Origin of the sequence: Algibacter sp. (assembly GCF_029245835.1) — a bacterium.
Lineage (GTDB): Bacteria > Bacteroidota > Bacteroidia > Flavobacteriales > Flavobacteriaceae > Algibacter_B.
Genome location: NZ_JAQWOO010000081.1, coordinates 1 through 51,438, shown reverse-complemented (window position 1 = coordinate 51,438; position 51,438 = coordinate 1). Strand labels below are relative to the sequence as shown.

Annotated in this window: 35 protein-coding genes and 1 tRNA gene; 29 read left to right on the top strand and 7 right to left on the bottom strand. The window is 34.0% G+C overall.

Going from position 1 to position 51,438, the window contains the following annotated elements; all coding sequences use genetic code 11:
- Window positions 1-227: 227 nt before the first annotated feature.
- On the bottom strand, window positions 228-929 hold the full coding sequence (locus P8K68_RS13275) for a phytanoyl-CoA dioxygenase family protein (protein ID WP_300251882.1): 702 nt from the start codon (window positions 927-929) through the stop codon (window positions 228-230).
- 489 nt (window positions 930-1,418) lie between these two features.
- Here P8K68_RS13275 and P8K68_RS13270 point away from each other — a divergent pair, with 489 nt between their 5' ends.
- From P8K68_RS13270 to P8K68_RS13190, 17 genes are all read left to right on the top strand, one after another.
- Window positions 1,419-4,607 (top strand): glycoside hydrolase family 2 TIM barrel-domain containing protein, encoded by a 3,189-nt coding sequence (locus P8K68_RS13270; RefSeq protein ID WP_300251879.1) that lies wholly within the window; start codon window positions 1,419-1,421, stop codon window positions 4,605-4,607.
- A gap of 12 nt (window positions 4,608-4,619) precedes the next feature.
- Window positions 4,620-4,949, top strand: a complete 330-nt coding sequence (locus tag P8K68_RS13265) for a hypothetical protein (RefSeq protein WP_300251877.1) — start codon at window positions 4,620-4,622, stop codon at window positions 4,947-4,949.
- Window positions 4,950-5,087: 138 nt separating this feature from the next.
- Window positions 5,088-6,068 carry a hypothetical protein gene (locus tag P8K68_RS13260; RefSeq protein ID WP_300251875.1) on the top strand — a complete coding sequence of 327 codons (981 nt, stop codon included), beginning with the start codon at window positions 5,088-5,090 and terminating at the stop codon, window positions 6,066-6,068.
- Between the two features lie 32 nt (window positions 6,069-6,100).
- A complete protein-coding gene (locus tag P8K68_RS13255) occupies window positions 6,101-7,003 on the top strand; it encodes a glycoside hydrolase family 16 protein (protein ID WP_300251872.1) in 903 nt (300 codons plus the stop codon).
- A gap of 13 nt (window positions 7,004-7,016) precedes the next feature.
- Entirely contained in the window at window positions 7,017-9,413 is a 2,397-nt protein-coding gene (locus P8K68_RS13250; RefSeq protein WP_300251870.1) for a PKD domain-containing protein, read from the top strand.
- 123 nt (window positions 9,414-9,536) lie between these two features.
- Complete coding sequence (locus P8K68_RS13245) at window positions 9,537-12,992, top strand: hypothetical protein (protein WP_300251868.1); 3,456 nt, start codon at window positions 9,537-9,539, stop codon at window positions 12,990-12,992.
- Window positions 12,993-13,043: 51 nt separating this feature from the next.
- Window positions 13,044-14,264, top strand: coding sequence for a glycosyl hydrolase family 17 (locus tag P8K68_RS13240; protein ID WP_300251865.1), 1,221 nt, complete (start codon window positions 13,044-13,046; stop codon window positions 14,262-14,264).
- Window positions 14,265-14,266: 2 nt separating this feature from the next.
- Entirely contained in the window at window positions 14,267-15,568 is a 1,302-nt protein-coding gene (locus P8K68_RS13235; RefSeq protein ID WP_300251862.1) for a glycosyl hydrolase family 17 protein, read from the top strand.
- Window positions 15,569-15,588: 20 nt separating this feature from the next.
- Window positions 15,589-17,076 (top strand): glycoside hydrolase family 30 protein, encoded by a 1,488-nt coding sequence (locus tag P8K68_RS13230; protein WP_300251860.1) that lies wholly within the window; start codon window positions 15,589-15,591, stop codon window positions 17,074-17,076.
- A gap of 26 nt (window positions 17,077-17,102) precedes the next feature.
- A complete protein-coding gene (locus P8K68_RS13225; protein WP_300251857.1) occupies window positions 17,103-18,533 on the top strand; it encodes an MFS transporter in 1,431 nt (476 codons plus the stop codon).
- A gap of 47 nt (window positions 18,534-18,580) precedes the next feature.
- A complete protein-coding gene (locus P8K68_RS13220) occupies window positions 18,581-19,198 on the top strand; it encodes a hypothetical protein (RefSeq protein ID WP_300251855.1) in 618 nt (205 codons plus the stop codon).
- 88 nt (window positions 19,199-19,286) lie between these two features.
- Window positions 19,287-20,201, top strand: coding sequence for a glycosyl hydrolase family 17 protein (locus tag P8K68_RS13215; RefSeq protein ID WP_300251853.1), 915 nt, complete (start codon window positions 19,287-19,289; stop codon window positions 20,199-20,201).
- A 246-nt stretch (window positions 20,202-20,447) separates the two neighbouring features.
- Complete coding sequence (locus P8K68_RS13210; protein WP_300251851.1) at window positions 20,448-22,802, top strand: MFS transporter; 2,355 nt, start codon at window positions 20,448-20,450, stop codon at window positions 22,800-22,802.
- A gap of 2 nt (window positions 22,803-22,804) precedes the next feature.
- The gene (locus P8K68_RS13205; RefSeq protein WP_300251849.1) at window positions 22,805-23,689 is read left to right on the top strand and encodes a glycosyl hydrolase family 17 protein; all 885 of its coding nucleotides are present in this window, start codon (window positions 22,805-22,807) and stop codon (window positions 23,687-23,689) included.
- Window positions 23,690-23,864: 175 nt separating this feature from the next.
- Window positions 23,865-27,167, top strand: coding sequence for a VCBS repeat-containing protein (locus P8K68_RS13200; RefSeq protein ID WP_300251847.1), 3,303 nt, complete (start codon window positions 23,865-23,867; stop codon window positions 27,165-27,167).
- Window positions 27,168-27,591: 424 nt separating this feature from the next.
- Window positions 27,592-28,971, top strand: a complete 1,380-nt coding sequence (locus P8K68_RS13195; RefSeq protein ID WP_300251846.1) for a T9SS type A sorting domain-containing protein — start codon at window positions 27,592-27,594, stop codon at window positions 28,969-28,971.
- A gap of 127 nt (window positions 28,972-29,098) precedes the next feature.
- Complete coding sequence (locus tag P8K68_RS13190) at window positions 29,099-29,788, top strand: LysE family transporter (RefSeq protein ID WP_300251844.1); 690 nt, start codon at window positions 29,099-29,101, stop codon at window positions 29,786-29,788.
- 190 nt (window positions 29,789-29,978) lie between these two features.
- Here the strand turns inward: P8K68_RS13190 and P8K68_RS13185 are convergent.
- A tRNA-Cys gene (locus P8K68_RS13185) sits at window positions 29,979-30,049 on the bottom strand.
- Between the two features lie 115 nt (window positions 30,050-30,164).
- Window positions 30,165-30,527, bottom strand: a complete 363-nt coding sequence (gene folB, locus P8K68_RS13180) for a dihydroneopterin aldolase (RefSeq protein ID WP_300251841.1) — start codon at window positions 30,525-30,527, stop codon at window positions 30,165-30,167.
- A 100-nt stretch (window positions 30,528-30,627) separates the two neighbouring features.
- Between folB and P8K68_RS13175 the strand changes: the two genes are divergently transcribed.
- The 3 genes from P8K68_RS13175 (at window position 30,628) to P8K68_RS13165 (ending at window position 34,443) form a co-directional block, all read left to right on the top strand.
- The gene (locus P8K68_RS13175; RefSeq protein ID WP_300251839.1) at window positions 30,628-32,625 is read left to right on the top strand and encodes a glutamine--tRNA ligase/YqeY domain fusion protein; all 1,998 of its coding nucleotides are present in this window, start codon (window positions 30,628-30,630) and stop codon (window positions 32,623-32,625) included.
- Between the two features lie 106 nt (window positions 32,626-32,731).
- Window positions 32,732-33,217 carry a DUF1761 domain-containing protein gene (locus tag P8K68_RS13170; protein WP_300251836.1) on the top strand — a complete coding sequence of 162 codons (486 nt, stop codon included), beginning with the start codon at window positions 32,732-32,734 and terminating at the stop codon, window positions 33,215-33,217.
- 68 nt (window positions 33,218-33,285) lie between these two features.
- Window positions 33,286-34,443, top strand: a complete 1,158-nt coding sequence (locus P8K68_RS13165) for a GNAT family N-acetyltransferase (protein ID WP_300251834.1) — start codon at window positions 33,286-33,288, stop codon at window positions 34,441-34,443.
- 55 nt (window positions 34,444-34,498) lie between these two features.
- Here P8K68_RS13165 and P8K68_RS13160 read toward each other — a convergent pair whose 3' ends face one another.
- The gene (locus tag P8K68_RS13160; RefSeq protein WP_300251833.1) at window positions 34,499-35,419 is read right to left on the bottom strand and encodes an SPFH domain-containing protein; all 921 of its coding nucleotides are present in this window, start codon (window positions 35,417-35,419) and stop codon (window positions 34,499-34,501) included.
- Between the two features lie 76 nt (window positions 35,420-35,495).
- Here P8K68_RS13160 and P8K68_RS13155 point away from each other — a divergent pair, with 76 nt between their 5' ends.
- Entirely contained in the window at window positions 35,496-36,179 is a 684-nt protein-coding gene (locus tag P8K68_RS13155; RefSeq protein ID WP_300251831.1) for a hypothetical protein, read from the top strand.
- Window positions 36,180-36,234: 55 nt separating this feature from the next.
- Here P8K68_RS13155 and P8K68_RS13150 read toward each other — a convergent pair whose 3' ends face one another.
- Together P8K68_RS13150 and gltX are read right to left on the bottom strand one after the other, a co-directional pair.
- A complete protein-coding gene (locus P8K68_RS13150) occupies window positions 36,235-36,768 on the bottom strand; it encodes a hypothetical protein (protein WP_300251829.1) in 534 nt (177 codons plus the stop codon).
- Between the two features lie 72 nt (window positions 36,769-36,840).
- Window positions 36,841-38,352: a glutamate--tRNA ligase gene (gltX, locus tag P8K68_RS13145; protein WP_300251827.1), complete on the bottom strand. Its 1,512-nt coding sequence runs from the start codon at window positions 38,350-38,352 to the stop codon at window positions 36,841-36,843.
- 115 nt (window positions 38,353-38,467) lie between these two features.
- Here gltX and P8K68_RS13140 point away from each other — a divergent pair, with 115 nt between their 5' ends.
- From P8K68_RS13140 to P8K68_RS13120, 5 genes are all read left to right on the top strand, one after another.
- Complete coding sequence (locus P8K68_RS13140) at window positions 38,468-41,902, top strand: DUF4175 family protein (protein WP_300251825.1); 3,435 nt, start codon at window positions 38,468-38,470, stop codon at window positions 41,900-41,902.
- The gene (gene ybeY / locus P8K68_RS13135) at window positions 41,895-42,311 is read left to right on the top strand and encodes an rRNA maturation RNase YbeY (protein ID WP_300251823.1); all 417 of its coding nucleotides are present in this window, start codon (window positions 41,895-41,897) and stop codon (window positions 42,309-42,311) included. Before P8K68_RS13140 ends, ybeY begins: the two co-directional genes overlap by 8 nt.
- A 131-nt stretch (window positions 42,312-42,442) precedes the next feature.
- Window positions 42,443-44,314, top strand: coding sequence for a tRNA uridine-5-carboxymethylaminomethyl(34) synthesis enzyme MnmG (mnmG, locus tag P8K68_RS13130; RefSeq protein WP_300251884.1), 1,872 nt, complete (start codon window positions 42,443-42,445; stop codon window positions 44,312-44,314).
- A gap of 326 nt (window positions 44,315-44,640) precedes the next feature.
- The gene (locus tag P8K68_RS13125) at window positions 44,641-45,501 is read left to right on the top strand and encodes a class I SAM-dependent methyltransferase (RefSeq protein ID WP_300251820.1); all 861 of its coding nucleotides are present in this window, start codon (window positions 44,641-44,643) and stop codon (window positions 45,499-45,501) included.
- A gap of 247 nt (window positions 45,502-45,748) precedes the next feature.
- Window positions 45,749-46,273: an OmpH family outer membrane protein gene (locus tag P8K68_RS13120; RefSeq protein WP_300251816.1), complete on the top strand. Its 525-nt coding sequence runs from the start codon at window positions 45,749-45,751 to the stop codon at window positions 46,271-46,273.
- 70 nt (window positions 46,274-46,343) lie between these two features.
- Here P8K68_RS13120 and P8K68_RS13115 read toward each other — a convergent pair whose 3' ends face one another.
- Window positions 46,344-47,498 carry a DNA polymerase III subunit delta' gene (locus P8K68_RS13115; RefSeq protein ID WP_300251813.1) on the bottom strand — a complete coding sequence of 385 codons (1,155 nt, stop codon included), beginning with the start codon at window positions 47,496-47,498 and terminating at the stop codon, window positions 46,344-46,346.
- A gap of 772 nt (window positions 47,499-48,270) precedes the next feature.
- Here P8K68_RS13115 and P8K68_RS13110 point away from each other — a divergent pair.
- The 3 genes from P8K68_RS13110 to P8K68_RS13100 all read left to right on the top strand — a co-directional run.
- Entirely contained in the window at window positions 48,271-49,458 is a 1,188-nt protein-coding gene (locus P8K68_RS13110; protein ID WP_300251811.1) for a phosphoglycerate kinase, read from the top strand.
- 74 nt (window positions 49,459-49,532) lie between these two features.
- Window positions 49,533-51,119 carry a LysM peptidoglycan-binding domain-containing protein gene (locus tag P8K68_RS13105; RefSeq protein ID WP_300251809.1) on the top strand — a complete coding sequence of 529 codons (1,587 nt, stop codon included), beginning with the start codon at window positions 49,533-49,535 and terminating at the stop codon, window positions 51,117-51,119.
- Window positions 51,120-51,142: 23 nt separating this feature from the next.
- Window positions 51,143-51,438 (top strand): DUF4837 family protein (locus P8K68_RS13100; protein WP_300251807.1); only part of this gene is annotated, 296 nt, incomplete at its 3' end.

The following is a 51,438-nucleotide window of genomic DNA, read 5'->3' as shown; positions in this document are numbered from 1 at the left end:
AAATTGCTTTAAAAAATCTTCGTTCAATAAATCTTCTGGTTTCATAAATGTGTAAAATTTAAAATTAATAAATAAAAAATCTCAGGCTAAATATTAACCTGAGATTTTAAAACTTACACAGTTTATGAGATACTGCCTATTTGAAACCAATTAAGAGATAACACAAGTTATGGCGTTCTTATGCACACCAAACCTTTGTATGAAGTCATCGATTTATTTAATTTTCTTTAAAAGCGTTCTTCAATTATTTCTTCAGTTGAAAATTTATAACGCATGTTTCTATAGACACAAATATCCGTTATGTCTTCTGGTACACCTAAAGGGACTGCTCTAAAATTAGAAGATACTCTATCCTCTTTTACAGGCATAACCCTATGAAAGCAATGCCCATGTAAAAATATTACAGTACCTTTTTGAGGTCTATAAACCACTTGACCTTCTATATCCTCATGGGGTACCCCTACTGGTAAAACCCCTGCTTTGTGTGCTTCAGGCATAATTACAATAGCGCCTCCTGTGTCTTCAGTAATATCATGCGTATATACTAATCTATTCAAATTGTACATTTTTGAATTTTCTGGCGGACAGTCTTGATGCCAAGCCTGACCTATACTACCTGCTTTGGAAAACATCATCATGCAATATAAATTCTCCCATTTATTATCTAAAATGGCATCAGTTATTTTGTTAAATGTGTCGTCTTTATCAATGTCATCAAAATAAGGCTTACCTTCTTGATATGGGAACCATGGAATAACTTCATTTTGAGATTTAGTGATATAATCATTAGTGTGTTCCCAACCTTTATTCAATCGGAAATGATCTAGATTAATTTGTTGATATTGGTCCATCAGGTCTTCGGGAAAGAACGCTTCAAAAATAACATACCCCTTTTCCCAAAATTCTTGTTTTATTTTTTTGTAATCCATTATTATTAATTTTTAAAAAGTGGAACCTTGCAATCATAACTAATTCATAAAGATACTTATAATTTCAATGATGTAGTTATTGTGCTTTCAAGTTTAGTCTTGAATAGAAATATTTTTTAACAATTTATTTAGATTAACATTAATTTTTTTCAAAAAAATAACATTTATGACCTTATACAATGTTCTATAATATAAACATTCAAAAAAACAAACACAACATTAAAGTATTATACCTATACAATACCACAACATTATATAAAATATTGAAATTTAAATAAGTGTTCTTTAATAAATAATATGGGAATTAAACCCTATTGATATTGCTATTCTGTCAAAAATAGGGGTGTTTTTTAGCAGTGTATGTTTTTTGTTGAGGTATTTTTTATTTAATTCGTAATGTTTTAAGGTATTTTTAACAAAAGTCTTTCCCCAAAGTTTTTACCTAACAAAGCTTACTAATTAAACGAACAACTCAAAATAAGTGAAACTATGAAAAACAATTTTCTAAGATTATTACTCTTATTATTTACAACATTCTCTTTTGCGCAGGCAAATAAAGTAGAAGTTGTAAGTAATGCAGACGGCATGAAATTAGTTGTCAATGGAGAGGATTTTATAATTAATGGTATGAATTGGGATTTTATCCCAATTGGAACAAATACTGTTAATGCCAATTTTTGGAACAAATCAGATGATGTTATCAAGGCAGGACTTGACACAGAAATGTCTTTGTTAAAGAATATGAATGTTAATGTAATACGCCAATACACTGGAGTTCCAGCAAGATGGATTAAGTATATCTACGAAAACTACGGTATCTATACCATGCTTAATCATTCTTTTGGTCGATATGGTTTAACTATTAATGGTGCATGGACGCCCGTTACTATTTATGATGACCCAACTACAAAAGATCAGTTGGTGACAGATATGAAAGATTTGGTAGAAGGGTATAAAGATACACCGGGTTTACTGCTTTATTTATTAGGTAACGAAAACAATTATGGTTTGTTTTGGGCAGGTGCGGAAACTGAGGATTTTCCAGATGATGAAGGAAGAATAAATTTTATAGGAGAAAGTCGTGGACGACCAATGTATAGGTTGATGAACGAAGTTTCTAAAATGATAAAAGAAATGGATCCTTCGCATCCCGTTGCTATATGTAACGGTGACGTTTTGTTTATTGATATTATCGCAGAAGAATGTAAAGATGTAGATATATATGGGGTGAATTCTTATCGTGGAGCGTCGTTTACAGACATGTTTGACGTTGTGAAAGAAAAGCTTAACAAGCCAATTATGTTTACTGAGTTTGGAGCTGATGCTTTTAATGCTATTGAGGGTAAAGAAGACCAAAAAGCTCAGGCCTATTATATGGTTGAGAACTGGAAGGAGATTTATCAAAATGCTGCTGGATTAGGAAAAGCAAATAACTCTTTAGGAGGTTTTACATTTCAGTTTAGTGATGGCTGGTGGAAATTTGGTTTTGATGATAGAGAGAATGCCGATTTGCACGACACGAACGCATCATGGGCTAATGGTGGCTATTCTATTGATTTAGCACCTGGCGAAAACAATATGAACGAAGAGTGGTTTGGTATATGTGCAAAAGGACCAACTAGTTCTAGAGGACTTTACGAATTATATCCACGTGCCGCTTATTACGCCTTAAAAGAAGCACATCAATTAAACCCTTATGCTGAAGGCGTTGATGCAGCGTTTGTTGAAAATCATTTTAGTAACATTCAACTTATGGATGCGGTTTTAAAAGCACGTGGCGATAAAGCAGCTTTAAAAGGAGATGGCTCAGATAAAATTAGACTTAGTAATTTCAGAGCTGAGTTTTCAACATTTAATACAGGGGGAAGTTTAATAACAACTCCAAATACTGCTGATCCAGATACTGAAGACTTTCCAAACCAATTGGGGTTTGATCATATGCAGTCTTATTATATAGGTGTTGAAGGAAACCCAACTTCGAATATGAGGGCAGAAGTTAACTTTAATGTACTTGGTAACGTAGCGCAAAACCCTATTGATCAGATTTTTTACGAAAGTGTTGGCACCCCTATAACGGTAGTAAATGCAAACGGTGAAGAAATTGTTATAACAGATAATAATCGAGTAAGAGTTTATAACGCAGAGTTTGAATGGAACTCAAAACATGCAGATGTAAGAGGTTTTTATAGAACAGGACATTACCATTGGCAGTATGAGGGCGATTTTTTCGGTTTATATCCGGAAGCTAATTATGGCCCTAACTTAGATATCTATAATGGTGAGATATTAGGCATGGAGGTTGATGGAAAAGGGTCTTTAGATGGGTTTAAGGCAGCATTTGGCCCACAATTATGGTGGGGAGCAAATCCAACCGTACTTTTAAAGTATAGAACAAAATTAAATCATTGGGACGTAACTGGTATCTATCATAGAGACTTAGATACAGGCTTAAATTTCGATGCAAACGGACAAAGGATTCTTAATGCTAATCAGGTTCGTAGTGGTGTGATTCCGGGATGGCCTACAGAACGCGCTACTATAGCTCTTGAAAGAGAATTTGGAGCTTTTGATTTTTTAATAGGTGGTATTTGGGGAGGTAGTCCATTAAATGGGAGTTCGTTTCAAGACGTCACTGGCGAATCAGGTAATTATGTGGTTTACCAAGATAAAATAAATTCAGATGACAACTGGGGTGCAAAAGCAAAAATAACGTATCAAAAAGGAAGGTTTAATTGGTACGCTCAAGGTGCTTATATGGGCTTAGTAGCTAATGGAGGTGCTGATGCGACAATGACATTTACAGGGTGGAAACTTAAGGATTCAGGAAGTGGTAACCAAACCAATGTACTTACCGGTTTTACAGTAAGCACAGGAAAATGGCAAATTGCACCAAACTTCCTTTGGCAAAAACCTTTAGTAGCACCAATGCCTAACGATATAGGTGCTCCTGGAAGATTAAGGAACTTTATAAGCGATCCGTTCGCTGTTAGAGGTAACAGAGAAACAACAGCTGGGGAGTTACTTTTAACTTTTGACCCCACACCAGGATCGTTTTTTTATGAGTGGGATAACGACCGTGCGGAGGATGCAAAAATTGCGTTTAACCTAGGTTTTGTGTACCGTCATCATCCTACAGCACAAGATGCAGCCATAGGGTTTTTAGCCAATCGTACTTTTGCTCCGTTCGGACAATCTGCACCACGACAAGACCTTTGGGAAATAAGTTCTCGTGTTGTTTCTAAAGTAAATAGAGATTTAGGAATTATTGCAAACTTTTATGGTGGGAATGCTCAAGCGAATGGTGATAGCGATAGAACTATAGAACGCTTTGGTGGAAACTTTAAAATGATTTATAACAATTGGAAAATTGACTATGGTTTCAAGGTTAACGATTGGGGACCTTTTGATTACCACCGCGATTTTAACCTCACATTTCCAGTTCAAAACATTATTGATATTTCAACATCAATAGGAAAACCAGATTGGTTTATTCTTCCAGATACTAAGATAGGTATCCGTGGCTCGTGGCGATCGTTAGATCAAAATTCACCTAGGTATTCACCTATTGCAGCTCCAGCTGGCGCAGTTCCAGCAATTCCTCTAGCAAGTCCAGTTGGATTTGGTAACGGAAGCGAATGGGAGATTAGAACCTATGTACACATCAATATTGGTAAATAAAATAAGATGAAAATGAAAAACATAAAATTTACATATACAAAAATAACAGCTATTCTTGGCTGCATACTCACTATGGTAGTGAGTTGTGATAGAGAACTATCTGATGAAGCGGTTTTTGCTACATTTCCAAGCAATGCCGAAATATTTACTGATAATCCTGTTGGACTTACCGATCAATTCTTTGTGTCGTTTGATCCTGCAACGGGCGCTAATACGGAAGGCTTTGGTGTGAGTAATAAGGATATTTATGCAGGCACAACATCTATCAGAATTGCTGTTCCTTCGGATACAGATCCTGACGGAACTTATATAGGGGGTATTTTTAGAGATCGCGGAGAGTGAAGAGATTTAACTAGGTATAATGCCCTTACGTTTTGGGCAAAAGGCACTACAACAGCAACAGTTGGGGATGTTGGTTTTGGCACAACGTTTGGCGATGATTTTCCAGAAGGTTTTGTTGGAGACAAGTATGCTACGAGCTTGCAAAATATTCAGCTATCTACAACGTGGAAAAAATATGTTATTCCAATTCCTGATCCTTCTAAATTAGTACAAGAAAGAGGGATGTTTCTTTTCTCTGCAGGATCTCAAAGTACTGGTGGTATGGGATTTACCTTTTGGATAGACGAACTTAAATTTGAAAATTTAGGATCGGTGTCTCAACCAAGACCGATTATTTTGGGAGGAGAAGATGCGGAAGTACAAACATTTACAGGAAGTGAAATTAATCTTGCGGCATCGGGCTTACAGCCAAAATATAATATTAATGGACTAGATGTTGTAGTTAACGCTGCTCCTAGGTATTTTGATTTTTCATCATCTAATACCGATGTTGCTATTGTTGATGAGAATGGGATTGTAAGTATTATTGGTGAGGGTACAGCAGAAATAACAGCTGCGCTATCTGGAATTAAAGCAGAGGGCTCATTAACTATCACTTCGAGTGGAGGGTTAGACCTTGCTCCAGTTCCAACCCGACCAGCAATAGATGTTAAGTCTATTTATAGTGATGCCTATACCCCTGCTACTACTAGTAATTTTAGTCCCGGTTTTGGCGGCTCTACAACACAAACAACTGAATTAGGGTCAACTGGTCAACAGGTGCAGGCATATACAAATAATAATTTTACAGGCATTATTTTCGATAGCACAATAGACGCCTCGACGTTAACACATTTGCATATTGATATTTATACAGAAAATGCGGGTACCAATGTTAATATACAAATAAGGGATGTAGGAGCGAATGGCGAAATAGAAACGAATGTTTTTACCGGTAATCCTGATGGTGATGATAAAGATAAAAGGTTTGATGCAAATGGATTAGCAGTTGGATCATGGACATCTATAGATATTCCGTTAGATGCGGGACTTGCTACTCAAAAGAACAATTTGGGAGCACTAATTTTAGCAGGCGGTCCAGACTTCATACTAGATAATATTTACTTCTATAAGGAATAAGTTAGATAATATAAAATTCAAAAAATAAAAAGATGAATAAAACAAAAACATATAAAATAAAGGAAAAAACCTTACTCTTTATGTCTTTTCTATTGGTAGCGGTTTTAGTTATCTATAGTTGTGAAACAGATGAGAAACAAACAGTGACAACTTTTAACGTACTTGTTATGGCAGACGAGTTTGATGTTGATGGTGTTCCAAATCCTGCCATTTGGGGTTACGATACTGGAACGGGTTTTGACGGATGGGGAAATAATGAGCTACAGTCTTATACAGATCGTTCTAAAAATGTATCGGTACAAAATGGGATGTTGCTTATTACGGCACAGAAAGAAGACTTTCAAAATGCCACCTTTACTTCGGCGAGACTTTCTACTAAAGGGTTGTTTGAACAACAGTATGGGCGTTTCGAAGCGCGAATAAAAGTTCCGTCTGGTTCAGGTTTATGGCCAGCCTTTTGGTTACTCGGAGCAGATTGCGAGGATGTTGGAGAGCAACTCGATTCAAATTGGCCGTTATGCGGAGAAATTGACATTATGGAATATAGAAGGGATGAGCCAACGTCTATTAGCGGAACAGTTCATGGCCCGGGGTATTCAGGCTTAACGCTTCCTCAAGGACAAATCACAAAAAGTTACGATTTAGAGGAGCGAATAGATAATGGATTCCACATATTTGGTATTGAATGGGGTCCAGACTATATAAATTTTTATGTAGACGATGTATTATATAATCAAATAACACCTGCCGATCTTAACGTAACACCTGCCAATTTAACTGGAGAGTTAGGCGAATGGGTATTTAATAAGCCTTATTACATTATTCTTAATCTAGCTGTTGGTGGTGCATTTCCTGGAAATCCGGACAGCGACGAAATATTTCCTCAATCCATGCTCGTAGATTATGTAAGAGTATACAAAAGAAGTAACAACTAATAAAAAAACGACAATGAAAAAATTAATCAGAACATTTAAACAGATTTCAATTTTAATCTTGGCTATAACCTTTATAGGTTGCGAAGAGGATGACACGAATTTACCAAAAGTTCTTGCAGGCTTTACGTATACTCTTAATGCAGATACAGGGGTGGTAACTTTTATTAATCTATCAACAGACGCCACAAATTATACTTGGGATTTTGGAGATCAAAGCGGCTCTACACTCATTAACCCTGTTAAGGCTTACCAAAATGGTACTTATACCGTTGTTTTAAAGGCGTCTGCCGTTTCTGGATCTTCAGATACGTTTCAAGATGAGATAACCATTTTAATTCCTGAAATAGCCACATTGCCAATCACTTTTGATGGCGCAAATACCGTATATGAGCCAACGGCTTTTGATGGTACTTCTTTTGCAGTAGTTGATAACCCCGCTCCTGGTGGCTCAAACAGTGTAGCCTCTAAAGTAGGTGCTATAACGAATAGTGGTGCGACCTTTGAAGGTATATTTTTTGAATTAGGTTCAGCTATCAATTTAGCAACAGGAGGAACTATTAAAATGAATTTTTGGGCAGACGCTGCGGTAGATATTTTATTAAAACTAGAGGAAGGATCGTCATCTACTTCAGATGTAATTGTAAGCCATACTGGTAGTGGATGGGAAGAACTTTTGTTTAGTTTTTCTGAAACAACCTCATACTCAAAATTAGTGTTATTTGTTGATGGATTTGGTACAGCATCGGGTACGTTTTATATGGATGATGTGATGCAAATTGAAACTCCTGCTCCACTTTGTACGCCAGAAACAGAAGAGTCTTTAAACGTTGCAGATCTTAACATTACGTTTTTAAGCGATCCGGCAATTGCAGGAGGTGGTATTTCTTCTGTAAGTGAAGACAATGTAACTTATGAATATGCCGATAATCCAGATGGTTCTACGGATGCTAACAGATCTTGTAAAGTTGGTAAAGTAACAAAATCGGGTGTGCAGCCTTGGGATAACTTACAAATTAATTTTGACGACAAATTTACGTTTTCAGATGGAGATAATTTCACAATAAAAGTGTATTCTCCGGTTTCAGGCTATAACGTAACAATGAAGTTAGAAGATAAAACAACCGAAGGCGCTGTTAATTCAGGAGATGTATTATCTACAACTCAGACTACTAAAACTAACGAATGGGAAGAGCTTACAATTCCGTTTAATGCAGTAGATAGCGGTAAATATGATAAAATGGTAATATTCTTTGATTTACAAGGAGATGCAAATACCAACGTGTATTATATTGATGATATAAAATTAAATACTAGCGGCGGCGGTGGCGATAATTGTGTTGCAGATGCACCTCAATCACTAACCGCAGCAGACTTAGACTTAACGTTTGCGACTGACCCTGGTACTATACCTACAAAGGGGACTGATGGTAAATTTTTCCAAGATAATGTAACCTATGAGTATGTGGATAACCCAGATTTTAGTGCAACCGCAAACAATTCATGTAAAGTAGGTAAAGTAACAAAATCGAATGTACAGCCTTGGGATAATCTACAATTAGATTTTGCTGATAAATTTACGTTTGCAGATGGAGATAATTTCACAATAAAAGTATTTTCTCCTCAGTCTGGTTATAAAGTAACTTTAAAACTAGAAGATAAATCAACAGAAGGAGCTGTCAATTCAGGCGATAGAGAATCTACAACAAGTACTACCAAAACAAACGAATGGGAAGAGCTTACGATTCCTTTTGGTGCCGCTGATAGTGGTAAGTATGATAAGATTGTAATATTCTTTGATATTTCAACTGCAAGCACAAACACCTATTATTTCGATGATTTAAAATTAAACAGTGGTACCGGCGGCGGTGGCGGTGGTGGTGGCACTGGCGATTGTCCTGCTCCAGCTGCAGGTGAATTCATTGTTGATGGTGATTTTGAAGCAAATGCAGATTGTTGGGAGCTTATTCAGATTCAGGCTGGCACATCCTCTGAGATTGTAACAGACGTAAACAATGGTGGAAGCAACTCCGTAAGAGTAAAAACTGCTCCAGGAGGTAACCCTGGTATCAAGCAAACACGTTTTGGTGTTGGAGTTATTCAACCAAATACTAATTATGTTGTAACTTTTGATATTAGAGCAGATGTTAATGATCCTGTTGCTAATGGCTCAATATTGAATGCAGCAACCTTTTCTGAATCAGCAGAAAACTCAGGAACTGGGGCGGTGAGGCATAATCTTATAGCTGGAGAAGGTAATGTTTCAAGCGCATGGACAACTAAAACTTTACCTTTCACCTCAGCAGCCAATGTTGATGGAGGTATGTCGCTATTGATAGAGCTAATAGGTGGTGGCTCTACAACTACAGGCACTGTTTACATAGATAATGTATCTCTTAAAGCAGCTCCTTAATCCAACAAGAGGTAATTATATAATTTAAGTAGAATAAAAAGGCTAGCGTGTATTTGTACTAGCTAGCCTTTTTCATAAATTGTGCATTAAGGGTTAAAAAAACCTAATAAAATAAATAGATTAATGAACCAACCAATTTTAAAATCTGAAGAGATAGCTACAGAGCTTTCAGAAAAAATAACGGGAAAACTAGTTACTTTTGATAATGAATCTTTTTATAAGATTTCCAACAGCGATAAAATGCGCCCATTTTTTATGAGCATTGTTAGTGATTCTAATCACTGGATGTTTATATCAAGTAACGGGGGTTTGACTGCAGGACGAAAAAATGCTGAATTTTCATTATTTCCATATTATACGGATGATAAAATAACAGAAATGGCTGAAACTACAGGTAGTAAAGCTATTTTTCAAGTCCATTTAAATGGGAAAACTCAGATTTGGGAACCGTTTTCAATCCGCCAAATGGGAACCTATAAAACACAAACAAACCTTTACAAAAATGTATACGGAAATAAAGTGGTATTTGAAGAAAATAACCTCGATTTAGGTTTAACCTACAGGTATCAATGGAATTCTAGTAGCGAATTTGGCTTTATAAAAAAGGCCACTTTAATAAACAGTACAGATTCTAAAGTTACAGTTACAGTGCTTGATGGTTTACAAAACATATTACCCGCTACAGTAACTTCAGATTTACAAAACAACAGAAGTAACTTGGTTGATGCTTATAAAAAGAATGAGCTACAAGCTGAAGTTGGTTTAGGGATTTACGCTTTAAGTGCTGTTATTGTTGATAAAGCAGAACCAAGTGAATCATTAAAATCTAATATTGTTTGGTCTTCAGGTTTAAAAAACCCAACGTATTTATTATCTTCTTCTCAATTAAATGATTTTAGAAGAGGCGAAAGCGTGTTTCAAGAAGTTGATGTTAAAGCAGAAAAAGGCGCTTATTTCATATCTTCAACTGTAGAACTTGAGGCAGGACATCAAAACAATTGGATGTTTGTGGCCAATTTAAATCAGTCTATTTCAGATGTTGTTCAGATTTCAGAAATTATTAAAAAAGATAAAGATTTATCAAATCGAGTTCAAAAAGATATCGATGCAGGAACAGCAAATTTAATTGATTTAACGGGTGCCTCAGATGGATTACAGCTTACAGCAGATGCGCTTATTAATACAAGACATTTCTCTAATACACTATTTAACATTATGCGTGGTGGTATTTTTGATGATGCCTATACTATTGAAAAATCAGATTTTATTAAGTACATAAGTAAGGCCAATAATCAGGTGTTTGCTCAAAAAGGAGCCGTATTAAATGCTTTAAAAGACACCTTTAGTTTAAAATCACTTAAAGACTTAGCAGAGCAAGATGATAATCTTGACTTTCAACGCTTATGTTTTGAATATTTACCGTTGAAATTTAGTAGAAGACACGGCGATCCTAGTAGACCTTGGAACAAGTTTTCAATTAACACACAAAGTGAAGTTGATGGTTCTAAAATTTTGGATTACGAAGGAAATTGGCGTGATATTTTTCAGAATTGGGAAGCTTTAGCACACGCTTATCCTGAATATATTGAAGGGATGATTCATAAGTTTTTAAACGCAACAACGTTTGATGGTTATAACCCTTATCGTGTAACAAAAGATGGTTTCGATTGGGAAATTATTGAAGAAAACGACCCATGGTCTTATATTGGTTATTGGGGCGACCATCAAATTATTTATCTCTTAAAATTCTTAGAATTTATAGAAGACCACTACCCGAACACTTTAGGGAAACGTTTCAACCAGAATATGTTTGTATACGCTAATGTACCTTACAGAATTAAAAGCTACGCGGATACTTTAAAAAACCCAAAAGATACGATTGATTTTGATCATGATTTAGATCATAAAATTAACGAAAGAAGGGCTAAATTAGGAGCTGATGGTGCCTTATTACTAGACCAAAAATCAAATACCTATAAGGTTAATTTAGTTGAAAAGTTATTGGCAACAGTACTTTCAAAAATTTCAAACTTTATTCCAGAAGGTGGTATTTGGTTAAATACGCAACGCCCAGAATGGAATGACGCTAACAATGCTTTAGTAGGTAATGGTGTATCTATGGTCACATTATATTACATCTACAGGTTTTTAAATTTCTTTGAAGGTATTGTTAAAAAAGCAGAAACTAAAGAGGTTCAGGTTTCTCAAGAATTAGCGATTTTCTTTAATGAGATAGTTGCTACACTTCAAGGTAACGCTAATATTTTAGCAGGAAACATTTCAGATAAAGACCGTAAAACAGTTCTTGATGGTTTAGGAAAAGCTGGAAGCATATACAGAGAAACCATATATAACAATGGGTTTTCTAGTGGTAAATCGGAATTAAAGCTAGAGGCTATTTCTAGTTTCATAGAAGTAACTAAAGCTTATTTAGAACACAGTATTAATGCCAATAAGCGTGAAGATAATATGTATCATGCCTATAACATAATGACTGTTAAAAGTGATGCTGCTGTTTCTATATCTTATTTATCAGAAATGTTAGAAGGTCAAGTAGCGGTGTTAAGCGCCGGCTACCTCTCTCCTATTCAAGCTTTAAATTTATTAGACGGATTAAAAAGTAGTGCGTTGTTTAGAGCGGACCAGTATAGTTATATTTTGTATCCAAATAAAGACTTACCAAGGTTTGATGAAAAGAACAATATTTCTTCAGATAAAGTTAATCAATCAGAACTTCTTAAAAAATTAGTTGCTGCGGGTAACAGGCAAATTATTGAAAAAGATGTTAACGGGAATTATCATTTTAACGGTAATTTTAATAATGCCAATAGTCTAAAAGACGCATTAAGTAATCTAGATGAGTCTTATAAATCTTTAGTTGAATCTGAAACGGAATTATTACTTCAAACCTTTGAAGCTATTTTTGATCATAAATCTTTTACAGGTCGTTCAGGAACATTTTTTGGTTATGAAGGTTTAGGCTCTATTTACTGGCACATGGTATCTAAGTTATTGTTGGCCGTTCAAGAGAATTGTTTGAGAGCCATAAACAGCAATGAAAGCGATGATGTAATAGGTAGATTATTAGACCATTATTACGAAATTAACGCAGGTATTGGGGTTCATAAATCACCAGAATTATATGGCGCAATACCAACCGACCCTTATTCGCATACACCAGCTACCAAAGGCGCACAACAGCCAGGAATGACTGGACAAGTTAAAGAAGATGTGTTAAGCAGATTTGGAGAATTAGGCATATTTGTTCAAGATGGAAAGCTAGGGTTTAAACCAAGTTTATTACAAACTAAGGAGTTTTTACAAACGCCTTCAACATTCCGTTTTACAAATGTAGCTAAGGAAGAGCAAGAGATGGTATTGGACGCAAATTCATTATGTTTTACTTATTGTCAAGTACCAATCATTTATCAATTGTCAGATGCAAACGGTTTGGAAGTTGTTTTTAATGATGGGAAACGAGCAAAATCTGATGCTATAAGTTTGGATACTGAGGTTTCAAAGTCACTTTTTGAGAGAAAAGGCGAAGTAAATAAAATTGTAGTTTCAATAATAAAATAGAAACAAAATCAAATAGAAACGAAGTACAATATACTCACAATATTATTATTAATGCAAGGACGTAACGAAAAGCCAAAAGCCGAAAAACAAATAACAGCTGCCGATATTTTAGGAAACCCTAATTATTTAGCGATGTCCTATGGAGGCTATCGTAAAAAAACGCGTAATGTTCAACCTACTTTAAATGAGCTTAAAGAAGACATGAAAATCTTAGCAGCCATGGGGGTTAAGATTTTAAGAACTTATAATGTACAATTACAACAAGCTCCTAACCTATTGAAGGCTATTAGCGAGTTGAAAAAAGAAGACCCAAACTTTGAAATGTATGTGATGTTAGGTGCTTGGATTGATTGTGAAAACGCATGGACAGACAGAGAGCCAAATCATGAGATTGAAAGTGAGCAAAATAAAGGAGAAATAGCTAGGGCTATAGCTTTAGCAAAACAATATCCAGATATCGTAAAAGTGATTGCCGTTGGTAACGAGGCTATGGTAAAATGGGCAACGAGTTATTTTGTGCAGCCTAGTGTTATTTTAAAATGGGTAACCCATCTACAGGATTTAAAGAAAAAAGGACAGCTTCCTAAGGATTTATGGATAACCAGTTCAGATGATTTTTCATCATGGGGCGGAGGGGATGCAGAATATCACACAGAAGATTTAAATAATCTTATAAGAGCTGTAGATTATATATCTATGCATACCTACGCCATGCATAATTCACACTATAATCCCGCCTTTTGGTTAGTTCCAGATGAAGAGGTCATGCTATCTGATGTTGAAAAAGTAGAGGCTGCAATGCAACGTGCTTTATTGTTTTCTCAACAACAATTTGATGGAGTTGCAAACTATATGAGACGATTAGGCATAAATAAACCAGTTCATATTGGTGAAACAGGGTGGGCAACTATTTCTAATGAACATTATGGTGCTGATGGATCAAAAGCTGCAGATGAATATAAATCTGGTAGATATTATCAATTGATGAGAGAGTGGACTAATAAAGAAATGATTTCCTGTTTTTATTTTGAAGCATTTGATGAACAATGGAAAGATGCAGAAAATCCATTAGGTTCTGAAAATCATTTTGGATTAATTAACCTAATAGGTCAGGCTAAATATGCTATATGGGATCTGGTGGATAAAGGTGTTTTTAAAGGTCTAACTAGAGATGGACAATCAATAACAAAGACCTATAATGGTAATAAAGACGATTTACTGTCTGAAGTTGTTCCTCCTCCTCATAGAATGGAAACTGCTATAAACTTTTAATTATGAAAAACTACGTATCAATTATAAAAAAGGGCATGCTTATTTTTTTAATCTGCTTAGCATGGTCTTGTGATAAAGTTAAAAAGAATACTGTGAATCAAGTAGTTGAAAAAGAGCAATTAACAGCAAAAGATATTTTAGGAAATTCTGAATATTTAGCAATGTCTTATGGGGGCTACAGGTATCCTGACCATAGTATTGAACCAACACTAGAAGAGCTAAAAGAGGATATGAAAATTTTATATGCTTTAGGGATTAGAGTTGTTAGAACCTATAAAGTGCATTTACCACAAGCCGAAAATCTGTTAAAAGCTATTAGTGAGTTAAAACAGAAAGATCCAAGTTTTGAAATGTATGTAATGCTTGGTGCTTGGATAGATTGTAAAAATGCATGGACAGATCAAGAACCTATTCATAATGAAGAAAGTGAGGATAATAAACCGCAAATTGAAAAAACGGTTGCATTAGCAAATCAATATCCAGATATCGTAAAAGTTATTGCCGTAGGTAACGAGGCTATGGTTAAATGGGCTGCCAGTTATTATGTAGAACCATGGATTATTTTAAAATGGGTTAATCATCTTCAAGAATTGAAAAAACAAGACAAACTATCTAAAGATCTATGGATTACAAGTTCAGATAATTTTGCATCCTGGGGCGGCGGTGGCGAAGAATACCATGTGGAAGATTTAAATAAATTAATCAAAACAGTAGATTTTCTTTCGGTTCATACTTACCCTATGCATGACACACATTATCAGCCAGAATTTTGGTTAAATCAAGAAGGTTTGGAAGGTAAAACGGATATGGAAAAAATTGAAATCTGCATGTTGAGAGCCAAGAATTATGCTATGATGCAAACTAATAACGTAAAGAAATATATGGAAAGTCTTGGTGTCAATAAACCAATTCATATTGGAGAAACGGGATGGGCAAGTTTTTCTTCTGGGCACTATGGAACTACTGGATCGAAAGCTTGCGATGAGTATAAAGAAGCACTTTACTATAAACACATGAGAGACTGGACTAACGAAGCTGGAATGTCATGTTTTTACTTCGAAGGATTTGACGAACCTTGGAAAGGTGGTGATAATTCTGGAAATTCTGAAAAGCATTTTGGGTTATTCACTGTTGATGGGAAAGCAAAATATGTACTTTGGGATGAAGTAGATAAAGGAACATTTAAAGGATTAACAAGAAATGGAAATACAATAATAAAAACGTATAATGGCGATAAGGAAGCCTTAATGAAAGACGTTGAAGTGCCCCCAACTACTGAAGAATGGCATGCTAGTCAAAACTAGGAGAACATTAAAATAATCATATGAAGAATTTAGAATATATAATGTTAGTCATAGTAACTGTAATTATGATGAGTTGTAACAATGAGGATAAAACACTCGTGGTTGAAGTTTATGAAACTTCGGCTAGTGGTAATAAGCTTACTAAATTGACGGAGTTTCAAAATTTAGAAGTCAAAACAGCTATAAAGTTAAAACCAGAAGAAACACTACAAACAATAACAGGTTTTGGTGGTGCTTTTACCGAATCGTCTGCTTACTTATTAAACAAGCTAAGTAAAGAAAACAGAGATACCATTTTGAAAGCTTATTTTGCTAAGGATGGCGCAAGATATTCGCTTACAAGAACACATATGAATTCTTGCGATTTTTCCGTTTCAAATTATTCTTATGCACCTGTTGAAGGCGACAAGGATTTAGAACATTTTACCATTCAGGAAGATAAAGACGATCTTATTCCGATGATAAAAGACGCCATGGCCGTTTCTGAAGATGGCTTTAAAATTTTTGCATCACCATGGACAGCTGCGCCTTGGATGAAAGACAATAACAGTTGGGTTGGTGGTAAGTTACTTCCAGAATATTATGATACTTGGGCCTTATTCTTTTCAAAATACCTTGACGCTTATAAAGCAGAAGGCATTGATATATGGGGGTTTACAGTTGAAAATGAGCCTATGGGTAATGGGAATAATTGGGAAAGTATGCATTATACACCCGATGAAATGACAAACTTTGTACAACATCATTTAGGACCAAAGCTTGAGGCAGATGGTAAAGGTGATAAGATCATTTTAGGATTCGATCAAAACCGGGCACATTTAAAAGATTGGGTTGATTCTATGTATAAAAATGAAGCAACTTCAAAGTATTTTGACGGAACAGCCATTCATTGGTATGATAGTACCTTCGAAATTTATCCAAATGAATTGCAAAACGCGCATAATAAAGCGCCGAATAAACTTCTAATTCAAACAGAAGCTTGTGTAGATTCTGAAATACCAAAATGGAAAGAGGATGCTTGGTACTGGAGTAAAGAAGCTACTGATTGGGGTTGGGATTGGGCTCCAGAAGATCAAAAACATTTACATCCCAAATACGCTCCTGTTAATCGCTACGCCAGAGATATTATTGGATGCCTAAATAATTGGGTAGATGGTTGGGTAGATTGGAATATGGTATTAGACAGACAAGGTGGTCCAAACTGGTTTAAAAACTGGTGTGTAGCTCCGATAATAGTAGATCCAGATAAGGATGAAGTTTACTTTACCCCTATTTATTATACGATGGCTCATTTTAGTAAATTTATAAGACCAGGCGCTAAAGTTATTGGGGTAGATAATACCGACGATGACCTTATGGTTACAGCAGCTATTAATCCTGACGGAACAACTGTAGTTGTTGCCTTTAACGAAACAGAAACCCCAAAAACTATAAACCTATCATTAAATGAGAAACAAGTAGAGTTTTCAATAGATGATAAAGCGATTCAAACTATTGTGATTCAATAAATCGAAACTAACTAAAAATTTAAATTATGCCAAATGTAAAAACAACCACAGCAAACAGAGTACCACTTGGTCAAAAAGCAGCTTTTGGAGCGGGCCATTTGGTTTTGAACTTATATCCTGGAGCATTAGGGTTCTTCATGTTTTTCTTGCTAACAGCTTTTGGGATGGATCCATTTCTGGCAGGACTTTTAGGTGGATTACCACGATTCTTTGATGCGGTAACCGACCCAATTATGGGATTTATTTCGGATAATACAAGTTCTAAATGGGGAAGACGTAGACCGTATATCTTAGTTGGAGGTATTTTAAGTGCCATTACGTTTGTACTTCTTTGGCAACTTGATGAAAATAATTCAGCAGATTATAATTTTTGGTACTTTCTAATTATGTCAATGGTTTTTCTTATTGGAAATACCATGTTTGCTACACCTCTGGTTGGCTTAGGCTACGAAATGACTTCTGATTATAATGAAAGAACACGTTTAATGGCATTTTCGCAAACAGTAGGTCTTCTAGCTTGGGTAATTGTCCCTTGGTTTTGGGTAATTATTGCTGATCCAAGTTTTTTCAGCAATCAAGCCGAAGGCGTGAGAACAATGGCGATGTATGTTGGAATCGCTTGTCTATTTCTAGGACTTTTACCAGCTATTTTTTGTAGAGGTATGGATTCTGCTAATATGGGCAATAGAAAGAAATTAAGTTTTAAGACGGTATTTACTAATTTAAAAGATTTATTAGTGAGTATAAAAGAGGCTGTAAAAAACAAACCTTTTATGAAATTATGTGGTGCTACTTTTTTAATATTTAACGGGTATCAAATTGTGGCTTCCTTCAGTTTTTTCATTTTTGTTTTTTATATTTTTAATGGAAGCTATGAAGCCACATCAACATGGCCAGCTTGGTTTAGCTCTATTGGAGCATTGGTTTCAGCGTTTTTAGTGATTCCAATTGTATCAAAAATGGCTGAAAAATGGGGAAAAAAGAAGGCTTTCATTATTTCAACTGCTCTTTCTATAGTTGGCTATGCTATGAAGTGGTGGGCTTTTACTCCAGATAATATTTGGCTTTCTTTTATTCCAATACCTCTAATGTCATTTGGCTTAGGAAGTTTATTTACTCTAATGATGAGTATGACTGCCGATGTTTGTGATTTAGATGAACTCGTTAACGGCATGCCAAGGAAAGAGGGTACTTTTGGTGCATTATACTGGTGGGTTGTAAAACTTGGTCAAGGATTAGCCCTTGTTTTAGGAGGTTTGGTATTAAAGCTTATTGGATTTGACGGGAATGCGGCTACACAGACAGTGGATACCATGACAAAATTAAGAATTGCAGATATAGTTATACCTGTTGTTACAGCTGGTTTGGCTATATGGATTATGTGGAAATACAGTCTCTCTGAAGAAAGAGCAAAAGATATCAAGGCTCAATTAGAAGAAAGAAGAGGCGTGTTATAACAATGATACATAGTTAAATAGATTTAAATAACTAAAAAAAAAGTAAGATGTCAGCCAAAATAATAATATTAATAATAGGAGTTTTATTTATCTTAATTGCACTACTAGCTAGTAAAAAAAGTAGCTCAGGTAAGCTAGTGATACCTTTGGGAATCCTTGGTGTTTTAATGATGATATATGGGAGCTATTCGTCAGATTTTGTTAATTATAATACTCAAATTGAACAAGTTTCAACTGGAAATAAGTTAAAGATTAGCGGACCAGTAAATTCTGTAAAAGTTGTTTCTCCGGTGGATAAAGATTCTGTGGATTGTAGGATTTTAACAATGGGCGTTTACCCTGAGTCCAATGAAAATGATATTTGGGTGTTGATTCGCCCAACAGACGACCGTTATTACCCACAATCAGATCACACCAACACCTCTTACAAAAGAGATGGAGAATGGCAAGTTGTGACACGTTTCGGAGGCGATAAAGGTGAAGCTTATGATTTGATTATTTATGAAGCAAATTCAGAAGCGTCATCATTTTTCAGTAACACTATAGCAAAATGGAAGGAAGAAGAAAACTATCCTGGATTACAACTTGAAGAAATACCAACTGGAGCAAAAGAGGTAGATAGAATAAAAATATATGCAAGAAAAAATTGTAGAGGAGTTTTTTAGAGTCAGGTAGCCTTATTATTAACGCATTATTCAAGAATCAAGTTGTCAATTTGATAATTATAAAATCATATAAATAAAATATTAAAAAATGTCTTATAGAGAAGAGTCATATTATAAACGAAGTGGACACAGTCAAATAGCTACTCAAGGGATAAACCTTTCTGATTATTCGTTAGAAGAGTTAAAAGCATTATGGCATAAAACGATGCAAGATGGGTTTCATGGTATATGCTTTAGTATGTACAAGGAAGGACAATCTCCGGGGGATGATATTAGTATGGAACAAGTTGAGCAACGTATTAAAATATTAAAACCTTATGTGGGCGCTATCCGATCGTTTTCATGTATTGAAGGAAATGAATATGTACCAATTATGGCAAAAAAGCATGGTCTTAAAACCTTGGTTGGAGCATGGCTTAGTGATGATAAAGACGATAACGAAAGGGAAATAGAAGGGTTAATTGCACTTGCTAAAGCAGGCCACGTGGATGTTGCTGCTGTTGGTAACGAAGTGCTATATCGCAACGATTTGACTTTAGAAGAATTAGTCGGGTATATTAATCGAGTTAAAGATGCTTTAACGGGATTAGATATTCCGGTAGGCTATGTAGATGCCTATTACGAATTTTCAAGACATCCTATTCTAGTTGAGAGTACAGATGTTGTTTTGGCAAATTTATATCCTTACTGGGAAGGCTGTCCTATCGAGTATGCTTTAGGACATATGCAGGCTATGTATGGTTCTGTTGTAGATGCCGCTCAAGGGAAACCTATTATTATTACCGAAACAGGCTGGCCAAGTGAAGGCGGAGGTCTCGATGGTGCTATAGCTTCTGAAGACGCTGCTATGAAATATTTTATAGATACCGTTAAATGGACCAAGGATAATGATATCCCAATATTTTATTTTTCATCTTTTGACGAATCCTGGAAAACTGGAGATGAAGGTGACGTTGGTGCTTATTGGGGACTTTGGGATAAACATGAGAACTTAAAGTTCTAAGGGCTAATTCAGATTAAAAGCAAAAACCTTCAAATTTAATTTTTATTGCAATTTTTTTATTATAAGATTGTTGGACATGTGTTGTAGTGGCTTTCAAAAGCAAAAAAATTAAATTAAGTTTTCATTTTGTACTACAAACAAGTCGATTATATAAAACGGTAATGTCCGATTTTTAAATGTTTTGTATTCAATACTATAAAAAACAAATGTCAATTAACTAATATTAAATTATGTCAACAATAAATTATGTCAACAATTAATACGGCTTCAAAAAACAAAGTTCCTTTTGGGCAGAAAGTTGCTTTTGGAGTGGGTATGCTTGCCAACCAAATGTTTCCTGCTATACTAAGTATTTTTATGGTAGTGTTAGTACAAGACCTTGGTTTTCCCGGGTGGATGTGGGCTCTTGTATATTTTTTTCCAAGAATATTTGACGCCATCACAGATCCAATAATGGGTTATATTTCAGATAACACAAAATCAAAATGGGGCCGAAGAAGGCAATATGTTTTAATTGGAGGATTGGTGATGGGTATTGCATACATATTTATGTGGCAACTTTTTAGGGGAAATTCCTTACAATTCAATTTTTGGTATTTCTTTTTGTGGTCTGTTGTCTTTTATTTAGGACTTACCATTTTTAGTGTGCCCTACGTGGCCATGGGCTACGAGATGAGTGATGACTTTCATGAACGTACCAATATCATGGCTATTGCTCAGTGGATTGGGCAATGGGCTTGGGTTATAGCGCCTTTATTTTGGATTATTATGTATGATCCAGAATGGTTCCCGTCTGCAGAAATAGCGGTGAGGCAATTGGCAGTATGGGTTGCTATACCCTGTGCCATATGTGCCATGGTTCCTGCAATATTCATTAAAAGTGAGTCTACCTTAAATGAGGATTTTGAGCCCTTGAGCTTTATGGATGTTGTTCGAAGTTTGAAGAAGATTTTCTATACAACTGTTAAAGAGGCATTGAAAATTAAGGAATTTAGAAAATTGTGTGCCGCTACATTTTTAGTATATAATGCGTTTAATACCGTTGCAGCACTTACTTTTTTTGTCATTGTATATAAACTGTTTAATGGCGATGCTGCTGCTAGCGGTATTTGGGTGTCATTATTTGGGTTTTTGGGAGCATTGGGGACTACATTTCTTGTTATACCAGTTGTCGCTCGCATGTCTAAGGTTATGGGAAAGAAAAAAGCGTTCATGGTATCTCAGGCAATTTCGGTTATAGGGTACGTCATGCTATGGTTTCTTTTTGTTCCAGGTAAACCATGGTTGTATATTATTGCACTTCCATTTTTTTCCTTCGGAATAGGTAGCTTATTTACCATAATGATGTCCATGACTGCTGATGTTATCGATATTGATGAATTAAGATCGGGTTTACGAAGAGAAGGTATATTTGGCGCGATTTACTGGTGGATGGTTAAAGTGGGTTTTGCAATTGCAGGAGGATTGAGTGGACTTATTATTGCTATTGTTGGATTTAATCCAGACCTGGCTACTACAGATCAACAATCTGCGGTTGATGGACTTCATGCCTTCTTTTGTTTTTTTCCCATGATAGGAACGCTTCTTGCCATGTATGTGATGCGAAATTATGATATTACAGAAGAACGTGCTCATGAAATACGCGCTGAAATTGATACACGTCAAGAAGCTATTATACCAGAGGTGTCATCATATTATCAAATAGACAAGTTATTATCCTATTCAAATATAGAACTAGATTCAGATAACGATATAGATTTCTCTTCAAAATCACAAGCTGAAATAAAAAGTTTGTTTAAAGATACTTTAAATAATGGCTTACACGGGTTATGTTTTAGTCCATACCTAGAAGATCAGAATATTGGAGATCAACTATCAGAAAATCAAATACATCAAAGAATGGAAATTATTAGGCCTTATGCCAAATGGGTACGTTCTTTTTCTTGTACTGATGGGAACGAGTTTATTCCAATTGTCGCTCATAAAAGCGGCATAAGAACAATGGTTGGTGCTTGGATTGGAAAGGATAAAGCCAAAAACGAAGTGGAGATAAAAGCGTTAATTGATTTGGCAAAAAATGGACATGTAGATATTGCAGTGGTTGGTAATGAGGTTTTGCTTAGAAATGATTTATCTGAAAATGAAATAATGGCTTACATCTATAGAGTAAAAAAGGCATTACCAGATATTCCTGTCGGTTATGTGGATGCATATTATCAATATAATGACCATCCAAAACTTATAGAGGCTTGTGACATAATTTTAGTGAATTGTTACCCATTTTGGGAAGGTTGTGATATAAACAAGTCATTGGCGTATTTAAAGCAAATGTATACCTTTACAAAAAGCTTAGCCAATGGGAAACAAGTTATTATTTCTGAAACAGGTTGGCCAAATAAAGGGGATAGTACAAATAGCGCAGTACCTTCAAAGGAAAACGCCATGAAATACTTTATAAAAGCGAAATCTTGGGCTCAAGAGAATAATATAGGTATGTTTTATTTTTCTTCGTTTGATGAGTCTTGGAAAGTACATCATGAAGGCGATGTTGGACAGCGATGGGGAATATGGGATAAAAATGAAAAACCAAAATACAGCTAATTATGTCGTATAGAGAAGATAGGATAAAATCTTTAGCAGGATTAAATTTAGATAATAAAACCTCCAAAGGGCTAAATAACCTTTTCAAAAGAGTATTAAAAGGCGGGATGCATGGCTTATGTTTTAGCCCTTATGAAGAGGGTCAAGAACCGGGTGAACAAATTACCGAGAAACAGATTAGGCGTCGAATGAAAATTATTAAACCCTATACAAAATGGATTCGATCTTTTTCTTGTACAGATGGAAATGAGGCTATCCCTAGAATTGCCAAAGAGTTTGGTATTAAAACTTTGGTTGGCGCTTGGTTAGGTGATGATGCAGAGATTAATAAAAAAGAAATAGCAGGACTAATAAAGTTAGCAAAGGAGGGTTATGTAGATATTGCTGCTGTAGGGAATGAAGTGATGTATAGAAATGACTTAACAGAAGATGAGCTATTGGCTTTTATGTATGAAGTTAAAGAAGCCATTCCAGAAATTCCTATGGGTTATGTAGACGCTTATTATGAGTTTAGCCACAGACCAAGAATTACCGAAGCTTGCGATGTTATTTTGGCTAATTGTTACCCGTATTGGGAAGGTTGTAGTCAGGAATACGCATTAGTTTATATGCGTGATATGTATAATCAAGCAAAAGACGCTGGACATGGGAAAAAGGTCATTATTACCGAAACAGGATGGCCTTCGTTTGGCGAAGGACTTCAAGGCGCTGTACCCTCACATAAAAATGCTTTGAAATATTTTATAAATTCACAAGTATGGTCTTCTGCAGATGATATTGATATGTTTTATTTTTCATCTTTTGATGAATCATGGAAAGTAGGCGCAGAAGGTGATGTTGGTGCTTATTGGGGTTTATGGGATAAAGATGAAAAATTAAAATTTTAAACCATCTAAATTAAAAAAAGAGCCTTCTTTTGTTTAAATTTTCATCCAAAGCTCGTTTTTGTAAGTTATTCGAATCTTTTTTTTTATTCTTTACATAAAGATATAGAATTTCATATTTTTAGTAAAATAATTTCATTTTAAATGAAATGTCTTCAATTTATATAAAACTAATGGCATGAATATAAATTCTGTTTATTTTAAAATAAGTTTTTTTCTATTTATTTTAACGGTTTCTTGTGAAAGTGGTCCATCTCGAGATCTTCACCCAGAAACACTTAAAGGAGGCTTTGCATTGCTTGATTCTGAAAAAACAGGAATTGATTTTAATAATGCAATTAAGGAGTCACAAAAAGTAAATCATTTATACTACAATCAAATTTATAGTGGTGCAGGAGTAGCGATAGGCGACATTAATAACGACGGATTATCAGATATTTTTTTCTGTGGAAACCAAGTATCAGATAGGTTATATTTAAATAAAGGCGACTTTAAGTTTGAAGATATCACCAAAAAATCTAGAGCGGCAAGAAATTCTGGTTGGTCTTGGGGTGTTACTATGGCAGATGTAAATTCAGATGGTTATCTGGATATATATGTTAGCAGAAATGGAGAGTCTATGGTTCCAGACGACAGAAAAAATCAACTATATATCAATAATCAAGATCTTACATTTACAGAATCTGCTATGGCTTATGGATTGGCTGATGCCGGTTTTTCTTCACAAGCCGTGTTTTTTGATATGGATAATGATGGCGACTTAGATATGTATCAAGTCAATCAGCTTCCAGATGCAAGATTGTACATGCGTTATATTAATATTCCTAAAGAGCGCGAAATTTATTATTCAGATAAATTATATAAAAATGAGAATGGAAAGTATTACGATGTATCTAAGCAAGCAGGTATATCTCGTGAATTAGCTTATGGATTAAGTGTTAGTGCTTCCGATTTTAACAATGATGGTTGGGTAGATCTATATGTTTCCAACGATTATGATGGACCCGATTTCATGTATTATAACAATGGTGATGGGACATTTAAAAATGTTATTAATGATAAGCTAAAACATATTTCACAGTTTAGCATGGGTACAGATACTGGCGATGTTAATAATGACGGATTTACAGATTTAATTACTTTAGATATGGCTGCTGCAGATCATTACAGGTCTAAAACCAATATGGGCTCAATGAGTTCAGAAAAATTTAATCAAATGGTTGATCTTGGCGGGCATCATCAGTATATGACAAATACCTTGCAAATTAACACGAATGGTAAGAATTTTTCTGATATATCAAACATGGTAGGAATCGCGAAAACAGATTGGAGTTGGGCAGGCTTATTAGTGGATATGGATAACGATGGATTAAAAGATATTATGATATCCAATGGCGTTAAAAAGGACGTGAGGAATAATGATTTTTTAACCATAATAAATGAAAAACTAGAAACAGGGTCACAAGATTTTTTTGCTATGTCAAAACAGGCCCCTTCTGTTCCGCTTTCAAATTATATTTATAAAAATAAAGGAAATTTAGAATTTGATAAAGTGACCAAAGACTGGGGTTTTGATACACCTAGTTTTTCTAGTGGTATGGCTTATGGTGATTTAGATAATGATGGCGATTTAGATGTTGTTATAAATAATATGGAAAGGTCTGCTTTTGTTTATGAAAACAAAGCAACAGGTAATTTTTTAAAGATTTCTTTAGAAGGCTCAGAAAACAACACATTTGGTTATGGGGCAAAAGCAAAAATTCATCATAATGGTAAGATACAGGTTTTGGAAAATACAGTTTCCAGAGGCTATTTATCTTCAGTAGAACCAGGTTTGTTTTTCGGATTGGGTAAAGATGTAGAAGTTGATAAAATAGAAGTTTTTTGGCCAGACGGAAAGACGAATGTATTTAAAGACATAAGCGCCAATATTGAAATAACTGCAAAATACTCTAAAGCGATAAAAAGTGAAAAATCAACTAACGTAAACGACACTCAGTCAATATTATCAAGAATTGAACCTTCAGATCTTGGAATCACTTTTACGCATATAGAAAATGAATACGATGAATATCAGGAAGAGGTTTTATTACCCCATAATGTCTCACAAAACGGACCTTTTACCACTATCGCAGACGTAAATTCAGATGGTACTGAAGATTTATTTATTGGCGGTGCTGCTGGACAAAGCGGTAGGTTATACCTTCAAAATACTAAAGGTGTTTTTGAGGAGAGTAAATCACAACCTTGGCAATTAGACAAAGCATCTGAGGACCTACAAGCCGTTTTTTTTGATATAGATAATGATGCAGACCTAGATTTATATGTAACCAGTGGAGGAAGCGAGTATAAAAGAGGAAACCCGTTGTTAAACGACAGGTTGTATATTAATAATGGCTCTGGAGACTTTACCAAAAGTAATAATGCCTTACCAAATATATTTGAAAGCTCTCAGTGTATAAAGGTATCGGATATAGATAAAGATGGCGATTTAGATATTTTTGTTGGAACCCGACTAATCTCTGGAAAATACGGCTTCCCTCCTAGCAGCTATTTTCTTATTAATGACGAAGGCAAATTTAGAAAATCTGTAAAAGACACTGCTCCAAGTATAGAACATATGGGTATGGTTACAGATGCGGTTTTTACAGATATTGATAATGATAAAGATGACGACCTTATAATTGTTGGCGAATGGATGAATATAGAAGTTTTAAAAAATGAAGACGGAAAATTTATTAATAGGTCAGAAGATTTTGGTCTTAAGAATTCTAGGGGTATTTGGTGGTCTATTACAGCTAGTGATTTAGATAACGATGGAGATGAGGATTACATTATTGGAAATCTTGGTTTAAATAATAAATTTAAAGCCTCCAAGGAACATCCTTTTAAGTTATATGTTAATGATTTTGATAACAACGGAACCAATGATATTGTTTTAGCAAAATTTTATAAAGATGATTATGTGCCCGTGAGAGGGCGGGAATGTACGAGCCAACAAATGCCTTATGTGGCAGAAAAGTTTAAAGACTACCATAGTTTTGCATCCTCTAATTTGGTTGATATATTGCCAGAAGATAAAGTAAGCGATGCCGTAGTTTATGAAATAGAAAGCTTCGAAAGTATTCTTTTAATTAACGATAATGGTACTTTAAAAAGACAAGTATTGCCTAAACAATTACAAATAGCACCTATTAAATCCTCGTTGGTTATAGATATTAATGGCGATGGAAACAAGGACATTCTAACCGTAGGGAATCATTTTGGTGTTGAGGTCGAAACCACTCGGTATGATGCTGGTATTGGTGCAATACTTCTTGGAGATGGTAATAATAATTTCGAATATATAGACCCTATAAAGAGTGGATACAATTTGCCTTACGATAGTAGAGATATTAAGGTTTTAAAGAAAGAAAACAAAAATGTAATTTTTGTTACAAATAATAATGAGGCTATTTCAATATATAATCTTAATAAATAACAGTTTCAATGGAGTATCTTTTTTAACTTTTAAGGCATTGAAATACAATGTTATAATAGTTTTAGTGCTACTATAAAACCAAAAAAAATATAGGGTTGGAGTTCTTTTTCCTGAATTTTATTAATTTTTTTTTCATAGTGCATAGTCCTTGTTTATAAAACTCCTTCCGTTTTAATTTTCTACCACTACATTACCACTACAAGCGCCCTTTTCTCAACACTTTTAATAATATCGAAATGTTATAAAAGTGCTTAAAAGCATTATAAAAACAAGTCTTATTGAAAGATTAGTAACAATACATTGTTTTTTTTGATATGTATGTTTTTTGTTGCGGTTCGTTTTGAATAAAAATCAAAAAAACCTCATTAAATTTAAGAAATTACTAAATAAGTTCAATAAAAATTATTAATTAAAACAATTCATTATGAAAAAAATTACTTTATTATTAATCCTTTTGACTATGTCATTTGGATACTCTCAAACATTGCCTTTAGATTTTAGTGATCCTGGACAGGCCTTCACATGGGATTCTGCCAACCCAGATCCTAATTTGGGAGCTGCTACAATTAATGTAACTACTGAAAAATTAGAGCTTTTTGGCAATGCAGGAGCATGGGACAACGCTTTTATTGACTTTACTGGAGGAGATGTTGTTGATCTTTCAATGGAGCTAAATAACACAATTAGTTTTACAATGGATCCTTTATCTACGCTACCCGAAATGGAAGTTCGTACGCACAGAATCAGATTGACTACTTCTGCTGGTACCCATGAAGTACCTTTTACAACAACTGGTGATGCTGAACAAACAATTCTTATTAATCCCGGAGTTCTTGGAAATATGACGCAACTAAGAATTTTTATAGATGCTGGTGTAGATGGTCCTAATGGAAATTATGCTATAGATGATATTCAAGTTGTTGCAGATCCTGCACCCACGTGTACTGATGGCATTATGAATGGTGATGAAGAAGGTATAGATTGTGGAGGTACAGGTGGTTGTCCAGATTGTCCTGGTCCTCCAGATACCGCCGCAACAACCCCTGCTAGAGATCAAGCTGATGTTTTATCAATTTATAGCGATGCATATACCACTCCTCCACCTTCAAACGGGACTCAAGTTTTTGCAGGAGCCACATTAAACGGTATAACAGTAGAATCTAACAATACTTTAGAATTAATTACTCCTCTCGCAGGAGGTGGTTTTCAAAACCAGTATTTTGCTGATGGAGCTGTTCAGCCAATAGATTTATCTGCGTTTACACACATACACATGGATATTTATTTTAATGGTACACCAATTGAAGGCTCTATTTTTCAAGTTATCGTACAAGATTATTCAGCTGGTGGGGCTGTTAACATAAGAGACGCCTTTGATGTAAACGGATTAGCTACTGACCAATGGCACTCAATAGACGCTCTTTTTACCGATTTTGTTGAGAATCCTACGGCAGCTAGAACTCAGGTTTCACAACTTATCTTTAGTCAGGCAGGACCGCTTTTTGGGGATATTTATTTGGATAACATCTATTTTTATACAGAAGCTACTGCAAGTGTTGATGATAATAATTTAGCTAAATTTAAAATCTTTCCTAACCCAACACAAGATAGCTGGACAGTTAAAACAGAAACCACTAATATAACTTCAATTACAGTTTTTAATGTGTTAGGTAAAAGCGTATTATCGATAACGCCAAATACAAAAGAAGCAACAATTAATGGTTCTAGTTTAAAAACAGGATTATACTTTGCTCAAGTAAAAACCGCTCAAGGCATGAGTAGCTTAAAGCTAGTTAAAAGATAGTTTATTAATTTATTTAGAAGTTTGTAAAAAGCGCATGATTTTATATCACGCGCTTTTTTTATTTGTTAGGTTGAAGCTTCTATAGGTTTTAAATATTTCTTTACTTTGTATAAAAGTATTACATCTTATGTTTGATGATATTTTAACAGCCATACCCTTCGGCATTATACTTGCCTTTACTATTGGGCCTGTATTTTTTGTGCTCTTGGAAACAAGTGCAACAAAAGGGTTTAGGAGTGCTTTAATATTTGATTTAGGTGTTATTCTAGCAGATATTATCTTTATAGTCATCGCTTTTTACAGTACTAATAATTTAAGAGGAAAAATTGGAAACGACCCTAGTTTTTTAATTTTTGGAGGTGTTTTATTAATAGTTTATGGTGTTATTTCCTTTGTAAAAACATCAAAATCATTCAGATCTATAGTAAAAGAATATCATAAAGTCGAAATTCAAAAAGACTACGGAAAACTGTTTATTAAAGGCTTTCTCCTTAATTTCATAAATATTGGAGTTTTATTAGGTTGGCTAGGGTTTATTGTATTAGGCGATTCTTTAACAACTTCAGAACATGGTGGTATCATTTTTATAATTTCAATGCTAGCATCTTATTTTATTTCAGATTTAGTTAAAATAGTAATTGCCAAAAGGCTTAAAGCGAAATTAACGCCACGGCTCATTTTTAAAACCAAAAAAGTTATTGCTATAGTCATACTAGGTTTTGGGATTTTATTATTCGTTCAAGGCCTTTTTCCAGAAGCTTATGAGAAGAACAAAGAGAAGTTGGAAAAAATAAGCCCCATAAAAGAAAAATTTTAAGGATAAGTTCAACCATACTTTATTTTATAAAAATTTATCATAGAAAGGACTTTTAAGAAACACTTGAATGTTCATTGAAGCGTCGAACGGATTCGAAAAAAAATCTAGATTGAAGGTTTTGCTTCGCTTTAATTAATTTTTTATAAAAATTTAAACAAAAAAAAGCTTCCAGAATAACTGAAAGCTTTTGAGGCGTCGAGCGGATTCGAACCGCTGTAGAAGGTTTTGCAGACCTCTGCCTAGCCACTCGGCCACGACGCCATAATTTTTTTAGTATTTCAGATGGAATTTAAAAACCTCCTAAAACAAGATTTTCAAATGATTGCCAAAATCTGCTGCAAATGTATAAAAAATTGTGACTTTTTCTTATTTAAAATCACTTTTTACGTTTATCAGTCATTTTTATAGTGACTCTTTCAACATCACCACCAATTGGCGGATTAAGTTTACTAACCCAGACCGTTGCTTTTTTAACTAGTGTATCTTCATTAAAAATTCTATTTAATATCCGTTTAGCCACAGTTTCTAGTAAATGAGAAGCAGTATCCATTTCTTCTTTAATAACGCGATTCAAAAACACATAATCAACAGTATCAGTTAGTTTATCTGTATTTGCTGAGGTTTGTAAATCGGCTTTAACCTCTAAATCAACCCGATAATCGCTACCTATTTTAGTTTCTTCTTTCAAACAACCATGATACGCAAATACACGAATATTTTCAACTTTTATAATTCCCATTATCAAACAATTTAAGTCAGCAAAATTACCTAATTTTGTACAATATTTTTGTTTAATGGGTTGGTTTTTATTGAGCTCATCCCGCACAGTAACCTATTTTATGTCTGAAGAAAGAAAATCACTCCATTTTATTGAGCAAATTATAGAAGAAGATTTAGCAAACGGGATGTCTAAAAACAGCCTTCGTTTTCGTTTTCCTCCAGAACCAAATGGGTATTTACATATAGGGCACACTAAAGCCATTGGTATTAGTTTTGGTTTGGGTGAGTATTATAATGCGCCTGTAAACCTAAGATTTGATGATACTAATCCCGCTAAAGAAGAACAAGAATACGTAGATGCGATAAAAGAAGATATTGCTTGGTTAGGGTATAAATGGGATAAGGAATTATTTTCTTCAGATTATTTTCAACAATTATACGATTGGGCAGTCTATTTAATTAAAGAAGGAAAAGCTTATGTAGACTCTCAATCTAGCGAAGCTATGGCTGAACAAAAGGGCACACCAACCCAACCAGGTATTGATGGGCCTTACAGAAATAGAAGTATTGAAGAGAATTTAGATTTATTTGAACGCATGAAAGCTGGTGAGTTTAATGAAGGTGAGCATATTTTACGCGCTAAAATAGACATGCAACATGTTAATATGCTAATGCGCGACCCAATTATGTATCGTGTTTTAAAAAAGCATCATCACAGAACAGCTAATGATTGGTGTATATACCCAATGTATGACTGGACACATGGTGAGAGCGATTATATAGAGCAAATATCACATTCGCTATGTTCACTTGAGTTTAAGCCTCACAGAGAGCTTTATGATTGGTTTTTGGACCAAGTTGTCGATGCAGACAAATTAAGGCCAAAGCAACGCGAATTTGCCCGTTTAAACCTTAGTTACACCATTATGAGCAAACGTAAGTTGCTTAAATTGGTTGAAGATGGTGTTGTAAATGGATGGGACGACCCAAGAATGCCAACAATTTCTGGCTTACGCCGAAGAGGCTATACGCCAAATGCCATCAGAAAATTTGTAGAAACTGTTGGCGTTGCGAAGCGAGAAAATATTATTGATGTATCGCTTTTAGAATTCTGTATTCGTGAAGATTTAAACAAAACAGCGCCTCGTGTTATGGCGGTTTTAAATCCTGTAAAGCTTGTAATTACTAATTATCCTGAGGATAAGGTAGAGTGGCTGGATGCTGAAAATAATCAAGAAGATGAAAGTGCAGGCTTTAGAAAAGTGCCTTTTTCACGGGAATTATACATTGAAAAAGAAGATTTTAAAGAAGAAGCTAGCAATAAGTTTTTTAGATTAAAGCTAGGCGGTGAAGTGCGTCTTAAAAATGCCTACATCATTAAAGCGGAAAGTGTTTTAAAAGACGCTGATGGACATATTACTGAAATACATTGCACCTATTCTGAAGCTACTGAACGAAGGATAAAAGGGACACTACATTGGGTATCTATTGCCCATGCTGAAAAAGCTGAAGTTAGAGAATACGACAGGTTATTTGTAGATGAAGCACCAGACAGTCATCCTGATAAAGACTTTATGGAATTCATTAATCCAAAGTCATTAAAAATTATTGAAGCCTTTGTTGAGCCAAGTTTAAAAGATGCTAAAATAGGAGACAGATTTCAGTTTCAACGTTTAGGCTATTTTAATGTTGATGACGACTCTACTTCAGATCAATTAGTATTCAACAAAACCGTTGGATTGCGTGATACTTGGGCAAAGGTTAAGCCGCAACAAACCACAAATCAAAACCAGCAAAAACAACCACAACAAAATAACAGGTCTGCTATCGAGCAAATAAAATCCTATGGTAAAAAGTATGATAGATTGCCAGACGATAAACGAGCTGAAGCTAAAGTAGAACTCCAAAAATTAGCTAAAAACGTAAGTTATGATGAAGTTGAACCATTGTTTAATACGTCAGTAAAAAAATCAGGGACACGTATTATCACAATGATTACGCTTGGTGTTTTATTAAAAAATGGCTTAGAAAAAAACGACGCCATAAACGATTTTATAGCTAAAGCTTTAGAAGATAAAAATGCCTTGTTAGTAGAAGAAGCAAAAGCTATTTCTTAGAAATCAATTAAGTTTCATGTGTTTATTAAGCTAGTGTTAGTCGGTAATGATTTTTTGTAGTATTTATTTTTTTGTATATTTAGTTACTAACTAAAACTAAAATAACATGGATTTTTTAAATTTTCCTGCAATTCTTGTTGCAGCAGTTTCGGCATTAGTTGTCGGCTTTATTTGGTATAATCCGAAAGTGTTTGGAAATACTTGGATGAAAGAAGCTGGCATGACAGATGAAGCTATAAAAGGTGGAAACATGTCAAAAATTTTTATTCTTGCTTTCATTTTTGCTGTTCTATTAGCTATGACTATGATGCAGATGAGTATCCATCAAACAGGCGCTTTGAGTTTGATAGGAGGCGATGCTAGCAAAGCGCTACCATCTTACACCGCATTTATGGCTGACTATGGTGACGCTTTTAGAACGTATAAACATGGCGCACTTCATGGTGTATTAGCAGGCTTTTTTGTGGCCTTACCAATTATTGGCACTAATGCTTTATTTGAACGTAAGAGCGGTAAATATATCGTCATTAATGCTGGGTACTGGGTTGTAACTTTAGGTATTATGGGTGCTATTGTATGCGGATGGAAATAATCTTTTTGTAAAGTTTTAACATATTTAAAGACTGAGAATTGTAATTTTCAGTCTTTTTCATTTTTATATTGATACACTATAAAATTTATAGAAATACAAGGGAACTTCCAAAAGCATGGGATGCACTTCCTGTTAACGACATTTTTTTAAAATCGGACTTTTTAGAAGGTCTTGAAAATTCTTTACCAACTAATATTTCTGGGTATTATATTGGCATTTTTAAAAGTGAAATACTTGTAGGTATTGCTATTGTGCAACGCGTTCAAATGTATGCTGATGATATTTTTAGAAAAAGCAGCAACAATACTCTAAAACAGTTTGGAAAACAATTAGTTTCTAAAATTGTAAAAGGAAACGCATTGGTTGTTGGGAATTTAATGCATACCGGACAGCATGGAATTTATTTTAACCAAAACGACATATCACAAAATGATTATTTAAATCAATTAGAAAAGGTTCTAGATGATTTAATATCAGAAATAAAGGCAAAATTCAATAAAAAAGTTCGCATAATTGTTTTTAAGGATTATTTTGAAGACGATAATATTCATGAAAGCAAAGCCTTTTTTAAAGCTAATAATCTGTATAAAGTTCAAGTACAGCCTAATATGATTTTTTCTATTCCTGAAACTTGGAAAAAGACCGAAGATTATATTTCAGCCTTCAATAAAAAGTATCGGAGACGTTATAAAACAGCTAGAAAAAAATCAACTCATCTTAATTATAAGGAATTAAATACGGAGTACATAAAAAACAACTCCAAAACCATATTTAGTTTATATGAAACCGTTTCAGATAATGCTCGTGTGAATTCGTTTAAACTTGAAGAGAACCATTTTTACCAATTAAAAGTTCACTTAAAAGATAATTTTAAAGTTATTGGTGTGTTTTTAAAGGAAGAGTTAGTTGGTTTTTATACGCTTATTCTAAATGATAAAACCTTGGAAACTTATTTTTTAGGATACAACAAAGCTTTACAACATGAATACCAAATGTATTTAAATATGCTTTTTAATATGGCTTCTTTTGGTATTGAAAATGGCTTTAAAAGCATTGTTTATGCGAGAACTGCTATGGAGATTAAAAGCTCTATTGGCGCAAAGCCACAGACCATGCATATCTACTTAAATCATACTAATAATTTTATTGCAAATACAGTTTTAAAATGGATTGTTAAGTATATGAATCCTATGCGAAAATGGGAGGAACGGCATCCTTTTAAATAAAAAAAGACCTGTTAGGTTTCAAAGTCTAAGCAGGTCTTATTTTACATATTATTTTTTATTCACCCTTCTTTTTAGCATTTTTCATAGCCTCACCAATTTGGTTACTTGCTGCAAAACTAGCTACCATATCGTTTAGCATATTACTTCCTGCTTGCGGCGCATTTGGTAATAAAATTAAATTACTATTTGTTTCTTCACCTAAGGATTGCAACGTGTCATAATGCTGCGTCACAACAATTAAAGCAGATGCTTCTTGACTATTTATACCAACACGGTTTAAAACCTCTACAGACTCTTCTAAACCACGAGCAATTTCACGACGTTGGTCTGCAATACCCTGCCCTTGTAAACGCTTGCTTTCAGCTTCAGCTTTTGCTTTTTCAACGATTAAAATTCTGGCCGCATCACCTTCAAACTGAGCTGCTATTTTTTCACGCTCAGAAGCATTAATTCTATTCATCGCCTCTTTTACTTGAGCATCAGGGTCAATATCTGTAACAAGTGTTTTTATAATATCAAAACCATAATCAGACATGGCATCATTTAATTCTGCTTTTACAGCGAGTGCGATATCATCTTTTTTAACGAATACATCATCTAATTTCATTTTAGGCACTTCGGCACGTACCACATCAAACACATAACTTGTAATTTGATCGTGCGGATAATCTAACTTGTAAAAGGCATCATAAACCTTATCTTTTATAACTTTATACTGAACTGAAACTTTTAAGCGAACAAATACATCATCTAAGGTTTTGGTTTCAATGATAACATCTAATTGTTGAATTTTTAAACTTAAACGTCCTGCAACACGATCTACTAAGGGAATTTTCATTTGTAAACCAGATTGACGAATGCTTGTAAAACGCCCAAAACGTTCTATTATGGCGGCAGTTTGTTGTTTAACAACGAAGAAAGATGAGATTAAAATAAATAATCCAAGAACTATAAACGGGATGTAAATGAAGCTCATAATGTTTTATTAAAATAGTTAAAAAAATAAGAATTACTAAATTAAGTTATATTTGTTCACTTAACCCTAAAATAGCATGAAAAAAATACAACTATACCTATTAGTAGCATTATCAATATGTTTTGTTACAAAAAGTTTTTCTCAAAAAGGACAATATGATATTGTAAATGGTATTGGTATTTTTGGAGGTATTACCAAAGTGAATCTTATTACAGATAATTTTGTTACTACAGAAGGCGATGGTTTTATTGGTGGATTTAGCGCTACGGTTGATATTCCGTTCAGGTGGTATAACATGAGCTACGGATTACATTTGTCTGAAAGTACCGTTAGTATTTTGGGTAGACCAACAGAGTTTAGCACTACTAATGAGTTTGTAGACTATAAACTTTTTGCTGCACAACTAGCATTAATGATGCATGTAAAACTTGCTGGGAGTTATGTTACTTTGGATGTTGGGCCGATGTTGCAATACAATAGCCGATTAGAATTTGAAGACAACGCCCAAGAAGATTATTTTATTAATAATTATGATAATTTATTGGCGACAGATATTAGTAATATTTCTCAATTTAATTTAAACGGTGCAGTAGGTATCACAGCAGGTTTTAAATTTGTGAAGCTAAGAGCGCATTATATTTATGGAGCTACTAATATATTAAAAAAGCTTGAAAGTGAAGATATAGATACTTCTGGTGGTGATTCTCGTTTTAAAGGAAATATGTCCATGCTGTTATTTGGGGCTATGGTTTCGTTTTAGAAAATTCTGGATACTTATGTTTAGAATTTTAAACTATTTTGAAGTTGATTTTATATTAATCATTAAGTAATTTGCTATTATTTTCGTTGTATTTTTTTATTACAGACATTATATTTTTATAATTTCCACTGATTGAATCAAATTGTTTCAATACCTCTTCATCATCTTCTAGTAACGGTCGTATTTGTTCGTGAGCTTTTTTCCCAGAAAAAAACCATCCAACATCTGTTGATACAATTTCAGAATTATCTTTTGAAACAAAAATAATCACACCATCTATCAATTGGTATACCTTTATTCTTCCATCAATAATTTTTTTTAAAAACCATTTACCATAAATCGTTGTAATGTAGCAGTTTCCATCTAAGCCTTTAATTGACCTAATAGTTTTTACTTCGCTTGGGTCTATTCGTGTTTTCTTTCCATTTTCATCCTTGATTTTAAAAATGACTTTGCGAGTATTTAGATAATTAGTCCTTCTAATAACTTTACCATAGATCGTATCATTATTGTTGGTTACTATATATTCTTTTTCTTGTGAAAAAAAGAAAAATGGCAGAAAAAGTGTGAAAATTAATAAAGTTTTCAATATCTCTTATATTTTTAAAACTCAATAACTTTTATTATTTATTATCAACATAAACACTTGTTTTTCAATAACTTAAAAGATTTCTATAACCTTCTCAATCCGTTTAACTGTCTCCGCTTTCCCAATCATAAACATAATATCAAACACATCAGGACCTTGTAAAGCACCAACAAGCGCTAAACGCAATGGCATCATAACTTTTCCAAAACCAATGTCGTTGCTTGTAATCCAACCTTTAATATTGGTTTGCATGTTTTCAACTGAAAAATCTTCAATAGTATTTATTATTAAAATCACTTCAGATAAAATGGCTTTTGTACCCTCTTTAAAAGCTTTTTTTGATGCTTTTTCATCATAAGATGTTGGTGCAGTAAAGAAGAAATGACTCAACTCCCAAAAATCTGAAACAAATGTGGCGCGTTCTTTTATTAAAGCAACTACCATTTCAATGTAGTTGATATCTATTTCGGCTAATTCAGAGTTATGATTTTTAAAAGCTTCCGCCAATTCATAATCATTTTGCTCTTGCATATAATGATGATTAAACCACTTGGTTTTATCTGGGTCAAAACGCGCTCCAGCTTTATGAACTTTATTCAAATCGAAAGCCTTAATCAATTCATCCAGATTAAAAATTTCTTGTTCTGTTCCTGGGTTCCAACCTAAAAAGGCCAAGAAATTAACCATGGCTTCTGGGAAATACCCATCTTCTTTATAACCTCTAGAAACAGCATTTGTTTTTGGGTCTGTCCACTCTAAAGGGAATACTGGAAAACCTAATTTATCGCCATCTCGTTTACTTAATTTTCCTTTGCCTGTTGGTTTTAAAATCAATGGTAAATGTGCAAACTCTGGTGTTTCCCAACCAAATGCTTTATATAATTGATAGTGCAATGCTAAAGATGGCAACCATTCTTCACCACGAATAACATGCGAGATTTCCATTAAATGGTCGTCTACAATATTTGCTAAATGATAGGTTGGCATACCATCACTTTTAAACAATACTTTATCATCTAAAACATTGGTATCGATTTTAATATCGCCACGAATAATATCGTTTAAATGTAAGGTTTCATCTTGTGGTGATTTAAATCGAATCACATAGTCTTCACCAGCATCTAATTTAGCTTTTACGTCTTCCGCGCTAAGCGATAAAGAATTAGTTAATTTAAGTCGGTTATGCCAATTATAAATAAAGGTTTTTCCTTTAGTTTCGTGGTCTTTTCTATGAAAATCTAAAGTTTCAGCAGTATCAAAAGCATAATACGCGTTGCCAGAAGCAATCAATTCATCGGCATATTGTTTGTATAAATGTTTACGCTCGCTTTGTCTGTAAGGTCCAAATGTTTCGTTTTTATTTGGCCCTTCATCAAATGGCATTCCGCACCAGTTTAAAGCGTCAACAATGTATTGTTCTGCGCCTTCAACATAACGATTTTGGTCGGTATCTTCAATTCTTAAAATAAAGGTTCCGTTATGCTTTTTGGCAAATAAATAATTGAATAATGCAGTGCGAACTCCGCCGATATGTAAAGGTCCGGTTGGACTAGGTGCGAAACGCACACGAACGTTTTTAGTCATGTTTTGTAAATTTGTCGCAAAGATACAATTAACAGCTAATTAAGAACCTTGTAAAAAATAAAATTGTAGTTTAGTAAGTTGAAACACTAATATTGTAGATGTTTCCCCCAAACTCATGAGCAACTTTAAAACCATACAAAATAAATTAGAAGCATTCATTAGGCGATACTACACTAATGAGCTGCTTAAAGGCGCCATTTTGTTTTTTGCTATTGGGTTGCTGTATTTTTTGTTTACTCTGTTTGTTGAACATCTTTTATGGTTAAATACATCCTCAAGAACGGTATTGTTTTGGCTATTTATTGCTGTTGAATTAGGGTTACTTATTAAATTTATTTTTATCCCTTTAGCAAAGTTATTCAAGCTACAAAAAGGAATAAATTATAAGGCGGCATCAAAAATTATAGGACAACATTTCCCTGAAGTGAATGATAAATTGTTGAATGTCTTGCAGCTTAATGAAAATAGTAAAAAATCGGAATTGTTACTAGCGAGTATTGAGCAGAAATCATTTGAATTAAAACCCGTTCCGTTTAAATTAGCGGTTAATTTTAAAAAAAATATTGGGTATTTAAAGTATGCAGCTATCCCTATTGCGATTTTGCTCTTAACATTTTTTACAGGAAATTTTGATTGGTTTAACGACAGCTATAAACGTGTTGTACATTATAAAACGGCTTATGAGCCCCCTGCCCCATTTCAGTTTTTTGTGGTGAATAATCATTTAAAGGCCATTGAAAATAAAGATTTTAAACTGATTGTAAAAACAGCTGGCGAGGTAACACCAGAAAGTGCTCAAATAACGTATAATAACGAAACTTATTTTTTGCAACAAAAGGCAATTGGCGAATTTGAATATGTATTTACGCTTCCAAAAGAAGACATATCATTTCAGTTGTCTGCCAACGATGTAACCTCAAAGCGATATACGATTGATGTGGTGGAAACCCCTTCTTTATTGAGTTTTGAAATGGTTTTAGACTACCCTACTTATACTAAAAAGAGAGACGAAACCTTAAAAAGTACTGGAAATGCTTTAGTTCCAGAAGGCACGAAAATTAAATGGCTAATAAAAACGAAAACTACGGATGCCGTTAATTTGTATGCCAAAGATACTCTAAGGTTTAACTCAGATAGAGCAGGTGTTTTTGAAGCTTCTAAGCAGGTTTTTTCTAATTATGACTATACACTTAGCACAAGTAATGAAAACCTAAAAGACTATGAGAAATTAGCATTTAGTATTGCTGTTGTTAAAGATGAATATCCTGAAATCAATCTCAAAGTTGAAAAAGATAGTTTGGACTTACAAACCCTTTATTTTTTCGGTCAGGTTAGCGACGATTATGGTTTTAGTAAACTGCAGTTGGTGTATTATCCTTCTGAAAATGAAAAAAACAAACAGTTTGAATCAATCCCCATTTCAAATTCGAATATTGCAGATTTTATTACTGCATTTCCTAATAATTTAAATATTGAAGAAGGTGTTCCGTATGAATTATATTTTCAAGTAACTGACAATGATAGGGTTAATCGTTTTAAAAGTTCAAAAAGTAGTTTGTTCACTTATAGAAAACGCACTAAGGATGAAGAAACACAAAAGAAGCTAGAAGAACAAAATGAAACTATAAAAGACTTAAATAAGTCTTTAGAAAAATTTGATGAGCAAGAGAAGAAACTTGAAGAGTTAACCAAAATTCAAAAAGAGAAATCGAGTTTAAATTTTAACGATAAGAAGAAATTAGAATCATTTTTTAAGCGCCAGAAACAGCAAGATGAAATGATGAAAAATTTCAACAAAAAATTAAAAGATAATTTAGAAGAATTTCAAAAGGAAAATCCAAAAGAAGATCAATTTAAAGAAGAATTAAAAGAACGGTTAAAAGACAATGAGGAGAAGCTTAAAAAAGATGAAAAACTACTAAAGGAAATAGAAAAGCTTCAAGAGAAAATTAACCAAGACGATTTAATTGAAAAGCTTGATGAGCTTGCTAAGCAGAATAAGAATAAAAAACGCAGTTTAGAGCAATTGTTAGAATTAACTAAGCGCTTTTATATTGAAAAGAAGTTAGAAAAGCTTAAGGAAGATTTAATGAAATTGGCTATTGATCAAGAGAAGCTTTCAAATAAACCAGACAAAGAAAACACTAAAGAAAAGCAGGACGATTTAAATAAAGCCTTTGATGCCTTCAAAAAACAAATTGACGCTTTAGAAAAGGAAAGTAAAAATTTGAAAAAACCAATTGATATTCCTAGAGATAAATTAGATGAACAAGAAGTTCAAAAAGAACAACAAAAGGCATCCGAGGAATTAGAAAAAAAAGAGCAAGAACAAGGTGCTGAACAAGAGCAACAAGAATCAGGAGAACGAAAAAAGCAAAACCAAGAAAACGCAAAGCAAAGTCAAAAGAAAGCGGCGAAGAAAATGATGGAAATGAGTCAGCAAATGCAAAGTGCTATGCAATCTGGTGGTGGTGAGCAAATGCAAGAAGACATGGATATACTACGTCAAATTTTAGATAACCTCGTATTGTTTTCTTTTGATCAAGAAGCGCTCATGAATCAATTTAAGTCTATTGAAATAAACAATAATAAGTTTGCTACATATCTAAAAAAACAAAATAATTTACGAGAGCATTTTGAGCATATTGATGATAGTTTATTTTCGCTATCGCTTCGTCAGCCTAAACTTTCAGAACAAGTTAATAAGGAAATTACAGAGGTATATTATAATATTGATAAAGCATTAGATTTACTTGCAGAAAATCAATTATACCAAGGGGTTTCCAACCAACAATTTACGGTTACAGCAGCTAATAATCTTGCTGATTTTTTAAGCAATATGCTAGATAATATGCAGGAAAGCATGAGTATGTCTGCAGGTAAAGGAGGAGAAGGCGACATGCAATTACCAGATATGATTATGAGTCAAGAAGAACTCAATAAGATGATGGAAGCGGGCATGAAAAAGGGGGAACAAGGAAATCCTAAAGAAGGCGAAGGCAAAAAACCAGGTGAAGGTAAAAAAGAAAGCAAAAAAGGTAAAGATGGTAAGTCAGGTAAAGATGGTAATGGTAAAGGCGACCAAAAAGGTAAAGACGGTCAGCAAACTGAGGGTGAAGGTGAAGGAACAAATGAAGATCAAAACGGATTGCTTTATACAATTTACCAAAAACAGCAACAATTAAGACAAGCGCTTCAAGATAAGCTAGCTAAAGAAGGTCTAGGAGGCAATGGAGATGCTTTGGTTAGGAAAATGGAAGACATTGAACTGGATTTATTAAATAAAGGGTTTGCACAACAAACACTGCAAAAAATGATGGAATTAAAGCATCAATTAATGAAATTAGAGAATGCTACCTTCGAACAGGGGGAGGATAATAAACGCGAATCTGAAACCAACAAAAATAGATTTGATAATAACTCCAACAATCAAATACCTACTGCAAAACAATATTTTCAAACTACAGAAATATTAAACAGACAAGCTTTACCTTTGCAGCAAGTTTACAAAAAAAAGGTGCAGGACTATTTCAAAAATGCTAATGATTAATTTCAATTACGAAACAGATTTTAAATTAGATTCAGAAGAACACATTTCAAAATGGATTGTTAATGCGATTTTTTCAGAAGGATTCAAATTAGAGGCCATTAATTATGTGTTTTGTGATGATGAATATCTTCATAAATTGAATGTGGAATTTTTGAATCATGATACACTTACCGACATCATTAGCTTTGATTATTCGGTGGGAAAAATATTACAAGGCGATATTTTTATTTCTATTGAAAGGGTGGCTGATAATGCTAAAGATTTTAATGTTTCCTTTGAAGATGAATTACATCGCGTAATCATTCATGGTATTTTACATTATTGTGGTTATAAAGATAAAAGTGAGGCTGATGCTAAACTTATGCGAGACAAGGAAAACTTCTACTTAAAAGCCCTAATTCAGAATTAAAGATTTCACCGTATATTTGCAATCTCAAAATTGCCATATGTTCCACGTGGAACATGTTTTGAAAATGAAATTATAAATACTGTCAGGTTGCGCCCAGTCGAAACTTTTTGATGTTAATAGAAATAGTAATTATGTTTAACGAGGTTTATGATGTTATAGTTGTTGGAGCAGGTCACGCAGGAAGTGAAGCTGCTGCCGCTGCCGCGAATATGGGTAGCAAAACATTACTTGTTACTATGAACTTACAGAATATTGCACAAATGTCTTGTAATCCTGCTATGGGCGGTATTGCAAAAGGACAAATTGTTCGTGAGATTGATGCATTAGGTGGATATAGTGGCATTGTTTCTGATACGTCTGCTATTCAATTTAAAATGTTGAATAAATCTAAAGGACCAGCTATGTGGAGTCCTAGAGTGCAGAGTGATAGAATGCGTTTTGCAGAAGACTGGCGATTACTTTTAGAAGGCACACCTAATCTTGATTTCTATCAAGACATGGTTTCTGGATTAATAGTTGAAAACCACAAAGTAGTAGGCGTAAAAACATCTTTAGGAATTGAAATAAAAGCAAAGTCTGTTGTCTTAACAAACGGTACTTTTTTAAACGGTTTAATCCATATTGGCGATAAAAATTTTGGAGGGGGAAGAGCAGGTGAAAGAGCGGCAACTGGAATTACAGAACAACTGGTTCATTTAGGTTTTGAATCTGGTAGAATGAAAACGGGAACACCGCCAAGAGTAGATGGAAGATCTTTAGATTATTCTAAAATGGTAGAACAGCCAGGAGATTTAAACCCTGAAAAATTTTCATATTTAGATAGCACAAAGCCATTAGAGAACCAACGCTCATGTCACATGACATATACAAGTCTTGAAGTACATGATTTACTTCGCGAAGGGTTTGATAGGTCGCCTATGTTTAATGGTAGAATTAAAAGTTTAGGCCCTCGGTATTGTCCTTCTATAGAGGATAAAATTAATCGCTTCGCAGATAAAGATAAGCACCAATTGTTTATTGAACCAGAAGGGTGGAATACTTGTGAGGTTTATGTGAATGGTTTTTCTACATCATTACCAGAAGATGTGCAGTTTAAAGCATTGCGTTCTGTGGTTGGTTTTGAACATGTGAAATTCTTTAGACCAGGTTATGCTATAGAATACGATTATTTTCCACCAACACAATTGAAACATACTTTAGAAACCAAGTTAGTAGATGGCTTATATTTCGCAGGTCAGATTAATGGAACAACAGGTTATGAAGAAGCCGCCTCTCAAGGGTTAATGGCTGGTATAAATGCGGCTTTAAAAGTTCAAGAAAAAGAGGCTTTTACTTTAAAAAGAGATGAAGCTTATATTGGTGTTTTAGTAGATGATTTGATTACAAAAGGTACAGAAGAGCCTTATCGTATGTTTACATCTAGAGCAGAATATAGAACCTTGTTACGTCAAGATAATGCAGATAAAAGATTAACACCAAAAGGATTTGAACTTGGTTTAGCTTCAGAAAAACGTTTAAAACGTATGGAAGAAAAGCATGAAGCCGCTGAGAAATTTGTTTCCTTTTTTGAAACACAGAGCGTAAAACCAGAAATTATAAACCCTATTTTAGAGTCTAAAAAATCAGCAGCTGTAAAACAATCCGGAAAGCTCTTTAAAGTATTTGCAAGACCTAATATTGAGATGGATGATGTAAGAAAGGTGGAAAGTGTCGAGTCGTATATTCAAGCACATAATCTAGATAGAGAAGTTATTGAACAAACAGAAATTCAAGTAAAATATGCTGGGTATATAGCCAAGGAAAAAAATAATGCAGATAAATTAACGCGATTAGAATACGTGAAAATCCCGGCAAATTTTGATTATTCGCAAATTAAGTCTATGAGTTTTGAAGCAAGAGAAAAGCTGAAAAAAATTCAACCTACATCCGTTTCTCAAGCATCAAGAATTAGCGGGGTGTCCCCTAACGATATTTCTGTTTTGTTGGTTTATATGGGGCGTTAAATTCCTGTGGAAACTGGAATCTGATAGAGTTAAAATATAGTTTAATTAATATTGGATTAGCAAAACGTTCCACGTGGAACATCTAACTTAATTTTTCTCGTTTTCTCATTGTGAACTTGATCAGGAATATATTGATGAACTAGGGATGAAAGCGTTTTATGGTATCAATTGCATAATATAATGTCATGCTGAGCTTGTCGAAGCGTATCATAAAAAACACTAAAGCTACCTTGAATATGTCTTCGACAAGCTCTGACAGACAAAGTAGAATTTCAATTGTTTAAAGTGTAAATTTGTATCCTTTTAAAAAAAAAATCAGTGAATTCGTGGCAAAAAAAAATCCAAATCATATTCATTTAAAAGTAAAAGACCACTCTATTTCAGGAGAGGAATTCGAACTCATTGAAAATTTAGAATACGGTTTTTTAGAAACAATCCCCCAACCCTCTTCAGATAAATTGCCAGAATATTACCAAAGCGAAGATTATATTTCCCATACAGATTCCAAAAGAAACCTGTTCGAAAAAGTATATCATATAGTTAGAAGTATGTCTTTAAAAAAGAAACTAAATTTAATTAATTCTTTTACTTCGGAAGAAAAAAATCTGTTAGATGTAGGATGCGGAACAGGCGATTTTTTGGAAACAGCACAACAAAATAAATGGGTAGTTTCTGGTATTGAACCTAATGAAAAAGCAAGAGCTATTGCTAATAAAAAAACAAACCATTCGGTTTTTGAAACCGAACATCTTTTAAATTTTGAATCTAATAGCTTTGATGTGATTACGCTATGGCATGTGTTGGAACATGTGCCTAATTTGGAACACCATATTACAATCTTTAAAAAACTATTAAAACCAAAAGGCACTTTAATCATTGCAGTACCAAATTATCAAAGTTATGATGCAAAACATTATAAAGAGTATTGGGCTGCTTATGACGTGCCAAGACATCTTTGGCATTTTAATCAAGATTCCATTTCGAAATTAGTTTCAAAACAATCTTTTCGGGTTCAAAAAGTAAAACCCATGTGGTTTGATTCATTTTATGTGAGCATGCTATCAGAAAAATATAAATCCGGAAAAATGAATCCGATAAAAGGCATTTGGATGGGATTGCTTTCAAATTTAAAAGCGCTGAGTTCTAAAGAAGCCTCTTCTTTAATTTATATCATTAAAAACAGCTAAAATTAATTCTCGGCAAGCTCATTCTTTCTTTATTCAACTAAACGCCCAAACACTAGTTGTTTTTTTAAAAGTGTCTTAAATCGCTTTAAATACATTTATTTTTGATAGAAATTAACTATTGTTAATTGGTTTTTTAATAAGGTTTCATTATGTGTTAAAATCAGAGTAATTCTACTTCATTTTAAAACATACTTTATTACTTTTGTTCGGATTTAAAAAATAGCATCAAACCAAAAAAATTAAACAAATGAAAAATATTATTTATGTAGTACTAGCGTTATTAATTTTCGCTTCTTGTGAAAAACCAAATAAAATTGGTTTTGTTGATAATGGCACTTTAATTAACGATTATCAAAAAAAGAAAGATGTTGAAGCAGCATTTCAAGTAAAAGAAGAGGCTTTTAGAAAACGAGCAGACAGTATTAGTCAAGCGTTTCAGGCTGAAGCTCAAAAAGGGCAAGCCGAGGCTCAAAGAATTGCCCGAAGTAATATGAAGAAGGCTGAAGCGTTAATGGGAGGTTTACAGCAAAAACAACAACAATTACAACAACAAATGCAAGTTGAGCAACAACAACTAACTCAAGCGTTTCAAGTAGAAATAGATTCTGTTATTGTTAACGTAAAAGATTTTGTAAAAGACTACGGAAAAACAAACGGCTATAACTATATATTAGGAACAAGTGACGCCGCTGCAACCGTTATGTATGGTGAGGAGCAAAGCGATTTAACACAAATTGTTTTAGAAGCGTTGAATGCAGATTATAAAAAATAATAAGTTTAACAAACTGTAAATCAAAATATTAAGCTGTGTTGAAGTTTGCTTTGACATGGCTTTTTTTATTTTAATCAGCCTTTTTGTGTAATAATCGTGTCAATTTAATGGATAAATCTGTCAAAATAATTTTTGAATTTCCATTACGCTCAATATGGTAAATAGCATCTTGTAGTTCGTTGCTAATATCCATAATATTATTTCCGTGGACAAAAGGCGCAAAATTTTCAATTTTAAATGTTTCTGTTTTAGGTTCTAAATACACCAAATCTGTAGCATTGTAATTTAATAGTAAAGCCTGACGGAAAAAATCCAAACAAAAATTAAGAAATTGTTTTTGCGTTTCACGGCCAGTCTTAGCAATATCTTCGCTCCATGAAATTAAATCGTGAATAGCCGCTTTATTACCTTTTGCTTTAAAAGCACTCCGAATCCAGAAAACAAACCAAGTTTCAAACTGAATATCTTCAGAATCCTGATACACCAAATCACAAGCTTTATTATAATTCCCGTTGGATTGATGTGCAATTTTCGTAGCGACACCAATATCAATATTATACTGTTTTATTAATGCCGCTTTAATAACATCTTCAGCTAAAGGTGGAAAATGTAAAATTTGGCAACGCGATCTTATGGTGTTTATAATTTGTTCCTCATCCTCAGCAATCAACAAAAAAATAGTTTTATTTGGCGGTTCTTCAATGAGTTTTAAAAGCTTGTTGGCACAGGCGGTATTCATTTTTTCAGCCATCCAAATGAGCATGACTTTATAACCCCCTTCATAAGATTTTAAAGTAAGCGATTTCACAATGTTTAATGCTTCCTCAACACCAATTTGCCCTTGTTTATTATCAACACCAAGGAGTTTATACCAATCAAACAAATTGCCGTAAGGTTGCTCGTTTAAAAGTTGGCGCCACTCTTCAAGATAAAAACTAGATACGGGTTTACTTTTCACCTTATCGCTAGTCGTAACAGGAAAAGCAAAATGTAAATCTGGATGCGAAAAGTTTTTAAATTTTAGGTTACAAGCTTCATTTCCAGTATTATTTTCACCTCCCGAATTCGAGCATAAAATATACTGCGCGTAAGCTAAAGCCATTGGCAAAGTCCCAGAACCCTCATTCCCAACAAATAATTGCGCATGTGGTATTCTGCCATTATCAACACTTTGCGTGAGGTGGTTTTTAATGTGATTCTGACCTAAAATATCTTCAAAAAGCATAAAAGCAAAAGTAAATGAATTTTTTCATTTTGAAATTCAAAAAGCGAAATGAAAATTTTAAAACATTTACAACCCAACACGTATCGTGTTTTTCTTTATTTGGAATTTAACTCTTAAGATTATTTGGGCGTCTGCCCGCCGGCAGTTCTTTTTTTTAAACGTCATTGCGAGGAGTTAGCGACGTGGCAATCTGTTAAATCCTAGTATTTACCAAAGGGTATAGTTTCCTTGTTTTAAAAAGGATACCGCTGCAATGCCTAACGTAGTTATTTGCTATCTTGATTTTTTAAATTGAAGGTTATTTTATTTTTAGGGAGAGGTTCGTTTAACGGTTGGTATAAGAATAGTTGTGGTTTGTCACGCTAGATTTTCGATAGAAAATTAGCCATTACAAATGCACTGCGACTTATATATTAAAGCACTAAAACAGCAATTAATTTTATACATTTTTATAAGTAGTTTCTTATTTATTTTTAAGTCTTTAAGATGTAGGCTAAGTTCAAAATCATAAATTCCTCACAATGTTCTATATCCCACATTAAACGAAGATAGCTGAAAATTTTTAGCTGAGTAAAACAATGGATTTGAGTAATAATTTTATAGATCTATTTATAATATCAACTATATAAAACCCGTATGCAAGATGTGTATTATTATAAAATTAAATATTTCTTTTCAAGCTATATCGTTTTCGTGAAAAAAGTCGTTTTTTATCGCTTTATAATTAGTTACATTTGTGTTTCAAATAGTTAAAAAACAAAAACATATATACATGAAAACGCTTAACGACTTTAATTTCGAAAATAAAAAAGCTTTAATAAGAGTAGATTTTAATGTGCCTTTAAATGATACATTTGAAGTGACTGATGCCACAAGAATTGTATCTGCAAAACCTACAATTATCAAAATTTTAGAAGACGGCGGAAGTTGTATTTTAATGTCGCATTTAGGGCGCCCAAAAGGATTTCAAGATGAATTTTCATTAAAACATATAGCCTCTAAAGTAGAAGATATTTTAGGTGTTGAAGTAAAAACGGTTGGCGATTGTATAGGAGCAGATGTTGAAGCAGCAGCAGCAAATTTACAACCTGGAGAAATCTTACTATTAGAAAACTTGCGTTTTTATAAAGAAGAAACTGCTGGAGACAAAGACTTTGCAGAAAAATTATCAAAATTAGGCGATATATACGTAAACGATGCATTTGGAACAGCTCACAGAGCGCACGCATCTACAACTATTGTAGCACAGTTTTTTGAAGGTAAAAAATGTTTTGGAAATTTATTAGCTCAAGAAATTGAAAGTATCAATAAAGTTATGGAAACAGGAGAAAAGCCTGTTTTAGCAATACTTGGAGGTGCTAAAGTATCTTCAAAAATCACCATTATTGAAAACATACTGGATAAAGTAGATCATTTAATTATTGGTGGTGGTATGGCATTTACGTTTGTAAAAGCACAAGGCGGAAAAATTGGAAATTCCATTTGTGAAGATGATAAAATGCCTTTAGCCTTAGATATTTTAAAACAAGCCAAAGCTAAAAATGTACAAATACATATTCCTGTAGATACTATAGCTGCTGATGCTTTTAGTAATGATGCTAACAAGCAAACAGTTGATATTAACGCTATTCCTGACGGTTGGGAAGGTGTTGACGCTGGACCAAAATCTATTAAATTATTTCATGATGTAGTTATGCAAAGCAAAACCATTTTATGGAACGGACCACTAGGTGTTTTTGAAATGGAAAGTTTTGCTAACGGCACAATAGAATTAGGAAACGCTATTGCTGAAGCTACTAAAAACGGAGCCTTTTCTTTAGTTGGTGGTGGCGATTCTGTTGCTGCAGTAAAACAATTTGGTTTTGAAAATAAAGTAAGTTATGTAAGTACTGGCGGTGGTGCTATGCTTGAAAGCTTAGAAGGGAAAACATTGCCTGGAATTGCTGCTATTTTAGAATAACTCAAAATAAGTTTTCAAATTCCCCTAAAAAATACGATTTTAGCCATAAGAGCGTTCATTAATGAATAGATTTTATGGCTTTTCGTTTTTTTATAATAGTATATCTTTTTAAGATAAGTACTTGTTTTTCTCAACTACAAGACACTATTCCTATTCAAAATAATAAAATTAAAGACACTATATCTGTCCAAAAAACAATTAATAGAGATGCTTCAGTTGAAGATAACACCCGTACTGTTAAGGTTATTGAAGCTGAAACAGATAGTACGTCAATCTCCAATTTAAAAGACCTTGAATTTGCTTTAAAACTTGATGAAGCTTGGTTTGAAGAGTTGTATAGTAACCGTTTATTTGATACGATTTACAAATCCGTTACAGAGCTAGATTACCAACCTGTTGATTATCCAGAATTAGCTACAGATACACTTAAAGCGCGACTAAAGGCGTTAGACGCTAGAACACCTTTTAATGTAGCCTATAATCCGTCTTTGGAAAGTGTTATAAAATCCTATTTAAAGCACAGGCGGAAATCAATACAAAATCTATTAACCTTAAGTGCGTTTTACTTCCCAATGTTTGAGGGCGAGTTAGATAAACATGATATTCCATTAGAAGTAAAGTATTTGGCAATTGTAGAGTCGGCATTAAAACCAAGAGCGCGCTCTAGAGTTGGTGCTACAGGTTTATGGCAATTTATGTTTGGCACTGGTAAAGAATATGGACTAGATGTTAGCAGTTATGTTGATGAACGTAGCGACCCCATAAAATCTACCGAAGCAGCAGCCAAATATTTAGCACGCTTATATAAAATTTTTGGCGATTGGGATTTGGCTCTAGCGGCTTATAATTCTGGTCCTGGTAATGTTGGTAAAGCTATTCGGCGTTCTGGAGGTTACAGAAATTACTGGAATATCCGGCATAACTTACCACGTGAAACCGCAGGCTATTTACCCGCATTTTTAGCCAATATGTATATTTTTGAGTACGCTGAAGCACACGGTTTTAAAAAATACAAACCAGAATTGGCGTATTTTGAAACCGATACGATTAGAGTAAAACAAATGATAACTCTCGATCAAGTTTCAGAAGCAACAGGTACACCAATCGAGCAACTTCAGTTCTTAAACCCGTCATACAAACTCGATATTATTCCTTATGTTAAAGGTGAAAACTATGTGTTAAGACTGCCTTTGGATGTGGTTGGTAAATTTGTAAATAACGAAGCTAAAATTTATGCATTTGCCAAAGCAGAATTTGATAAACGCGAAAAACCAATGCCCCAGTTTACAAATGCTGATTCTAAAACAATATACCGAGTAAAATCTGGAGATTATTTAGGTGAAATTTCTAGACTGTATGGTGTTAGAGTTAGTAATATAAAAAAATGGAATGGCTTAAGAAGTAACAACTTAAAAATTGGGCAACGATTAACGATTTATCCAAGAACCCCTAATGTAAACGCTATTTCTTCCGCGAAAGCGACAACACAACCAAAACCTATTACGGGAGAAGTTATTAACTATAAAGTTAAAAGTGGAGACTCCTTATGGAGCATTTCTCAAAAATTTCCTGGAGTTTCTGTTCAAAATATTAAAGATTGGAACGGTATTAGTGGTAGTCATTTAAAACCTGGAACAACACTAAAAATAGCTAAAGGTTAAATACATTAAATTTAAAACAGATTATGAAACAGAAACAGCTTCTTTTTTCGCTATTAGCTTTAATATTCTTAATGTCTTGTGTAGATAAAAAATCTAATAAAAAATTTCTTCCTGATGCCTCTGGAGCAATAAACAACGTATCTGTTGTTGCAGAAAATGATTTATGGGATGGTCGTGTTGGTGAAGCTATAAGACAAGTGCTTGGAACACCCATTTACGGCTTACCACAAGACGAGCCAACGTTTACCGTTAGTCAAATTCCACCAGCAGTTTTTTCTGGTTTTGTTACTAAAAACAGAACGGTTTTAAAAATTGAAAC

Excerpts from the sequence above, each read along its gene's own strand:
- P8K68_RS13275 (WP_300251882.1), bottom strand. The coding sequence starts at position 929 with ATGGATTACAAAAAAATAAAACAAGAATTTTGGGAAAAGGGGTATGTT.
- P8K68_RS13270 (WP_300251879.1), top strand. The coding sequence starts at position 1,419 with ATGAAAAACAATTTTCTAAGATTATTACTCTTATTATTTACAACATTC.
- P8K68_RS13265 (WP_300251877.1), top strand. The coding sequence starts at position 4,620 with ATGAAAAACATAAAATTTACATATACAAAAATAACAGCTATTCTTGGC.
- P8K68_RS13255 (WP_300251872.1), top strand. The coding sequence starts at position 6,101 with ATGAATAAAACAAAAACATATAAAATAAAGGAAAAAACCTTACTCTTT.
- P8K68_RS13250 (WP_300251870.1), top strand. The coding sequence starts at position 7,017 with ATGAAAAAATTAATCAGAACATTTAAACAGATTTCAATTTTAATCTTG.
- P8K68_RS13245 (WP_300251868.1), top strand. The coding sequence starts at position 9,537 with ATGAACCAACCAATTTTAAAATCTGAAGAGATAGCTACAGAGCTTTCA.
- P8K68_RS13240 (WP_300251865.1), top strand. The coding sequence starts at position 13,044 with ATGCAAGGACGTAACGAAAAGCCAAAAGCCGAAAAACAAATAACAGCT.
- P8K68_RS13235 (WP_300251862.1), top strand. The coding sequence starts at position 14,267 with ATGAAAAACTACGTATCAATTATAAAAAAGGGCATGCTTATTTTTTTA.
- P8K68_RS13230 (WP_300251860.1), top strand. The coding sequence starts at position 15,589 with ATGAAGAATTTAGAATATATAATGTTAGTCATAGTAACTGTAATTATG.
- P8K68_RS13225 (WP_300251857.1), top strand. The coding sequence starts at position 17,103 with ATGCCAAATGTAAAAACAACCACAGCAAACAGAGTACCACTTGGTCAA.
- P8K68_RS13220 (WP_300251855.1), top strand. The coding sequence starts at position 18,581 with ATGTCAGCCAAAATAATAATATTAATAATAGGAGTTTTATTTATCTTA.
- P8K68_RS13215 (WP_300251853.1), top strand. The coding sequence starts at position 19,287 with ATGTCTTATAGAGAAGAGTCATATTATAAACGAAGTGGACACAGTCAA.
- P8K68_RS13210 (WP_300251851.1), top strand. The coding sequence starts at position 20,448 with ATGTCAACAATTAATACGGCTTCAAAAAACAAAGTTCCTTTTGGGCAG.
- P8K68_RS13205 (WP_300251849.1), top strand. The coding sequence starts at position 22,805 with ATGTCGTATAGAGAAGATAGGATAAAATCTTTAGCAGGATTAAATTTA.
- P8K68_RS13200 (WP_300251847.1), top strand. The coding sequence starts at position 23,865 with ATGAATATAAATTCTGTTTATTTTAAAATAAGTTTTTTTCTATTTATT.
- P8K68_RS13195 (WP_300251846.1), top strand. The coding sequence starts at position 27,592 with ATGAAAAAAATTACTTTATTATTAATCCTTTTGACTATGTCATTTGGA.
- P8K68_RS13190 (WP_300251844.1), top strand. The coding sequence starts at position 29,099 with ATGTTTGATGATATTTTAACAGCCATACCCTTCGGCATTATACTTGCC.
- folB (WP_300251841.1), bottom strand. The coding sequence starts at position 30,527 with ATGGGAATTATAAAAGTTGAAAATATTCGTGTATTTGCGTATCATGGT.
- P8K68_RS13175 (WP_300251839.1), top strand. The coding sequence starts at position 30,628 with ATGTCTGAAGAAAGAAAATCACTCCATTTTATTGAGCAAATTATAGAA.
- P8K68_RS13170 (WP_300251836.1), top strand. The coding sequence starts at position 32,732 with ATGGATTTTTTAAATTTTCCTGCAATTCTTGTTGCAGCAGTTTCGGCA.
- P8K68_RS13160 (WP_300251833.1), bottom strand. The coding sequence starts at position 35,419 with ATGAGCTTCATTTACATCCCGTTTATAGTTCTTGGATTATTTATTTTA.
- P8K68_RS13155 (WP_300251831.1), top strand. The coding sequence starts at position 35,496 with ATGAAAAAAATACAACTATACCTATTAGTAGCATTATCAATATGTTTT.
- gltX (WP_300251827.1), bottom strand. The coding sequence starts at position 38,352 with ATGACTAAAAACGTTCGTGTGCGTTTCGCACCTAGTCCAACCGGACCT.
- P8K68_RS13140 (WP_300251825.1), top strand. The coding sequence starts at position 38,468 with ATGAGCAACTTTAAAACCATACAAAATAAATTAGAAGCATTCATTAGG.
- ybeY (WP_300251823.1), top strand. The coding sequence starts at position 41,895 with ATGATTAATTTCAATTACGAAACAGATTTTAAATTAGATTCAGAAGAA.
- mnmG (WP_300251884.1), top strand. The coding sequence starts at position 42,443 with ATGTTTAACGAGGTTTATGATGTTATAGTTGTTGGAGCAGGTCACGCA.
- P8K68_RS13120 (WP_300251816.1), top strand. The coding sequence starts at position 45,749 with ATGAAAAATATTATTTATGTAGTACTAGCGTTATTAATTTTCGCTTCT.
- P8K68_RS13115 (WP_300251813.1), bottom strand. The coding sequence starts at position 47,498 with ATGCTTTTTGAAGATATTTTAGGTCAGAATCACATTAAAAACCACCTC.
- P8K68_RS13110 (WP_300251811.1), top strand. The coding sequence starts at position 48,271 with ATGAAAACGCTTAACGACTTTAATTTCGAAAATAAAAAAGCTTTAATA.
- P8K68_RS13105 (WP_300251809.1), top strand. The coding sequence starts at position 49,533 with ATGGCTTTTCGTTTTTTTATAATAGTATATCTTTTTAAGATAAGTACT.